Genomic DNA, 57,671 nt, shown 5'->3' with positions numbered 1-57,671 from the left:
CCCGGACGCTGCGTAGCAGGTCAGAGGGGGTAACCCCTCCCCCGCGTCCGTAGGCCCTGTGGGACTCGAACCCACAACCAATGGATTAAAAGTCCACTGCTCTGCCAATTGAGCTAAGGGCCCTCGTGATGTTGCCACCACGAGCATAGCTGGCGGATGCCGGGACTCCGATCGGGTATCGGTGTCCCGGCCTCACACACGGAGCTTGTCAGCCGTCAGCCGTTGCGCTTCCAGCGGGGCTTGTCGTCGCGGCGGCCGAAGGAGCCGGAGCCCCGGTGGTCGTCACGGCGGCCGTACGGGCGGTCGTGGCTGCCGGAGCGGTAGCCGCCGCTCGACGGCCGGTCGCCCTGACGGTCGCGGTTGTACGGGCGGTCGCTGCCCCGGTGGCCACCGCGGTCGTCGCGGCGGTCGAAGGAGCGGCCACCGCGGTCGAACCCGCGGTCGTTGTCCCGGCGGAAGCCACCGCGCTCGCCACCGTCACGACGGTCGAACGAACGGCCGCCACGGTCGTCGCGGCGGTCGTCGCGGCGGTCGTCCCGCCGGAAACCACGGTCACGGTCGCGGTTGAAGCCACCGCGGTCGCCGCGGTCGTCACGCCGCTCGAAGGAACGGCCGCCGCGGTCGAAGCCACGGTCACGGTCGCGGTCCCGGTTGAAGCCACCACGGTCGCCCCGGTCACCGCGGTCTCCCCGGTCGTCGCGGCGGAAGCCGCGGTCACGGTCGCGGTCGCGGTTGAAGCCGCGCTCGCGGTCCCGCTGGAAGCCGCCGCGGTCACCACGGTCACCGCGGTCGTCACGCCGCTCCCGGCGCTCGTACGAGGGACGCTCGTACGAGGACGAGGACGGCGCCTCCTCCGTGCGCTCGCTCCGCTCCGCCACCTGGGGGGCGGCCTGCTCCGGCAGGGACACCACGGCGTCCTGCGCGGTCTCGCCGGTGCCCGCAGCGTTGTCGGCGGTCTCGCCGCGCGCCTGCGCCAGCGCCTCGGCCGGGTCCTCGCCCCGCTCCCGCGCGGCCCGCGCGACCAGCCGGTCGGCGTCCTCGCGCAGCTCGGCCGCGCGGCGCGTGGCCCGCTCCAGCTGCTTGGTGAGGTGGGCGACCTCGCGCTCGGCCTGCTGGGCCGCGTTGCCCGCCGACTCGGCCTGGACCTCGGTCATCGACCGGGCGCCGGTGATCTCGGCGACCTCGGGGTCGAACGCGGCACCGCCCTGGATGATGTGGCGCGAGGCGTCGACGCCCGCGTCCTCCATCAGCCGGAAGATCTGGCGCCGCTGGTGCGGCAGGGACAGCGAGACCACGGTGCCCGTGCGCCCGGCGCGCGCCGTGCGGCCGGCCCGGTGCAGGTAGTCCTTGTGGTCGCCGGCCGGGTCCACGTTCAGGACGAGGTCGATGCCGTCCACGTGGATGCCGCGCGCCGCGACGTCGGTGGCGACGAGCACGTTGACGTACCCGTCCTTGAAGTCGGCCAGGGTGCGCGTACGGGCGCCCTGGGTCATGCCGCCGTGCAGGGCGTCGGCCTTCACCCCGGCGTCGCGCAGCTGCTCGGCGACGCGGTCGGCGCCCAGCTGGGTGCGGACGAAGATGATGGTGCGGCCCTTGCGGGAGGCGATGGCGGCGGTGACCGGCGCCTTGTCCTTGGGCTTCACGATCAGGATGTGGTGCGACATGGTCGTCACGGCGCCCTGGGCGGCGTCGACCTCGTGGCTGACCGGGTCCTTCAGGTAGCGCTCGACGAGCGTCGCGATCTCGTTCTCCATGGTCGCGGAGAAGAGCATGCGCTGACCGCCGGCCGGAACCTGGTCGAGCAGCTCGGTGACCTCGGGCAGGAAGCCCAGGTCGGACATCTGGTCGGCCTCGTCGAGGACGGCGACCTGGACGTTCTCCAGCGAGCAGGCGCCGCGGTTGATGATGTCGCGCAGCCGGCCCGGGGTGGCGACCAGGATGTCCACGCCGCGCTCCAGGGCGTAGATCTGGTTGCCCATGGACGTGCCGCCGCAGACGACCTTCATCTTCAGCCCGACGACGTCGCCGTACGGCTGGAGGGCGTCCGCGACCTGCATGGCGAGCTCACGGGTCGGGGTGAGGATGACCGCGCGCGGCTTCTTCTTCTCGGTGTGGCCGCCGGCCAGCGTGGCCAGGGTCGGCAGACCGAAGGAGAGGGTCTTGCCGGAGCCGGTGCGGCCGCGGCCCAGGATGTCCTTGCCCGCCAGCGCGTCCGGGATGGTCGCGGCCTGGATCGGGAAGGGGGTGGTCACACCGTTCTGGGCGAGCTTGCGGACGACGCCGTCGGGCAGCCCCAGGTCGGCGAACGTGATCTCGGGAGCCGTGACGGTGTCGTCGTTGGTGTCCTCTGCGCCCTCGGGCAGGACGGAGTGATCAGTACTGGTGATGGACATGCGAAATGCGAACCTTCCGGAGTTCTCGGCACGCGCCCAAACTCCGTGAAGTCACAATCGGCCGCCTCAATGCGGTCCGGCCACGGCAAGGGAGAGTACGCGCCACACGCGGCGCGTCTTGTTGGCGCCGGGCAAATGGGATCAAACGATCTACCACCATACGCACCCCGCACCCCAAAAGGCAAATCGCCTTCATCACCGCAGGTCAGCGTATGGCTGTCGAGCACATACCGAGCAAGTGCCGACTGCATGAGCCGAAGGCCCCGTCCGCTTGGACGGGGCCCTCGACGCTGGTGGCTGGGGCCGGGGTCGAACCGGCGACCTTCCGCTTTTCAGGCGGACGCTCGTACCAACTGAGCTACCCAGCCACGATGTTTCACGTGGAACGTGACTCATCAGCGGTCCTGACGGGATTTGAACCCGCGGCCTCCACCTTGACAGGGTGGCGAGCACTCCAAACTGCTCCACAGGACCAAGCTGTTGTGTGCGAACCAGCGAACTCAGTGTCGCACACGGTCTTGCGTGCCCCCAACGGGATTCGAACCCGTGCTACCGCCTTGAAAGGGCGGCGTCCTAGGCCGCTAGACGATGAGGGCTATCGGCCCGCCTGGGCGCTTCTCAGCGCGTCGGGGACGTGAGAAGCATATGGGATGGCGGGAGGTATCGCCAAAACGGTTTACGAGCCGTCCTCGGAGGGGCTCCCCGAGGGGGACGGCGACCGGGTCGCGCCGGGCTGGTTCTCCTTCGGCAGATGGCGGCTGACCTCGGCCGTCGACAGGCCGAGACCGCCCAGCTCGATCTCGTCCCAGGCCTGGAGGCGACGGGTGTCCCGGTCGAGGTAGAGGACCGAGGCCTCGATGGGGTCGGGCTGCTCGCCCTCCACCGCCCGCAGCCCGCCGCCGCCCGTGGAGCCCTCGATGCGCAGCCGTGTGCCGTACTTCAGGACCTCCATCTCCTGGTGGTGGATGTGCCCGGCCAGTACGAGCGGCACCTCGCCGTCCGTCTGGCGGGCCGCCGTCGGGTTGTGGGCGATCGCGATGTCCACGGGTGTGCCGGCCGTCTCCTGGTCGCGCAGTGCCGAGGCCAGGCGCGCGCCCGCCAGTTCCTCCGCCGGGTCGCCCTTCTGCTCGGCCGAGCGGTCGGGCGTGAACTGCGGGTCGCCGATGCCCGCGAAGCGCAGGCCGGCCACCGAGACGGCCCGTCCGTCGTCCAGGACGTGCACGTTCTCCATGCGCTCCAGGTAGCGCTGGGTGGTCGTCGAGTCGTGGTTGCCGCGCACCCAGACGTACGGCGCCCCGAGGTCGCGGATCGGGTCGAGGAAGGCGTTCTCGGCGGCCGAGCCGTGGTCCATGGTGTCGCCGGAGTCGACGATGACGTCGATGCCGTACTGCTCGACCAGGGAGGCGATGATCTTCCAGCTCGCCGGGTTGAGGTGGATGTCCGACACGTGCAGGACCCGGATGGTGGTCGGGTCGGGCTGGTACGCGGGGAGGGTGGAGGTGGCGTCGTACAGCTTGGTCACGTTCGTCACCAGGCGGGCCAGTTCCTTCTGGTAGACGTCGAACTCGGTGACGATGCTGCGGGCGTCGCCCACCAGGGACGGCGCAGAGGAGAGCAGTCCGGAGAATCTGGGCTCCAGGACCGAGTTCGGGTTCCAGGTGGCGTACGCCGCGCCGCCGGACGCGCCGAGCAGGGCCAGGGCCAGTCCGCCGGCGGCCAGGGCGCGGCGCGGGCGCCGGTAGACGACGAGCCCCAGGGCGGTGGCCCCGGAGACGACGGCGACGCAGGAGCGCAGGGCGAGGTCGAGCGTGCCGTGCCGGACGTCGCTCGCGATCTCGTCCTGGAGGCCGCTGATCCGCTCGGGGTGGTCGACCAGGGCCTGGGAGCGGGCCGGGTCGAGCTGGTCGACGTTCACGTCCAGGCGGACGGGCGCTGCGTGGCTGCTCAGCTCCAGGGCGCCGAGGGGGGAGACGTTGATCTTCGTGCCGCCGGTGAGGGAGGGCCGCAGGGTCATCGTGGTGTTCATGGGACCGACCGGGGTGCGGACGTTGCCGACGATCAGCAGCCCCAGCCAGGCGCCGACCAGGACCACGACGACGAGCCCGGTGGCGCGGGCCCACGGGTGGGGTTGGTGGACGAGGGCGACAGTCGGCTGGGATCCACCCGCTCGGTAGCGGCGGACCAGGGCACCGGGCGACTGTCGTACGCGGCGCAGGGCGGCGGCAGCAGCAGCGGGGACGCGAGCCATTGGTCCCGTATGCCCAGGTGCGGGGCCGGATATGCGGGTGCGCGGCGTGGGGTGCCCCCGCTTCCCCGGGGGCGCGGCACGACCGGTCCGCGCGGCGGGAGACGGGGTCTCCGGAACTCCCGCACGACGGTTTCCGTCTCCTGTCCGCCGGTTCCGTACCGGAGAATGGCCCCGTGCTGGAGATGACGCGCGAGGAGTTCGAGGAACTGGTCGCCGAGGCGCTGGACCGGATCCCGCCGGAGCTGACGCGGCTGATGGACAACGTGGCGGTGTTCGTCGAGGACGAGCCGCCAGCCGACGATCCCGAGCTGCTCGGGCTGTACGAAGGGACCCCGCTGACGGACCGCGGCGAGTGGTACGCGGGTGTGCTGCCGGACCGGATCACCGTCTACCGGGGGCCGACGCTGCGGATGTGCGAGACGCGGGAGGACGTGGTCGCCGAGACGGAGGTGACCGTGGTGCACGAGATCGCGCACCACTTCGGGATCGACGACGCGCGGCTGCACGCGCTCGGGTACGGCTGAGCCGCCCGGCGGGTCCGCGTGTCCTCTTGCGGGCGGCGGGAGTTGGACTTGTCGACTCCTCGTCCCTTCCCCTGACGCTCCCGGCTCCGATCCCGCTTCCGGCTTCCCCCCGGAGCGGGGGACCCCGTGCGCAGGGGGAACCCATCGGAGGTGGCTGCCCGTGCGCGCCCTGTACGTACCCGCCCGTCTGGCCGCCACGGTGCTGGCCGTCGCGGCGACCGCCGGCTGCATGAGCGTGGGCGGCGGCGGCGCCGGGCCCGTGCCCTCCCCTTCGGCACAGCGGCGCAGCGGCACGGAGCCGGACGGCGGACCGGCGGTGTCCGGCGGCGGCAGCACCGGGTACCGGGACGGGCGCGGCGAACGGGGCGCACCGGACGTCCCGGACGCGTCCACGTCCAGTGCGGCGTCCCCGTCGGCCCGGGCCTCCGGCAGCCGGAAGCCGTCCGTCCGCCCCACGGCGGAGCACGGGCCGGGCGGCGGGGACGACAGGCCGCCGGAGCCCGAGCCGACCCTCCACGAGCCGTCGCCCGTGCGGACGACGAGCGCGCCGGTGCCCACGGAGGAGCCGTCGGCCTCCCCGACCCCCGAGCCCCCGACGCCCGAGCCCTCCTCGTCGGCCCCTGAGCAGGGGACGCAGCTGACGGAGCGCGAGCCGGCCCCCAGGGCGGGCAAGGCGGCGTGACGGCCGTCCGGCCGATGCCGTCACCGCGGATCAGCCGTCCGTCCGGAGACCCCCGTCACACCGGGCGCAAAAGCGTTCGCCAGAGATTTCCGCGAGGTGAGATCCTGGATCGCGTATGTCTACGCATTCCGCCCCCGCCCTCGGCGCCCTCGCCTCCCGCCTGACCGAGCTGTCGCTGCGCGACGCGCACCGGCTCGGGCGCAGGCTGGAAGGTGCGCGCAAGATCCGTAAGCCGGAAGCCCGCGCCGCCGTCCTCTCGGAGATCGAGGCGGAGGCCGCGAAGGCCGAGGAGCGGATGGCCACGCGTCGCGGCCGCCTGCCCGAGGTCCGGTACCCCGAACAGCTGCCCGTCAGCCAGAAGAAGGACGAGATCGCCGCGGCGATACGTGACCACCAGGTCGTGATCGTCGCCGGTGAGACCGGGTCCGGCAAGACCACGCAGATCCCGAAGATCTGCCTGGAGCTGGGCCGGGGCGTCCGCGGCATGATCGGGCACACGCAGCCGCGCAGGATCGCCGCCCGTACGGTCGCCGAGCGCGTCGCGGAGGAGCTGGACACGCCGCTCGGCGAGGCCGTCGGCTGGAAGGTCCGCTTCACCGACCAGGTGAACCCGGAGGCCACGTTCATCAAGCTGATGACGGACGGCATCCTGCTCGCCGAGATCCAGACCGACCGCGAGCTGCGCGCCTACGACACGATCATCATCGACGAGGCGCACGAGCGGTCCCTCAACATCGACTTCCTGCTCGGCTACCTGGCCCAGCTGCTGCCCAAGCGCCCCGACCTCAAGGTCGTCATCACCTCGGCGACCATCGACCCCGAGCGTTTCTCCCGGCACTTCGGCGACGCGCCGATCATCGAGGTCAGCGGGCGGACGTACCCCGTGGAGGTGCGCTACCGGCCGCTCCTGGAGGAGGACGGCGAGGACGCCGACCGGGACCAGATCACCGCGATCACGGACGCGGTCGAGGAGCTGATGGCGGAGGGGAAGGGCGACATCCTCGTCTTCCTCTCCGGCGAGCGGGAGATCCGCGACACGGCGGACGCGCTGGCCAAGAAGCAGTACCGGTTCACCGAGATCCTCCCGCTGTACGCCCGGCTCTCGCACGCCGAGCAGCACCGCGTCTTCCAGCCGCACACCGGCCGCCGGATCGTGCTCGCCACGAACGTCGCCGAGACCTCGCTGACCGTTCCGGGCATCAAGTACGTCGTCGACCCCGGTTTCGCCCGTATCTCGCGCTACAGCCACCGCACCAAGGTGCAGCGCCTGCCGATCGAGCCGATCTCGCAGGCGAGCGCCAACCAGCGCAAGGGCCGCTGCGGCCGGACCAGCGACGGCATCTGCATCCGGCTGTACTCGGAGGACGACTTCAACGCCCGGCCCGAGTTCACGGACGCGGAGATCCTGCGGACGAACCTGGCCTCCGTCATCCTCCAGATGACCGCGGCGGGTCTCGGCGACATCGAGAAGTTCCCGTTCATCGACCCGCCGGACCACCGCAACATCCGCGACGGCGTCCAGCTGCTGCAGGAGCTGAACGCGCTGGACCCGACGGAGAAGGACGTCCGCAAGCGGCTCACCCAGACCGGCCGCAAGCTGGCACAGCTCCCGGTGGACCCGCGGCTGGCCCGCATGGTGCTGGAGGCCGACCGGAACGGCTGCGTCCGCGAGGTGATGGTCATCGCCGCCGCGCTCTCCATCCAGGACCCGCGCGAGCGTCCCGCCGAGAAACAGGCGCAGGCCGACCAGCAGCACGCCCGCTTCAAGGACGAGACGAGCGACTTCCTCGCGTACCTGAACCTGTGGCGGTACGTCCGCGAGCAGCAGAAGGAGCGCGGTTCGTCGTCCTTCCGCCGGATGTGCAAGCAGGAGTACCTGAACTTCCTGCGCATCCGCGAGTGGCAGGACATCTACACGCAGCTCCGCACGGTCGCCAAGCAGATGGGCATCCACCTCAACGAGGAGGACGCCCCCGCCGACCGCGTCCACGTCTCGCTCCTCGCCGGCCTGCTGTCCCACGTCGGGATGAAGGACGTGAAGGAGTCCAAGGACTCCGGCCAGGGCGGCCGCAAGGACGGCGGGCGGAACGAGTACCTGGGAGCCCGCAACGCCAAGTTCGCGATCTTCCCCGGTTCCGCGCTCTTCAAGAAGCCCCCGCGCTTCGTGATGTCCGCCGAGCTCGTCGAGACCTCCCGGCTCTGGGCCCGCGTCAACGCGAGGATCGAGCCGGAGTGGGTCGAACCGCTGGCCGAACACCTGGTGAAGCGCACCTACAGCGAGCCGCACTGGGAGAAGGACCAGGCCGCGGTGGTGGCGTACGAGAAGGTCACGCTGTACGGCGTGCCGATCGTCGCCCAGCGGAAGGTCAACTACGGCCGGATCGACCCGGAGACGAGCCGCGAGCTTTTCATTCGCAACGCGCTGGTCGAGGGCGACTGGCGGACGCACCACAAGTTCTTCAGCGACAACCGGCGGCTGCTCACCGAGGTCGAGGAGCTGGAGCACCGGGCGCGGCGCCGGGACATCCTGGTCGACGACGAGACGCTGTTCGACTTCTACGACCAGCGGGTGCCGGAACACGTCGTCTCCGGTGCCCACTTCGACTCCTGGTGGAAGCACAAGCGGCACGAGCAGCCCGACTTCCTCGACTTCGAGCGGGAGATGCTCATCCGCGAGTCGGCGGAGGCGGTCACCAAGGCCGACTACCCGGACTCGTGGCGGCAGGGGAACCTCAAGTTCCGTGTGACGTACCAGTTCGAGCCGGGGGCGGACGCCGACGGCGTGACCGTCCACATACCGCTCCAGGTGCTCAACCAGGTCCGGGACGAGGGTTTCGACTGGCAGATCCCGGGCCTGCGCGAGGAGGTCGTCACCGAACTGATCCGCTCCCTGCCCAAGCCGATCCGCCGGAACTACGTCCCCGCCCCCAACTTCGCGAAGAAGTTCCTGGAGCGGGCCGTGCCCCTCCAGGAGCCCCTGACGTTCACGCTGGCACGTGAGCTGAAGCGGATGGTGGGCGTCCCCGTGGACCCGGCCGACTTCGACCTGGCCAGGGTCCCCGACCACCTGAAGATCACCTTCCGGATCGTCGACGAGCGGCGCCGCAAGATCGCCGAGGACAAGGACCTGGAGGCGCTGCGGCTGAAGCTGAAGCCGAAGGCGCGCAAGGCCCTCTCGCAGGCCGCGGCGGCCACGGCGGAGCGGCAGGGCGGCGAGTCCCTGGAGCGGTCGGGGCTGACCGACTGGACGATCGGCTCCCTGACGCGCGTCTTCGAGACCCGCCGGGCCGGACAGCCGGTCAAGGCGTACCCGGCACTGGTCGACGACGGCGACACCGTCTCGGTACGCCTCTTCGACACGGAGGCGGAGCAGACGGAGGCGATGTGGAAGGGCACCCGCCGGCTGATCCTGCGCAACATCCCGGTCAACCCGGCGAAGTTCGCCTCGCAGAAGCTGACGAACCAGCAGAAGCTCGCCCTGTCCGCGAACCCGCACGGCTCCATCCAGGCGCTGTTCGACGACTGCGCGATGGCCGCGGCCGACCGGCTGATCGCCGACTTCGGCGGCCCGGCCTGGGACGAGTCGTCGTACCGGAAGCTGTACGACAAGGTGCGCGCCGAGATCGTCGACACCACGATCCGTACGGTCGGCCAGGTCCAGCAGGTGCTGGCCGCCTGGCAGGCCTGTGAACGCCGGCTGAAGGCCGCGAAGAGCCCGGCGCTGCTGCCGAACCTCCAGGACGTACGGAAGCAGCTGGACGCCCTGGTGAAGCCCGGCTTCGTCACGGCGGCGGGACTGCGACGGCTCCCGGACCTCATGCGGTACCTGGTGGCCGCGGACCGCCGCCTGCAGCAGATGCCGACCGGCGTCCAGCGGGACACGACCCGCATGGCGAAGGTCCACGAGATGCAGGACGAGTACGCGTGGCTCCTGGAGCAGTTGCCCCAGGGCCGGCCGGTGCCGCAGCCCGTTCTCGAGATCCGCTGGATGATCGAGGAGCTACGGGTCAGCTACTTCGCCCACGCGCTCGGCACGGCGTACCCCGTCTCGGACAAGCGGATCGTGAAGGCGATCGACGCGGCGGCCCCGTGACGGGCTCTGCACGGAGGGTGAGTTCGACCAAGGGGTGCGCCCTCCTGTAGAGTCCTTCTCGCAGCGCAACGCAGGAATGGCGCCGCGAAACAAGGTCCTGTGGAGCAGTTTGGAGTGCTCGCCACCCTGTCAAGGTGGAGGCCGCGGGTTCAAATCCCGTCAGGACCGCACGCACGAGTGAGGCCCCGCATCCGTAAGGGTGCGGGGCCTCGGTCGTGCCGGGGCGTAGAACTTGCCGGGGGCGCACCGGTCCACGCGGCCGGCTCGCAGGGCGCATGCGCTCCTGCACGGCCCGTACGCACGCCCCCCTCACCTCGCCGGTCCCAGCCGCCGCGTGGGGCTCTCGCACGGTAACGGACCTCCCTCTCGGCAACAGACGGCCGTTCATGCCTCAACAGGCCCATGAGTCCCTCCAGTCACACCCTTCACACGGCCGGTACCGCTCGCCGGGTGGAGCGTGTCGCTGCGTCTTGACGGAGTCACATGCACTCGGTAACCAGGAACAAGGGGTTCCTCAATCGGAGGTGGCGTATGACGGCGACCGTTCGGCACGAGACCCGCGCACTGCTCCGTGCCCACCTGTCGGCCGCGTCCTCCTACCGCCATCTGACCCACCACTGCGCGATCTGCCATCAGCTGCGGCGCCTGGCCATGGAACCCGGGCAACTGGACGGGCACGAGCCTTCGACGGCCGCCGAGAGCCCCTCGAAGGCCTGATCGCGGCCCAACGGGGTTACGCACCCCGTGGAGGGGTAGCGGCCCCCGGAGCACATGCCACTTCGAAGACCGCCGTCGCGTGTCTCAACTCCCGGCCCCTTTACCGCAGATGCGTCCTCGACAACAAGGGACGTACCGTGTGACGGGAGTCACCACACGAGTTTTCGAGGTCTCAGATCTTATGGGTCGCCTACAAAGGGTCAATTTAATATGTGCAATTGCACCACTCTCAGCGGCTTCCCGCAGCTGATCCGATCCCTCCTTCCAGGGCCCGGCAAGGTTCCTCACAGCCTCCGGCCTCGTGCACGGGAAGGTTCCCGCGCACGAGGACCCGGCCGGGTGCCGGGGAGTCCGGGTGCCGTCGTGGCGTCCCCGGGGCACAGAAAAATCGCGCTGGACCCGGCGGAGTCCAGCGCGATCGACGACGCGCCCTTGCCTGTCACCCGGGAGCTCTGACGAACTCCGGGAAGTCGGTGCAAAGGGCCATGGAACCTGTTGGGGCAGGGCCCGCGTCGCTTGGAGCTGTGCGGTTCGGACGTTTCGGCACGTTGGGGGACCTGCCGAACCGCCCTGTCATGCGGCTTTTCAGGCCTCGCTGCGCTGCTGCGGGATACCCGCCAGCAGGGCGCGGACCTCGGCCTCGCGGTAACGGCGGTGCCCGCCGAGCGTACGGATGGACGTGAGCTTGCCGGCCTTCGCCCACCGCGTCACCGTCTTCGGGTCGACACGGAACATGGTGGCGACCTCAGCCGGGGTCAGCAGCGGCTCGGCATCAGGGGTGCGAGCGGTCATGAGCGGCCTCCTCGGGAGAACCGAACCTTCTCGGTTCTTTCCTCTAAATTCTGCACCTTGACCCGCGTTGCCCGAAATGGCGGACGCGAGTCGAGTCGGTTATAGGACGAACGGCTTGTCCTCGGCACTACAACTACACCATCTGTCCAGCCGCGTCGGCCAAACCGATGGAATTGCCCTCCCAGGTGTTCATCAGCGACGGAAGCCGATGGACCATGCCATAGCGGACAGTCACGCCACTGTGACGATCAGTCACAGGACGATCAGGAGTCACCAGATCCCCCATAGTGTGCATTGCCGAGAATCCACCCATACGTGGGCATAGGGTGTATCCCCCGGACTCCTTGTCCTATTTTGGCATGAGGAGGGGCGTAAGAGGCAAGGCCCTTGTAAGTGCGTTCCGTCACGCTTGAGACGAAAGCCCGGATCGGGACCTACGTCCCGTCGTGCGTGCTTCGCCCACGGCCTGCGCCTCTCCGCGGGTACGGCGCACGGCCAACCCCCGGGCAGAGAACGTTAGTTCACTATGACACCACCATGACACCACAAAGCGCGGAAAGCCTCTTCCGTCACACGGCGTCAACTTTCCGGAAGGCGGCGGCCGTTGCTCCGCGCGGCCGGATCGCAGCAGGGCACAGCAAGCCCAGCTGAACCAGCAGGACCAGCACGGCTCAGTTCGCCGACCGCCGGTCCCGTACCGCCCGCCAGCGCGTGACCAGGCGCCCGTACGCCTCCCCGGCGGCCGTCCCGTCGCCGTCGCGCAACGCCTCGATGCCCGCGGCGACGTCCGCCGCCGAGTGGTCGCCGTCGAGCCGGTCGGCCGGCAGGAGGTGCACGAGGCCGCCGTAGTCCAGCTCGACCAACGAGCGCGGGTGGAACTCCTCCAGCCAGCGGCCCACGTCCACCAGTCCGTCGATCAGCGGGCTCTCGTCCATCGCGTCCCGCAGCGTCCGCAGCCCCCGTGCCACCCGGCGCCGCGCCTGCACCATCGGGGTCCGGTACCGCAGCACGGGCGCCGCCTCGGCCGCCCCCTTCTCGTACACCCGCTCCTCGTCCGAGACCAGGACGAACCACGGCAGCGGCACCTGCCAGGTCGAGGAGCGGATCCACGGGCGGGCGTCGGGGTTGCGGGCCGCCCAGCGCTCGTGGTCCTGCGCGGCCTGCCGGCGCAGGACCGGCGGCAGCACCGCGTCCAGGACCGGCGGGGGCAGTTCCGCGCCCAGGTCCGCGAGCGCCAGCCAGCCGCGCAGCCGGGTGCGCCAGGGACAGACGCAGAGCACGCCGTCCACGTCGAGGACGAAGGCGTCGCCGCTCTCGTGGACCGGCACGGGCACGGGCGGCGTGGGCAGCAGATCGGCCAGTGAGCGGCGCAGCTCGTCCTGGTACGACGGGAGCCCGGGCCGCTCCGCGTAGCGCGCCCAATGGCTGCGCTCGGGCTCCGGGAAGGCGGCCAGCGGCTCGTAGACGCGGAGGTAGGACGCGTACGGGACGATCACCGACGACACCTTGGGCACCCCTGCTCCCTCCCCACCGGCCCCGGCCCGAAACCCGGCGTGAACCGCGCGCGTGCGGGCGGGGAAACACAGCGAATCGTCCCACGCGCGTGTGCGAACGTACTCCGAGGGAGGGTGATCCCGACCCACGCGAGGATGGCGGACCGCCACAGGCTCTACGCTCATGCCCACGGCCCCCGCCACCCGCACGGGCGTCGCCCCACAACCGCCGCTACCACCACTGGAGTCACCACCGTGACCGACGTAACCGGCGCACCTGCTGATGTACTGCACACCCTGTTCCACTCGGACCAGGGAGGCCATGAGCAAGTCGTGCTCTGCCAGGACCGAGCCAGCGGCCTCCGGGCCGTGATCGCCGTCCACTCCACCGCCCTGGGCCCCGCGCTCGGCGGTACGCGCTTCTACCCGTACGCGGACGAGGCCTCGGCCGTCGCCGACGCGCTGAACCTGGCGCGCGGGATGTCGTACAAGAACGCCATGGCCGGTCTCGGCCACGGCGGGGGCAAGGCCGTGATCATCGGCGACCCGGAGCGCATCAAGACCGAGGAACTGCTGCTGGCCTACGGCCGGTTCGTGGCCTCGCTCGGCGGGCGGTACGTCACCGCGTGCGATGTGGGCACCTACGTCGCCGACATGGACGTCGTGGCCCGGGAGTGCCGCTGGACGACCGGCCGTTCACCCGAGAACGGCGGGGCCGGCGACTCCTCGGTGCTCACCGCGTTCGGCGTGTACCAGGGCATGCGCGCCTCGGCCGAGCACCTCTGGGGCGACCCGTCGCTGCGCGGCCGCAAGGTCGGGATCGCGGGCGTGGGCAAGGTCGGTCACCACCTGGTGGGGCACCTCCTGGAGGAGGGCGCCGACGTCGTGATCACGGACGTCCGCGAGGAGTCCGTGCGCCGGGTCCTGGACCGCCACCCGTCCGTGACGGCCGTCGCGGACACCGACGCGCTCATCCGGACCGAGGGGCTCGACGTGTACGCCCCCTGCGCGCTGGGCGGGGCCCTGAACGACGACACCGTGCCCGTGCTGACCGCGCGGGTGGTCTGCGGGGCGGCGAACAACCAGCTCGCACACCCGGGCGTCGAGAAGGACCTGGCCGACCGGGGCATCCTCTACGCGCCGGACTACGTCGTGAACGCCGGCGGTGTCATCCAGGTCGCCGACGAACTGCACGGCTTCGACTTCGAGCGGTGCCGGGCCAAGGCCGCGAAGATCTACGACACCACGCTCACGATATTCGCACGTGCGAAGGACGACGGAATCCCGCCGGCGGCGGCCGCCGACCGCATCGCCGAGCAGCTCATGGCGGAGGCGCGCGGACGCTGACCTTCCACCGGGCCGTCCCGAGGCCGCCCCACGGGGCGCCGCACGGGACGGCCCGGACCCGGAACCGGCGGTACCCGGACGGGACACTTGGAGAGAACTCTCACTCTTGTCGGCGGGTCGGCTCCCGATAAGTGGTTAAAATCGCCATTGACCAGCGAGGACGGGGTACCTCCATGGTCCTGTGCACACGCGCGTGCTGCGGGCGACGTACCGTATGGGCGCGGGCTCAGGTACCGTGGAAGCCCTACGGGCGGTCTCTCCACGGAGAGTCCGTTCTAGATCATGAACGCGTCAAGACTCTGGGGCCGTCGAGCCCCGTCGTTGAGGGGGTCGAGCCATGGGGCGCGGCCGGGCCAAGGCCAAGCAGACGAAGGTCGCCCGCCAGCTGAAGTACAACAGCGGTGGGACGGATCTCTCACGCCTGGCCGAGGAGCTGGGCGCATCGACGTCGAACGTGCCGCCGAACGGCGACCACTTCGAGGACGATGAGCAGGACGACGACCCGTACGCACGGTACGCCGAGCTGTACGGGGACGACGAGGACGATGAGGACGACGAGTCCTCGCGTCGTCGCGGCGCTTGACCTTGCACTGATTCTCCGCCCGGTCCGTGGCCCACGCCACGGACCGGGTTGTGTGCTGTCCGCCGCCGGGCGGGTGAAGCGCTCCTCACGGTCCCGTCCGGGGCCTCAGCTCGCGTAGTCCCCGACCAGGGCGGCGCCCGTGGTGTGCTCGCCGCGCTCGGTGATCTCACCGGCGACCCATGCCTCGACCCCGCGGTCGGCGAGGGTCGTCAGCGCGACGTCCACGGCCTCCAGCGGTACGACCGCGATCATGCCGACGCCCATGTTCAGCGTCTTCTCCAGCTCCAGGCGCTCGACGTCGCCGGTCCGGCCCACCAGATCGAAGATCGGGTCCGGGGTCCAGGTGGAGCGGTCGACGACCGCGTGCAGGCTGTCGGGGACCACCCGGGCCAGGTTGGCCGCGAGCCCACCGCCCGTGACGTGGCTGAAGGCGTGCACCTCGGTGGTGCGGAGCAGCGCCAGGCAGTCCAGCGAGTAGATCTTGGTGGGTTCCAGCAGCTCCTCGCCGAGCGTGCGGCCCAGCTCCTCGATCCGCGCGTCCAGCGAGAGGCCAGCGCGCTCCAGCAGGACGTGCCGGACCAGCGAGTACCCGTTGGAGTGAAGGCCCGAGGAGGCCATGGCGATCACCGCGTCACCCGTACGGATGCGATCGGCGCCCAGCACCCGGTCGGCCTCCACGACGCCCGTACCGGCGCCGGCGACGTCGAAGTCGTCCGGACCCAGCAGGCCCGGGTGTTCGGCCGTCTCACCGCCCACCAGCGCGCATCCGGCCAGTACACAGCCCTCGGCGATGCCCTTCACGATGGCGGCGACGCGCTCGGGGTGGACCTTGCCGACGCAGATGTAGTCGGTCATGAACAGCGGTTCGGCGCCGCACACGACGATGTCGTCCATGACCATCGCGACGAGGTCGTGGCCGATGGTGTCGTACACGCCCAGCTGCCGGGCGATGTCGACCTTCGTGCCCACGCCGTCCGTGGCGGAGGCGAGGAGGGGGCGCTCGTAGCGCTTGAGGGCGGAGGCGTCGAAGAGCCCGGCGAAGCCGCCGAGGCCGCCGAGGACCTCGGGGCGCTGCGTCTTCTTCACCCACTCCTTCATCAGCTCGACGGCGCGGTCGCCCGCCTCGATGTCGACGCCCGCGGCCGCGTAGCTGGCACCAGTTGTCTCAGACATGACGATGAGAACCTTTGTGTCGTACGGCAGAAAAACGGGCCGGCTACGGACGGCGGATCGCGTCGGCGGCGGCCGTGGCGGCGGGCCCGGCGGCCAGCTCGGTCTCCAGGAGCTGCTTGCCGAGCAGCTCGGGGTCCGGGAGCTCCATCGGGTAGTCACCGTCGAAGCAGGCGCGGCAGAGGTTCGGCTTGGCGATGGTGGTCGCCTCGATCATGCCGTCGATGGAGATGTACGACAGCGAGTCGGCGCCCAGGGAGCGGCCGATCTCGTCGACCGACATGCCGTTGGCGATGAGCTCGGCGCGGGTGGCGAAGTCGATGCCGAAAAAGCAGGGCCACTTCACGGGCGGGGAGGAGATCCGGATGTGGACCTCGGCGGCGCCCGCCTCGCGCAGCATGCGGACGAGGGCGCGCTGGGTGTTGCCGCGGACGATCGAGTCGTCGACGACCACCAGGCGCTTGCCCTTGATGACTTCCCTCAGGGGGTTCAGCTTCAGCCGGATGCCCAGCTGGCGGATCGTCTGCGAGGGCTGGATGAACGTACGTCCGACGTAGGCGTTCTTCACCAGACCGCTGCCGAACGGGATCCCGCTGGCCTCCGCGTAGCCGATCGCGGCCGGAGTCCCGGACTCCGGGGTGGCTATGACGAGGTCGGCCTCGGCGGGCGCTTCGGCGGCGAGACGGCGGCCCATCTCCACGCGGGACAGGTAGACGTTCCGGCCGGCGATGTCGGTGTCCGGGCGGGCCAGGTACACGTACTCGAAGACACAGCCCTTGGGCTTCGCTTCCGCGAAGCGCGAGGTGCGCAGGCCGTTCTCGTCGACGGCGATGAACTCGCCCGGTTCGATCTCACGGACGAAGCTGGCGCCCACGATGTCGAGGGCGGCGGTCTCGGAGGCGACCACCCAGCCGCGCTCCAGCCGGCCGAGGACCAGCGGGCGGATGCCCTGCGGGTCGCGGGCCGCATAAAGGGTGTGATCGTCCATGAAGACGAGCGAGAAGGCGCCCTGGACCTGCGGGAGGACCTTCGCGGCCGCGTCCTCGACGCTCAGCGGCTTGCCGTCGTCGTCGACCTGTCCGGCCAGCAGCGCCGTGACGAGGTCGGTGTCGTTGGTCGCGGCGACCTGCGGGGTGCGGCCGTCCTGCTTGGGCAGGTCGGCGACCATCTCCGCGAGCTGGGCGGTGTTCACCAGGTTGCCGTTGTGGCCGAGCGCGATGGAACCGCGCGCGGTGGCGCGGAACGTCGGCTGGGCGTTCTCCCAGATGGAGGCGCCGGTGGTCGAGTAGCGGGCATGCCCGACGGCGATGTGTCCCTGGAGGGCGCCGAGCGAGGTTTCGTCGAAGACCTGGGAGACCAGTCCCATGTCCTTGAAGACGAGGATCTGGGAGCCGTTGCTGACCGCGATTCCCGCGGATTCCTGGCCCCGATGCTGGAGGGCGTACAGCCCGAAGTACGTGAGCTTTGCGACCTCTTCGCCCGGAGCCCAGACACCGAAGACGCCGCACGCGTCCTGGGGGCCCTTCTCGCCGGGAAGCAGATCGTGATTGAGTCGACCGTCACCACGTGGCACGCCACCGAGTGTAGGCGAGATCGTGCACTGGTCCGAATCCGGTGATCTCGGATGACGCCGGTGAGGCGATCCTTGCCGGCGCGGCTCAGCCGTCGGCCACCCCACTGACACCTTCGCCGTTTTCCCTGGTCAGCGTGATATCGCGGTGGTCGATCCGGTATTCGATCTTGCTGTCGAAAAGCTTGAGCAAGGACTGTTCGGTGTCCATGAGTGAGCCGTCGCACATCTTGCGGGTGGCTTCGGGGGCGCCGAGGGTGATGTGACCGTCGCGTACGGTCGCCTTCGCGGAGACCTGATTGCAGCCCAGGCTGCCGCTGACCGTGCCGGCCTTCTCGTCGAAGGTGAGCCAGGCCTTGTCCTTGGCCTCCTCGGGGAGGGGTTTCGCGGCGCTGCCGTCCCGGAGCGCGGTGACCGTCCACTTCGTGCCGTACAGTCCGGCGGACTTCTCCTCGCTCAGCCGGACCGTGTCCCCGTCGTCGGTGGTGAGGGTGAGTTCGCCGTCGTGCACGTCGGCCGCGAGAGCTCCCCCGGCGAGGGCGCGGGAGAAGGACTCCTCGAACGACATCGCAGCCTCCTGCACGCAGGCCGTCACCGTGGACTCCGCCTTCCCGAAGTCCACCCGGTCGCCCTCGACGGTCGCGGTGGCGCCGAAGTCGTTGCACCCGTAGTTGCCCTGGACCTTGCCGTTCTCGGCGATCCGCAGGAAGGCGTCGTCGGGGGCCGTGATGGTCATCCCGTCGGTGGTCAGGCTGTCGACGTTCCAGTGGATGCCGGTGACGGGCTGGGACGCCGGGGTCTGAGTGCCGACGGAGCCGCTGCCCGACTCGCTGCCGCAGGCCACCGCGAGCGGCAGGAGGGTCAGGGCGGTGAGAGTCAGTCGCTGCTTGTCCATGCCGCTGGGACGGGTGGGACGGCGGAGCGGTTCCAGGGAATCCCGGCGAAGTTTCACGTGAAACTTCGCCGGGCTCACGCCATCAGGGGCAGCAGAGCGCCGAGGTCGGCGCGCTCACCGCTGGCGCTGACGCGCGCCTCCCGTACGGAGGTCTTCCAGTCCTCACGTCCCGTGGCGAGCCGGATCCAGGTCAGCGGGTCGGTCTCGACGACGTTGGGCGGGGTGCCACGGGTGTGCCGCGGGCCCTCGACGCACTGCACCACGGCGTACGGCGGCACCCGCACCTCGGTCGAGGCGCCGGGCGCCTTCACGGCGAGTGCGTCGGCGAGCAGCCGGGTACAGGCGGCGAGGGCCTGACGGTCGTACGGGATGTCGAGGCCCGGCACGGCGGCGTTGAGGTCGTCGGTGTGGACGACCAGTTCGACGGTGCGGGTGACCAAGTAGTCGGCGAGGGGAACCGCACCGGCCCGGATGGCGAGCAACCGGGTGCCGGGCGTCGCGGCGAGACGTGCGGTGAGGCGCTCCTCGGTGCCGGCGAACAGGGCGTCGAGATCGGGGGTGCGCTCGGCGGTCTCCCGGACGCGCTCGGCGATGCCCTCCGCGTACGGGGCGCTCGCGAAGAGGACGTCGTGCGGCCCGAGGTCCGGCTCGGCCGGTTCCGGCGCGTCCACGGCGCGGTTGGCGAGCTCCAGGGTCATCGCGATGTGCACCGCCAGGTCCCGCACGGTCCAGTCGCCGAGGCGGGTGGGGGCGGCGAGCTGCTCGGGGGTGAGGGTGTGTACGGCACCCCGTACGTTTCCGAACTGGGCGAGCACCGCGGCGCGGATCTTGGCCGGGTCGTAACTGCGGGTGCGCTTCTTGGCCGGGGGCATGGCGTCACCCTATGTGCGGGCGACGTCTGCCGGGGACGCCTCGGAGATCCCCCCGTTGCGGGGCCTCCGACGCCGCGCCGCATCAGGTACAGCAGGGCCGGCAGCGAGGTGCGGCCCGGATGGTCGCGCCGGCCGTCGGCGGCCCGTACGACCGTGGCGTCGGCGACCGCGCGGATCGGGGCACCGCAGGCCGGGACGTCCTGGGGGCGGCGTGCGAGCGGCCACAGTGCGCGGAAGGCGGGGCGGGCGCCCGGCTCGGGCTCGGCGATGACGTCGATGGCGTACGTCGCGGGTTTCCCTACCAGGACACGCCGCACCCGGACACGCCGTACCCGGACACGCCGAAGCCCCCGCCCGGAGAACCGGACGGGGGCTTCGCACAGCTGCCGCTGCCGCTGCCGCTGCGGCGGGACTACGCCAGCAGCGCCGGGATCGTCCCCTCGTGCGCCGTGCGCAGCTCGTCCAGGGAGAGCGTGAACTCGCCCTGGACCTCCACCACCGCATTTCCGTCGGACACAGTGCCGTCCACGACACCGATGCGGGTGACCGGCAGGCCCCGCGCGCCGCACATGTCGTTGAAGCGGACCTCCTCCGAGCGCGGCACGGCGACGATCGCGCGCCCCGCCGACTCGGAGAGGAGGAACGTGAAGGCGTCGAGCCCGTCCGGGACGACCAGCCGCGCGCCCTTGCCGCCGAGCAGCGCCGACTCGACCACGGCCTGGATCAGACCGCCGTCGGACAGGTCGTGCGCGGAGTCGATCATGCCGTCGCGGGAGGCGGAGATCAGGATCTCGCCGAGCAGCCGCTCGCGCTCCAGGTCCACCTGCGGTGGCAGTCCGCCGAGGTGGTCGTGGATCACCTGGGACCAGGCCGAGCCGCCGAACTCCTCGCGGGTGTCGCCGAGGAGGTAGAGCAGCTGGCCCTCCTCCTGGAAGGCGACCGGCGTGCGCCGCGCCACGTCGTCGATGACGCCGAGGACCGCCACGACCGGGGTCGGGTGGATCGCCGCCTCGCCCGTCTGGTTGTAGAGGGAGACGTTGCCGCCGGTCACCGGGGTGCCGAGCTGCTGACAGGCGTCCGCGAGACCGCGCACGGCCTCCGCGAACTGCCACATGACCGCCGGGTCCTCGGGGGAGCCGAAGTTCAGGCAGTCGGAGACCGCGAGGGGCTTGGCGCCGGTGGTGGCGACGTTGCGGTACGCCTCCGCCAGGGCGAGCTGCGCGCCCGTGTACGGGTCGAGCTTCGCGTACCGGCCGTTGCCGTCGGTCGCGATGGCGACGCCGAGGCCGGACTCCTCGTCGACGCGGATCATGCCGGAGTCCTCGGGCTGGGCGAGGACCGTGTTGCCCTGCACGAAGTGGTCGTACTGGGAGGTGATCCAGGACTTGGAGGCCTGGTTCGGGGAGCTCACCAGCTTGAGGACCTGCTCGCGCAGCTCCTCGCTCGTCTCCGGGCGGGGCAGCTTGTTCGCGTCGTCCGCCTGGAGGGCGTCCTGCCAGTCCGGGCGGGCGTACGGGCGCTCGTAGACCGGGCCGTCGTGCGCGACCGTGCGCGGGTCGACGTCGACGATCTTCTCCCCGTGCCAGAAGATCTCCAGCCGGTCGCCGTCCGTCACCTCGCCGATGACGGTGGCGATGACGTCCCACTTGTCGCAGATGGCGAGGAAGCGGTCGACCTTGTCGGGCTCCACGACCGCGCACATGCGCTCCTGCGACTCGCTCATGAGGATCTCCTCGGGCGAGAGCGTGGAGTCGCGCAGGGGGACGTCGTCCAGCGTGACGCGCATGCCGCCGGAGCCGTTGGAGGCGAGCTCGGAGGTGGCGCAGGACAGACCGGCGGCGCCGAGGTCCTGGATGCCGACGACGAGCTTCTCGGCGAACGCCTCCAGGGTGCACTCGATGAGCAGCTTCTCCTGGAAGGGGTCGCCGACCTGGACGGCGGGGCGCTTCGAGGGCTTGGCGTCGTCGAAGGTCTCGGAGGCCAGGATCGAGGCGCCGCCGATGCCGTCGCCGCCGGTCCGGGCGCCGTACAGGATGACCTTGTTGCCCGCGCCGGACGCCTTCGCGAGGTGGATGTCCTCGTGCCGCATGACGCCGATGGCACCGGCGTTGACCAGCGGGTTGCCCTGGTAGCAGGCGTCGAAGACGACCTCGCCGCCGATGTTGGGCAGGCCGAGGCAGTTGCCGTAGCCGCCGATGCCCGCGACGACGCCGGGCAGGACGCGCTTGGTGTCCGGGTGGTCCGCGGCGCCGAAGCGCAGCGGGTCCACGACGGCCACCGGCCGCGCGCCCATCGCGATGATGTCGCGCACGATGCCGCCGACACCCGTGGCCGCGCCCTGGTAGGGCTCCACGTAGGAGGGGTGGTTGTGCGACTCCACCTTGAAGGTGACCGCGTAGCCCTGGCCGACGTCCACGACGCCCGCGTTCTCGCCTATGCCGACGAGCAGGGCGTCCGACTGGGGCGCCTTTTCGCCGAACTGGCGCAGGTGGACCTTGGAGGACTTGTACGAGCAGTGCTCGGACCACATGACCGAGTACATGGCGAGCTCGGCGCCGGTGGGCCGGCGGCCGAGGATCTCCACGACCCGCTCGTACTCGTCCTTCTTCAGGCCGAGTTCGGCCCAGGGCAGCTCGACGTCCGGGGTCGCGGCCGCGTGCTCGACCGTGTCCAGAGGGGTCTTGCTCATGCGTTGACCAGCTTCTTGAGGATCGAGGTGAAGAAGGGGAGGCCGTCGGTGCGGCCGGAGCCGATGAGGGGCTCGACGGCGTGCTCCGGGTGCGGCATCAGGCCGACGACGTTGCCCGCCTCGTTGGTGATGCCGGCGATGTCCCGGAGGGAGCCGTTGGGGTTGAAGTCCAGGTAGCGGAACGCGACCCGGCCCTCCGCCTCCAGCATGTCGAGGGTGCGCTCGTCGGCGACGTACCGCCCGTCCATGTTCTTCAGCGGGATGTGGATCTCCTGGCCGGACTCGTAGTCGGTGGTCCAGGAGGTGTCCGCGTTCTCCACCCGCAGCTTCTGGTCGCGGCAGATGAAGTGCAGGTGGTCGTTGCCGAGCATGGCGCCGGGCAGCAGGTGGGCCTCGGTGAGGATCTGGAAGCCGTTGCAGATGCCGAGCACCGGCATTCCCGACTTCGCCTGCTCGATCAGGGTCTCCATCACCGGCGAGAACCGGGCAATGGCGCCCGCGCGCAGATAGTCGCCGTAGGAGAACCCCCCGCACAGCACCACGGCGTCGACCTGCTTGAGGTCCTTGTCCTTGTGCCAGAGCGCGACCGGCTCGGCGCCCGCGAGCCGGACCGCCCGCTGGGTGTCCCGGTCGTCCAGGCTGCCCGGGAAAGTGACGACCCCGATACGAGCGGTCACTTGCCGGCCCCCGCCTTCTCCTCCTCCACCTTCACGGTGAAGTCCTCGATCACGGTGTTGGCGAGGAAGGATTCCGCCAGTTCGTGGATGCGGGCGAGCGCGGCGTCGTCGACCGGCCCGTCAACTTCCAGTTCGAATCGCTTTCCCTGACGTACGTCGGAGACGCCCTCGAAACCGAGGCGCGGCAGCGCACGCTGCACCGCCTGGCCCTGGGGGTCGAGGATCTCCGGCTTGAGCATGACGTCGACTACGACGCGTGCCACTGGCACTCCCGGTGTGTGGTGCTGAGCAGGTTTCTTCAGACTACCCGGACAAAATTTCTACGCGAGTAGATTCGTAGGAAACTACGTGACGGCCATCACGATCCGGCAACGGTCCAGGTGCGTTACGGAAAATTACCGGAAAGATCTGCGACAGCTATTGCACCGTGACACGCGGACGGTTTTAGACGGTTCACACTTCGCAAAGCCGTGCCCTGTACAAAGGAAAAGGCAATAGCCGATACTTCGGCCAGTCGCTCTTTGCGCCACCACTTCGGTGACGTGTGAACGGCACATGAACGGCGAAAACAGCCGGACACCCGACCACAGCCGGCCTCCGGGCACTCATACGGTGCGGCGTTCCTCGTAACAGCGCACCGGGCAGCCCGGACGTCGCACGAAAGGACCGATATTCGTGGCGCAGCGTGTCGTAGTCACTCTCTTCGACGACATCGACGGCTCGGAAGCGGCGGAAACGATCGCCTTCGGTCTGGACGGCAAGTCGTACGAGATCGACCTCAACGAGGCCAATGCCAGTGAACTGCGCAAGGCCCTCGCCCCGTACGTCGAAGCCGGCCGCAAGCGGTCGAAATCCGGCAAGGCCTACCAGCAGACCGACGTGGCCCCCGATCCGGCGACGGTCCGCGCCTGGGCCCAGTCCCGCAGGATGGACGTGCCCGCGCGCGGGCGGATCCCGAAGAAGGTGTACGAGGCCTTCGCGGCGGCTCAGTAGGACTGCCGGAGGGCGGTGGGGCGACAGGGCGTGCGCGCGGTGTCGCCCCACCGCCCTCCGGGGCGGAGAGGGCCGGCGGCGACCGGTCATCCGGCGCCTCCCGCAACCGACTTGCGCAGCACCCCTGGTGATCAGCTAAAGTCTGGAGCACGCCGCGGGGCGAGGCCGAAAAGCCCAGCTCGCGGAGGTATGCGGGTGTAGTTCAGTAGTAGAACATCCCCCTTCCAGGGGGAAGGCGCAGTGTGCAATTCCTGTCACCCGCTCTGCACCGCCGGTCGGATCGCTCTTGTCGATCAGGTAGGCTGGTGCTCGCGCCGATCGGTGGAAGCCGGTCGGAGGCAATGCGGACGTAGCTCAGTTGGTAGAGCGCAACCTTGCCAAGGTTGAGGTCGCGAGTTCGAGCCTCGTCGTCCGCTCCAGTGAGAAAGTCCCCGGTCCTGCGGACCGGGGACTTTCTTCTTGTGGGCCTAGGTGCCTGTGCAGGCCCTCGTTCTGACATTTGTCATGCGGAGCGATGACAGCTCGCATTGCCGCCGTTCCCCGTCGGCGGGGATGCTCGAAGCATGAACACGAACGGGCATGAGAACGTGATTGACGTCACGGATCTGCGGCGCGTGTACGGGGGCGGTTTCGAGGCCGTACGGGGGATCACGTTCTCCGTGGGCCGCGGTGAACTCTTCGCGCTCCTGGGCACGAACGGCGCGGGCAAGACGTCGACGGTCGAGGTACTGGAAGGCCTCGCGGCACCGGCCGCCGGACGGGTGCGCATCCTCGGCCACGACCCCTACACGGAACGGGCCGCCGTGCGGCCCCGCATCGGCGTGATGCTGCAGGAGGGTGGATTCCCCTCCGAGTTGACCGTCGGGGAGACCATACGGATGTGGGCGGGCTGCACCAGCGGAGCACGCCCCACGAAGGAGGCGCTGGAACTCGTCGGCCTGGGCAAGCGGACCGGCGTACGGGTCAAGCAGTTGTCCGGAGGCGAGAAGCGGCGCCTGGACCTGGCACTCGCGCTCCTCGGCCGCCCCGAGGTCCTCTTCCTCGACGAGCCGACCACCGGTCTCGACGCCGAGGGCCGCCAGGCCACCTGGGAGCTGGTGCGTGAACTGCGCGACGAGGGCACCACTGTCCTGCTCACCACGCACTACCTGGAGGAGGCCGAGAACCTGGCCGGCCGGCTGGCGATCCTCCACGAGGGACGCATCGCGGCGACCGGCACCCCGGCGGAGGTGACCGCGACGCAGCCGTCCCGCATCGGCTTCGAGCTGCCCGAGGGCTACTTCCTCGGCGACCTGCCGCCGCTGGCCGAGCTCGGTGTGATCGACCACGAGATGGTCGGCCGTACGGTGCGGCTCCGTACGAACGAGCTGCAGCGTGCCGCCACCGGACTGCTCGTGTGGGCCGAGCGCACCCGTGTCGAGCTGCGCGGACTCGACGTGCGGTCGGCGTCGCTGGAGGAGGCGTTCCTGCAGATAGCCCGGGAGGCGTCCGGCGCACCCGCGGCACTCGACGCGTCCGTCGACGGTGCGGAGCCGGGACTGGCGGCGGCGTCCGGAACCAACGCGAAGAGGGGAGCGGTGAAGTGACCGCTGTGACGCACGAGGGCACGGGCGCGGAAGCCGGCACCACCACACCCGTCAGCCGTATGGCCGCGCTGGCGCGGGCGGAGCTGACGCTGCTGGGACGGACCAAGGCCACCCTGTTCGCGGCGCTGTTCGTCCCGCTGGTGATGCCGGTCGGCCTGAGCACGTCGATCGACGGGATGGACCTGTCCGGCACCGGGCTGTCGACCGGCGCCGTCATCATCTCGTCCACCCTCGGCTTCTCGCTGCTCTTCGCGGTCTACAGCTCACTGGTGAGCGTGTACGCGGCCCGGCGCGAGGAGCTCGTCCTCAAGCGGCTGCGCACCGGAGAACTGCGGGACGCAGAGATCCTCGCGGGCGCGGCGCTGCCGTCCGTCGCCATAGCCCTGGTGCAGAGCGTCGTCCTGATCGCCGCCTGCATCGCGCTCCTGGACGTCGGCGCACCCGAGGCACCGCACTACGCCGTCCTGGGCCTGCTGCTGGGCCTGGTCATGTGGCCCGCGCTCGCGGCGGTCACCTCCAGCTTCAGCAGGAGCGTGGAGGGCGCGCAGTTCATGTCCATGCCGCTGATCTTCCTCTCGATGATGGGCTCGGGCACGTTCGTCCCGCTCGAGGTCATGCCCGACGGCCTCGCCAGAATCTGCGAACTGCTGCCGCTGACCCCGGTCGTCACCCTGGTACGCGGTGGCTGGACCGGCGGGCTGCCGGCGTCCGACGTCCTGACGGCCGTCGTGACCGGAGTGGCGTGGACCGCGCTCGCGATGTGGGCTGTGCGACGGTGGTTCCGGTGGGAACCGCGGCGTTGACGGGAGCTGGGCGATGCGGGGGCTGAGGACATGGTGGCGGGACATGAGCACAGCGGCGAAGGTCGAGACGTACACCCGCTGGTCGTTCCTCGGCTTCCCGGTGGCCGAGCTCCTCGCGCTCGGGACGACGCCCTTCGGCCACCTGCGGCTCGCCTCCGCGAGCTGGCTGCTGGCGCTGGTCATCGCGCACGCCCTGCTGAGCCTGGTGACCACGTCCCGGACGTTCGACTGGCTGTGCGGCCGCCGGGAGCGGCCGGTCAACCTCCTCGCCTCGCTCGGTGCCGCCACGGGAGCGCTCGGTGTCGTCACGCTCGCGCTGGGGAAGCACGGCTCCGGCGGTCCGGACGCCGCGGGGTCGATGTACACGGTGACCGTCGGCGTCCTCGGTTTCGGCCTCTGCCTCACCGTGCTGGGCTTCGACCGGCGGAAGCACGCCTTCCTGTCGGTCGTGGGCGCCGCGATCGGCACCGGGGGGGTGTCGGTCCTGCTGGGCATCCCCCTGGCCGCGGCTTCGGGCCTCGCGGTGGCAGTGCTGCTGGTCGCCGGTTTCCTCACCTCGGCCTCGGTGTTCTCGGTCTGGCTGCTCAAGGCGGTGTACGAACTGCACGAGGCGCGCGACACCCTGGCCCGGCTGGCCGTGGCCGAGGAGCGGCTGCGCTTCGGACGGGACCTGCACGACGTGATGGGCCGCAACCTCGCGGTGATCGCCCTGAAGAGCGAGCTGGCCGTGCAGCTGGCCCGGCGGGAGCGGCCCGAGGCGCTGGAGCAGATGATCGAGGTGCAGCGGATCGCCCAGGAGACGCAGAGCGAGGTGCGCGCGGTGGTGCGCGGGTACCGCGCGGCCGATCTGAGCGCCGAGCTCGCGGGTGCGCGCGGAGTTCTCACGGCGGCCGGCATCGAGTGCGAGGTCACGGGTTCGGGCCTGGGGCTGCCGCAGGAGGTCCAGTCGGCACTCGGCTGGGTGGTCCGCGAGGCGACGACGAACGTGCTGCGGCACGGGAACGCGGTGCGCTGTTCCGTGGCGCTGCGCAGGGAGGACGACCGGGTCGTGCTCACCGTGCAGAACGACGGGGCGCCCGAGCAGGCCTCTTCGGGCAGGGGCTCCGGCCTCGCGGGGCTGCGCGAGCGGCTCGCCGAGGTCGACGGCACGCTGACCGCCGCGCCCTGCGGCGAGGGACTGTTCCGGGTGACGGCCGAGGTGCCGTTGCCCGAGCACGCCCCGCACGGTCACCCGAGGCGCGCGAAGGCCGAGGCCGGGGCCGCGGCGGACAGGGCCGCACCGCGTTCCGCGGGGGTGGACGAGGCGCGGCCCCGTTTCAACAAGATCGTTGCAACAAGTGAGGTCACCTCATGACGTCGGCCACCCCCCTGCCGCGCGTTCGGCTGCTGCTCGCCGATGACGAGCACCTGATCCGGGGCGCGCTCGCCACGCTGCTCGCGCTGGAGGACGACCTGCTCGTCGTGGCGGAGGCCGCGACCGGTCCGGAGGCGCTGGCGATGGCGCGGGCGCACGCGCCCGACGTGGCGGTGCTGGATCTCCAGATGCCGGGTGCGGACGGTGTGAGGGTCGCCACATCCCTGCGCACCGAACTGCCCGACTGCAAGGTGCTGATCGTGACGAGTCACGGCAGGCCGGGGCACCTCAAGCGCGCGTTGGAGGCGGGCGTGCGCGGGTTCGTGCCGAAGACCGTCAGCGCGCAGCGGCTGGCGGAGATCATCCGTGCCGTGCACGCCGGTAACCGGTACGTGGACCCGGAGTTGGCGGCCGACGCCATCGCCGCGGGCGACTCGCCGCTGACCGAACGGGAGACCGAGGTACTGGAGTACGCGGCGGACGGGGCGCCCGTCGCGGAGATCGCCGAGCGGGCCGCCCTCTCCCAGGGCACCGTGCGGAACTACCTCTCGTCGGCCGTCTCCAAGCTCGGGGCGGAGAACCGTCATGCGGCAGTGCGTCTCGCGCGGGAGCGAGGTTGGGTATAGTTGCTCTCGCGCCACGGCGCAACGCGGACGTAGCTCAGTTGGTAGAGCGCAACCTTGCCAAGGTTGAGGTCGCGAGTTCGAGCCTCGTCGTCCGCTCAGAGTGAAGGCCCCGGTTCTGTGAACCGGGGCCTCCGTCGTGTGCGTACGCGGTCGGCCCGGCACCCGGCGCTGAGCACCGAACACCGGGCACCGAGCACCGAGCACCGAGCACCGAGCACCGAGCACCGGACGGTGCCCGATGCCGGGCGCCACGCCTCACGACCAGGGCGTGCCCGTCAGACGCTCGTACGCCTCGACGTACTTCGCGCGGGTCGCCGCCACGATCTCCTCGGGCAGCACGGGCGGCGGCTGCTCACCCTTGCGGTCCCAGCCGGACTCGGCGGAGGTCAGCCAGTCGCGGACGAACTGCTTGTCGAAGGACTGCTGGGGACGGCCCGGCTCCCACTGGTCGGCCGGCCAGAACCGGGAGGAGTCGGGGGTGAGCACCTCGTCGGCGAGGACGAGGTCCTCCCCCTCGAAGCCGAACTCGAACTTCGTGTCCGCGAGGATGATGCCGCGGTCACGGGCGATGTCGCGGGCCCGGCTGTAGATGGCGAGCGTCGCCTGCCGCAGCTGGGCGGCGGTCTCGGCGCCGACCCGGCGGGCGACCTCCTCGTAGGGCACGTTCTCGTCGTGCTCGCCGACCTCGGCCTTGGTGGCCGGGGTGAAGATCGGCGCGGGGAGTTCCGAGCCGTCGACGAGCCCTTCGGGGAGGGCCAGGCCGCAGACCGTGCGGGACTCGTCGTACTCGGCGAGACCCGAGCCCGTGAGGTAGCCGCGCGCCACGCACTCCACCGGCACCATACGCAGGGACTTGCAGACCAGGGTGCGGCCCGCCCAGTCGGCGGGGGCGCCCGGTGGCAGCTCGGTGCTCACCACGTGGTTCGGGACCAGGTCGGCGAGCTGGTCGAACCACCACAAGGAGAGCTGCGTGAGGATGCGGCCCTTGTCGGGGATCTCGGTCGGCAGCACCCAGTCGTACGCGGACGTACGGTCGCTGGCGACCATCACGAGGTCGCCCGCCTCGTTCTGGTACAGCTCGCGCACCTTGCCGGTGTGCAGGTGCACCAGGCCCGGAACCTCGATCGGCTCGGGCTTTTCGACGAATCCGGACACGGTTCCTCCCCGTGGTTCTGTCCAATGAGTCGATTCTCCCGTATACGGGTGCCGGACGGCGGCCGGGGTCCGGTCCCGGACGCCGTTCTCGCCGCAGGTCAGTCGCGTTTGCAGATGCGGTCGAGCAGATTGGCCGTGGCCTGCTGGACGCGCGGGTCGGCGTGGCCGGGGCGGCCCAGCGCCGGGGTCCAGGCGAGTGTCCCGGAGGCGAAGACCCAGGCTCCGGAGGCCGTCCGGTACAGGGACGTCTCCTGGTGCCGGGCGGCGCCCTCGACGTCGCGGTACGGGGACTGTGCGAGCAGGACGCGGTTCTCGTGGCCGCGCAGCGGGGCGCGGGAGAAGCGGCGGTCGGCCCCGCCCGCGACCAGTCCCTCCAGCTCGTCGCCCTCCTGAACGCCGGTCGCCTCCCACAGCCAGTGCCCGGCCCGGCGCACGACCAGCGGACGGGGGCCGGGCACTCTGCCCGCGTACTGGACGCCGATCAGCTCCTGCTCGGGGCGGTCCGTCTCGCGCCACAGCATGGGCTTGCCAGGACCCTTGTGCTTGCGGCAGGTCAGCAGCCGGTCAGGGGCTCCGGACGGGGACGGCCCCAGTTCCACCCGCCAGTACAGGGCGCCGGCGGAGAGGAAGACCAGGGAGGTGCCCCGGTCGCGGGCGTGCTCCGCGGCCCGGCGCATGGGCCCCGTCCAGTACTCGTCGCGGCCGGGGAAGACCAGGCATCGGTAACGGGTGGGGTCGATGTGACCGGCGTGCAGGTCGCGGGCGTCGGCGTAGGCGAGGTCGTAGCCGTAGCGCTCGGCCCAGCGGATGAAGTCGTAGGCGTGGCCGACGTAAAGGGGCAGACCCGCGCCGGCGTAGGGACGGTCGAAGGAGACCGTGCCGGCGGCGTCGGCCTCGCCGAGGAGCCGGCCCTCCTCGTCCCAGGCGTGGTAGAGGCTCGCACCGGTGCGGCCGTCCTCCGGGTAGAGGTTGTACGCCTGCCAGGTGATGTCGGGCAGCACGACCAGCACGTCGGCGGGGTGGTCGTCACGGACCGTGAAGGGGATGTGCGAGCGGTAGCCGTCGGCGGTCGTCAGGACGGCCACGTACGCCCCGGTCCGCCAGTAGGCCGGGATCTGCAGGCGCCAGGAGAGCCACCAGTGGTGACAGGAGACCGTGCGGTCGGCGGTGAGGGGCGGGGGCTGGACGATGCCGGAGAGGCGCGGACTGGTGGTGATCTTGGCCGCGCCGTCGCCGCCGTAGTGGCCGATCCGGTAGATGTCGACGCTGAACTCCTGGGGCGGATCGACGGTGACGTGGAAGTCGATGGACTCGCCCGGAGTGGTGGAGCCGGTGGTGGCGAAGCCCTTGATCTGCCGGTGGAAGTCGTCGGCGGAACGGGGACCTCCGGCGTGTGCGCGTCCGGGGCGGGGGCCGGGAATCCGGGTGCCGCCCTCCCGGGTCGTCGCGTCCGGGGGTGCGTCGGGGTGCGCGTCGGTCTGGTCGGCGTACCAGGGGACGAGCCGCCCGCTCTCGTCGACGTACGTCTCGACGCCCCGGAGCCAGGGGACGGGGCCCTGGCCGAAGGGGTCCGTCACGGCGTGCGCGAGGGCGCCCGACTCCCAGCGGCGGATCTTCTCGGACCTCATGGCTGTTCCCCTCCTTCGTTCCCCCGTCGTACCTGGTGTGCGGTCTGTCGGCGACAGGGACGTGCATCGGGACGGGGAGCTACACCAGGCGGACCGGTTTCTCCGGGCGGATGTCGAGGCGGCGGAGCCACTCCCGCAGGGGATCGGGATCGCCGTCCTCGACCAGGGCGAGGACACGGGGAGCCAGGTCGGCGGTGCGTACGCCGTCGACCAGGAGGGCCGGCCCGTCCAGCCAGTCGAGACCCGGGGTGGCGCCGGCCGTGTCCATGGCGGTGCAGCAGACCATGGCGGTGACGTGGTCGGTGAGCAGTTCGCGGCCGGTCCGCGGGGGCTGCAGGGGGAAGAGCGGCAACGTGCCGTCGCCCCACAGCACCCGGTCCGGCCCCTGTGCCTCCTCCGCGCCCAGGGCCGGTGCGCCCGTCGGCGCCGCGGCCTCCTCGCGCGCCAGCTCCGCGCTCAGGCCGGCCGCCAGAACGGCAGCCCGCTCGCTGTTCGGGCCGGCGTCCGGGTCGGCCTCCGGGTCGGCGTACCTGTCGCGGATGTCACTTCCGCTCCCGGTGTCCGCACTGTTCGTGGCATTCGCGTCATTCGTGGCGTCGGTGGCATCGGTGACGGCAGTGGCATCCGTGACGGCAGTGGCGTCGGATGCGTCGATGGCGGTGGTGCGGATCGTGAGGTGGTCCATCACCCGTGCCAGGGTCGGCCCGCCCGGAACGGAGATCGCCATCGCCGGGTCCACCGGGTGCCGGACACCCAGCGCGTCCAGCACCCGGTGGAGCCGGGCCGCGTCCGTGCGCCACTTGCGGTCGACGACCTCCTCCGGGTAGTCCTGCCAGTTCACCGGGGCCCAGTCGGGTCCGGGTTCGGTGGGGCCGCCGTGGAAGAGACGCGCGGCCAGCAGTGACGTGGCCTCGTCGACCAGACCGGGCTCTTCGAGGAGGTCACAGGCCGGACGCTCGCCCAGCCGGGAGGCGAACCCCTCGGCCAGGCGGTCGCGCCGGGACAGCTCGGTCAGGGCGGCGACGACGCCCGCGTCCAGCCGGGAGGGCCAGCGGCCCATCCGCCAGGCGGGCAGCGCGACCCGGGTGAGCAGCCGGTCCCAGCCCGCGTACGCCAGTCCGACCTGTTCCTGGGCGACGATCCGCAGCCCGTAGTCCACGGCCTGGGCGCGCTCGGCCGCCGCGGCCGCCACGCCCCGCTCCATCTCCGCCGCGTGCTCCCGGCAACTGCGCAGGAGCAGGCGGGCCACCCAGCCCGCCCCGGTCAGCGCCGTCCGCGACAGGAGGCCGCGCCCCGGCGCCGCCGTCTCGGCCACGGCCGCGTCCAGGCCCCGTACGAAGCGGCGGGCCGCCGCTATGTCCGGGTGCGCCGACGGTCCCGTACCCGCGACGACCGGTGCGAGGACGGCGCGCAGCTCGCCCACGCGCATCCACCACAGGAACGGCGAGCCGATCACCAGCACGGGTGCCTCCTGCGCCCCCTGACGGCCGGGCCGGTGGGGCTCACCGGGCCCGGCAGGCTCACCCGTCCCGGCTCGTCGCCCCGGCCGGCCGTTCCGCAGACCGGGGATCGACGCGCGTACGGCGGAGAGCGAGCCGTTCCCGGTACCCGGGGCGTTCCCGGTCCCCGGGGACGGCGAGCCGCCGTGGGACGGATGCGTACGGTCCTCCAGCCAGCTGTCGCAGTCCGGGGTGAGCGCCATCGCGGAGGGCGCCGGGACGTCCAGCCGGTCGGCCAGGTCCCGTACCAGGCGGTAGAGGTCGGGCGCGCACTCCTCGCTGATGGGGACCGTGGGGCTCATCGCGGGGCGGGCGCGGGCCACGACCAGCGCGATGCCCGTGGCGCAGAGGAGGACGACGGCCGCGAACACCGTCACGATCCAGCGCGTGACGGACCAGCCCGCGCCGGTGAGGTGGCCCGTGGCCCCGCCGGCCAGCAGCACGACGGCGACGGCGGCGGGCAGCAGGGCGACGGCCAGCGCCCTGCTGCGTATGCGCAGCACGGCGAGGGCCCGGGAACGCGCGGCCTGCGCGCCCACCTCCACACCCATACCGGTCACGACCGAAGGTCACCCCCAACTGTGCCGTACGGCACCTCACACGGTGCGCGCTGCGGCGCGCGCCGTGACGACGGTCCGGCGTCGCCGCGGGCGCCGCCGGGTGGCCTGGCGTTGCTCACTCACCCCACTGTGGCACCCATCACTGACATCGCAATGCCGGTGGGCCAAGTGCCGGACTGCTTGCGCCGCACCCTAGTTGGGGCCCCGGACCACGTCAGCCGGATAGGACATCGGTCACTCGATGGAATGGCTTTGGGGAAAGGTGGATGACACAGCGCAAGGATCGGGCCCCGAATTCCTGAGGAATCCGGGGCCCGGAGTGACCTGGTCCGCCTGGTTCGCCTGGTTCATCATCAGGCCGAGGCGGGTACGCAGGGTGCGGGTCCGCAGGGGTGCGGGACCGGGGATCACACGCTGCCGGACGCCGCCTTCGCCGCGATGTCCGTCCGGTGCTGGGAACCGTCGAGGCCGATGCGGCCGACCGCCGTGTACGCCCGTTCGCGTGCCTGCGTCAGGTCCGCGCCCGTCGCCGTCACGGACAGCACCCGGCCGCCCGCGCTCACGACCGCGTCCCCGTCCCGCCGGGTGCCGGCGTGCAGGACGTACGCGTGCGGAGCGTCCTCGGCGGCCACCCGGTCGAGCCCCGTGATCGGGTCGCCGGTGCGCGGGGTGCCGGGGTAGTTGTGGGAGGCCACGACCACGGTGACGGCCGCGTCGTCGCTCCAGCGCAGCGGCTCCAGGTCGGCGAGGTTGCCCTCGGCCGCGGCGAGCAGCACTCCGGCCAGCGGGGTCTTCAGCCGGGCGAGGACGACCTGGGTCTCCGGGTCGCCGAAACGGGCGTTGAACTCGATCACCCGCACGCCACGGCTGGTGATCGCCAGACCGGCGTACAGCAGGCCGGAGAACGGGGTGCCGCGGCGCCGCATCTCGTCCACGGTCGGCTGCAGCACCGTCTGCAGCACCTCCTCGACCAGCTTGGGCTCGGCCCAGGGCAGCGGCGAGTAGGCGCCCATGCCTCCGGTGTTCGGCCCCTCGTCGCCGTCCAGGGCGCGCTTGAAGTCCTGCGCGGGCTGGAGCGGGAGGACGCACTCCCCGTCGGTGATCGCGAAGAGCGAGACCTCGGGACCGTCGAGGTACTCCTCGATGACGACGCGGTCGCAGGCGTTCGCGTGCGCCTTCGCCTGCTCGAGGTCGCTGGTGACGACGACGCCCTTGCCGGCGGCGAGCCCGTCGTCCTTGACGACGTACGGGGCGCCGAAGGCGTCGAGGGCCTCGTCGACCTCCTCCGGCGTCGTACAGACGTACGACCGCGCGGTGGGCACACCGGCCTCGGCCATCACATCCTTCGCGAAGGCCTTGGAGCCCTCGATCCGGGCGGCCTCACCGGAGGGGCCGAAGCACGGGATGCCGGCCTCGCGCACGGCGTCGGCGACACCCGCGACGAGGGGGGCCTCCGGACCCACGACGACCAGGTCGGCTCCGAGGTCGCCGGCCAGGGCGGCCACCGCCTTGCCGTCGAGGGCGTCGACCTGGTGCAGCTCGGCGACCTCACCGATGCCCGCGTTGCCCGGGGCGCAGTGCAGGGCGGTGACGGCGGGGTCGAGGGACAGGGAACGGCACAGGGCGTGTTCGCGGGCGCCGTTGCCGATGACGAGGACCTTCACGGGGCCAGCCTAACGGGCGGGGGCGTACGGCTTTGTGGGGGCCGCCCAAGGAGAGGCCGGAGCGGCTTTGGCGGATCGTACGAGCAGTGCAGAAGTCCGGGGACCGGGGCCGGGACCGGGGACCGAAGGACCCGGGGGCCAAGACCGGGGACCGAAGGACCCGGGGGCCGGGACCGGGGGCCGGGAACCGCTCGGGACTCCTCGTTGCTGCCGGGCCATCCGCTACCGGAACTACTCGTTGACGATCTCCTCCACCACCGTCGCGCCCAGCTCCCGCACGATCAGGTCGTACCCGGAGAGGGCGGACTCGTCGAGGTCGGGGTCGTCGTCCTCGGGGATGTCGTCCTCGGGCGAGATCGGCGCGGGCTCGGGAGCCACCGGGGGCGGCGGTACGGGCACCGGAGCGGCGGCCGCCGGCGCACCGCCCTGGCCCGGGGCCCCCTGCCCCGACGCGGAGACCGAACGCGGCGACGGAGCCGACGACTGGGGCGCGGCGGGCCGGGACGGCGCGGCCGGAGCCCCTCCGTACCCTCCACCGCCCGCCCCGCCGGGACCACCGCCGAAGCCGCCGTGGCCGCCGGAGCCGCCCGGACCGAACGATCCGCCCTGCGGCGGCGCGGAACCGCCCGAGGGGTCGACGACCGCCTCGATCTTCCAGTGCACGTTGAACTGCTCGGCCAGCGCCTGCCGCAGGACGTCCTCGCTGCCGCTGCCGGCGAAGTTGTCCCGCGCTCCGCCGTTGACGAACCCGATCTGCAGGGTGGTGCCGTCGAACCCGGTCACCTGGGCGTTCTGGCTGAGCAGGATCCAGGTGAACCGGCGGCGGTTCTTCACCGCCTCCAGGATGTTCGGCCAGAGGACGCGGGGGTCGAGCCCGCCACCGCCGCCCGCCGGGGCGCCGGGTGCGGGGGCGGGCGCGGGTGTGCTCGGGGCGCGCGGCCCGGCCGCCTGCGGGGCGGCCGCGGCAGTCGGCCACCCGCCGGGACGCCGGCCGCCTCCCACGGGGGCCGCCGTCGGCCAGGCACCAGGCGCGGGAGCGGCTGCGGCCGGAGCGGCCGGTTGCTCCGGTACGGGTGGTACATCCCTGACGGGACCGACGGGACCGACGGGACCGGCAGGACCGACGGGACCGGCAGGGCCAGCAGGACCAGCGCCCTGAGTGCCCTGAGCGGCCCGAGGAGCCTGGACCGGCCCGGGAGACATCTGTCCGTGCTGCTCACCGGTCGTCCCGGGCACCCCGGCTGCCCCGGCTCCCCCCGGAGCCCGCACCGCGGCACGGGCCGCAGCGGCCCCACCGCCGGGCGGAACCACGGCCGCGTCCGGAGCCGGCCCGCCGGCCGCTCCCCCGTACCCGCCGTGCGCATCGGGTCCCGGCACGTATCCCATGGCGGGCCCGGATCCGCCACCGGAGAAGTTGACCCCGCGCTCCAGCCGGTCCAGCCGGGCCATGACGGAGCGGTCGTCGCCGTAGGCGGCGGGCAGCAGGACGCGCGCGCAGATCAGCTCGAGCTGGAGGCGGGGCGAATTGGCCCCCCGCATCTCGGTCAAGCCCTCATTGACGAGGTCTGCGGCGCGGCTCAGCTCGGCGGCGCCGAAGACGTCCGCCTGCGCCTGCATGCGCTCCACGACGTCGGCGGGCGCGTCGATCAGCCCCTTCTCCGCGGCGTCGGGGACCGCGGCCAGGATCACCAGGTCCCGCAGCCGCTCCAGCAGGTCGGCGACGAAGCGCCGCGGGTCGTTGCCCCCCTCGATGACCCGGTCGACGACCTCGAACGCGGCCGCCCCGTCCCCCGCGGCGAACGCCTCGACGACGGAGTCGAGCAGCGTCCCGTCCGTGTAGCCCAGCAGCGACGTGGCCATGGCATACGTCACGCCGTCTTCCGTCGCCCCCGCCAGCAGCTGGTCCATGACGGACATCGAGTCACGCACGGACCCGGCCCCCGCCCGCACGACCAGCGGGAGCACGCTCTCGTCGACGGGGATGTTCTCCCGGCCGCACACATCGGCGAGGTAGTCGCGGAGCGTCCCCGGCGGCACCAGCCGGAACGGGTAGTGGTGCGTACGCGACCGGATGGTGCCGATCACCTTCTCGGGCTCGGTGGTCGCGAAGATGAACTTGAGATGCTCCGGCGGCTCCTCGACGACCTTCAGCAGTGCGTTGAACCCGGCCGACGTGACCATGTGGGCCTCGTCGATGATGTAGATCTTGTAACGACTGCTCGCCGGCCCGAAGAACGCCTTCTCGCGCAGCTCACGGGCGTCGTCCACACCACCGTGCGAGGCGGCGTCGATCTCGATGACGTCGATCGAACCCGGGCCGTTGCGCGCCAGGTCCCGGCACGACTGGCATTCGCCGCACGGCGTGGGCGTGGGGCCCTGCTCGCAGTTCAGACAGCGGGCGAGGATGCGCGCGCTGGTCGTCTTGCCGCATCCGCGCGGACCGCTGAACAGGTACGCGTGATTGACCCTGTTGTTCCGCAGCGCCTGCTGCAGCGGGTCGGTGACATGCTCCTGCCCGATGACCTCCGCAAAGGTCTCCGGGCGGTAGCGGCGGTACAACGCGAGAGACGACACACATACGAGGTTATAGGCGCCCACTGACAACCGGGCGGCACGCACGGACCCGCACACGACGGACCCCGCGCATGACGAACGCCCGCGGACGGCGCGGATGCCGCCGACACGACAAGACCCCTCACGCACCTGCCAGAGCCGACCTACCCTTGCTGCCTTCCGGCCCTGGGGGAGTTCAGTCAGATAGCACCGCGTGAGGGGCTGCCCCCAGCGTACCCGATCCGCGGAGGACCGAACGAGTTCGCAACCACCCTCCGACGTCATGTAATGTTCCGAGCGGAGGATTCGCCTAGAGGCCTAGGGCGCACGCTTGGAAAGCGTGTTGGGGGCAACCCCTCACGAGTTCGAATCTCGTATCCTCCGCCTGATCAGAGGGCCGGACCACGGAAGTGGTCCGGCCCTCTGGCGTATCCCCGTTCCCCGAGAGCCGCCCGCGCGCGGGGTTTCGGTCAACCTGTCGCGTCGGGGAGGCGGTCTCGTCGAGTCTCGCCTGGCGCGGTCGGGACTGTTGTAGCTTCGCCACGGTATGTCCGGTGCGCGGACCGGTGGGGGTGTCACGTGCTGCGGGGGCGTCGCGTCGAGTGTGCGCAGCTTGATGGGCTGCTCGAAGCCGTTCGGGGCGGTGCGGGCCGGGTGCTGGTGGTGCGTGGTGAGGCCGGGGTGGGCAGGACGGCGCTGCTGGATCACGTGGCCGGGCGGGAGCGGGAGTTCCGTGTCTGTCGTGTCACGGGTGTGCGGTGCGAGACGGAGCTGGACTTCGCGGCGGTGCACCAGTTGTGCGCGCCGTTCGCGGGGCGGATCGAGCAGTTGCCCGGTGCGCAGCGCGATGCGTTGCGCGCGGCGCTGGGAACGGGTTCCGGGGAGGTGCCGGATCGTTTTCTCGTCGGGCTGGCCGTGCTCGGGCTGCTGGTCGAGGTCGCCCGGGACCGGGCGCTGGTCTGCCTGGTCGACGACGCGCAGTGGCTCGACCGGGCCTCCGCGCAGGTGCTGGCGTTCGTGGCCCGCCGGCTGCCGGCCGAGTCGGTCGGGATCGTGTTCGCGGTCCGGGACCCGGACGGGGCGCCCGAGCTGACCGGCCTGCCGGAGCTGGCGCTCGCCGGGCTGCCGGACGAGGACGCGCGGGCGCTGCTGCGGTCGGTGCTCCCCGGGGTGCGGGACGAGGAGGTGCTCGACCGGTTCGTCGCCGAGTCGCGGGGCAATCCCCGCACGCTGCTCGAGCTGCCGAGGGAGACGACGCCGGCGGAGCTCGCGGGGGGTTTCGGGGTGCCGGGCGCCCGTGTCCTCCTCGGCGCAGGCCGTCCGGGGCACGTCCAGGTGCCGCACCCGGATGTTCAAGTGGTGTCCCGGTGGAGGCGGGGCGGAGGGCTCTCGCCGGCGACCCGGCTGCTCCTGCTGATCGCGGCCGCCGAGCCCGGCGGGCGGCCCGCCCTGCTGTGGCGTGCGGCCGACCGGCTCGCCATCGGGGTCGAGGCGGTGACGCCCGCCGTCCTGGCCGGGATCGTCACGGTCGACGATCTCGTACGGTTCCGGCATCCGCTGGTGCGGTCGGCCGTCTACTGGGCGGCGTCCCCCCGGGAGCGGCGCCGTGCGCACCGCGTACTGGCGGAGGTCACCGACCCGGGCGCCGATCCCGACCGGCGCGCCTGGCACGCGGCGCAGGGCACGCGCGGCCCGGCCGAGGACCTCGCGGCGGAGCTCGAACGCTCGGCCGGGCGGGCGCGCGCCCGGGGCGGGCCGGCGGCGGCCGCCGCGTTCCTGGCCCGGGCCGCCGAACTGACCGCCGATCCGGCCCGCCGCCAGGAGCGCGCCCTGACCGCCGCGCGGGCGACCCACCAGGCCGGGGCGCCGGACGCCGCCCTGCGTCTGCTGTCCATGGCGGAGGCGGGCCCGCTGGGCGGGCGCCGGCGCGGCCAGGTGGATCTGCTGCGCGCCCAGATCGCCTTCACCGCGGAGCGGGGCGGCGACGCCCTTCCCCTGCTGCTCAGGGCCGCCCGGCAGCTCGAACCGCATGACGTGCCGCTCGCCCGCGACACCTACCTGGAGGCGATCGGCGCGGCGCTGTTCGCCACTCCCGACGCCACGGGCGACGGCCAGCTCCGGGCGGCCGAGGCGGCGCGCTCGGCGCCGTCGGCGGTGGCACCCCCGCGCCCCGGCGATCTGCTGCTGGACGGCATCACCACGCTGATCCTCGAAGGCCACGGCGCCGGTGTGACGAGGCTGCGGCCGGCGTTGCACGCCTTCCGCGGCCCGGCCCTCTCCGACGACGAGGGGCTGCGCTGGCTCTGGCTCGTCACCGCCATGGCCGCGAGCCTCTGGGACCACGAGTCCTGCGTCCTGCTGGCCGACCGGCACATCCGGCTCGCCACCGGCACCGGCCGGCTCACCACGCTGCCGCTCGCCCTGACCGGACGCCTCACTGCCCATGTGGTCGCGGGCGAGCTGGGCGCCGCCGCCGAGCTGGTCGAGGAGGTGCGGACGGCCTCCGAGGCGGCCGGGGTCCCGTACCCGCCCTACGGTGCGCTGCTGGTCGCCGCCTGGCAGGGCCGGGAGGCCGAGTGCGCCGCGCTGATGAGTACCGCCGTCGCGGAGACGGCACGCCGGGGCGAGCAGGGTCCGCTGATCGTCGGCGGCTGGGCGACGGCCCTGGTCCGCAACAGCCTGGGCCGGTACGAGGACGCGCTGGCCGCGCTGTCCGGTGTCGTCGACCACGGCCGGCGCGACGTGGGTTCCGCCTCCGTGTGGGCGCTGGCGGAGTACGTCGAGGCCGCGACCCGCGGCGGCGGCGATCCGGCACGCGCCGCGGACGCCCTCCGGCGGCTGGGCGAGCGGACACGGCCGAGCGGTACGGACTGGGCGCTGGGCGTCGAGGCACGGTCCCGGGCGCTCATGAGCAGTGGCACGGCCGCCGAGGACCACTACCGCGAGGCCGTCGACCGGCTCGGGCGCGGCGCGATCCGCGGTGAGCTGGCCCGGGCCCGGCTGCTCTACGGTGAGTGGCTCCGCCGCGAGCGCCGCCAGCGGGACGCCCGTGAACAGCTGCGTACCGCCCATGAAGCGTTCACCGCGATGGGCATGAGCGCCTTCGCCCGGCGGGCCGCGCGCGAGCTGCTGGCCACCGGGGAGCAGGTCCGCAAACGCGCCGCCGGCACCGCCGGGGAACTCACCGCGCAGGAGGCGCAGATCGTCCGTCTCGTCCGTGAGGGGCTGACCAACCCCGAGATCGGCGCCCGGATCTTCATCAGCCCGCGCACGGTCGAATGGCACCTGCGCAACATCTTCGGCAAGCTCGCCGTCACCTCCCGCAGGCAGCTCCAGCGCGCCGAGCCGCGTACCGGGGCCTGAGGGCCTGGAGACCCGAGGGCCCGACGGCTCGCGGCGCCACCCCAGGGACCCGGCCCGTGGCCCGCCCGGGTACGACCGGCGTCCGGTCCGGCGACAGTCGTCGGTGTCCGGGCCCGGGCCCGTGACGGAGAGGGCCGCGGCGATCGGCGGCCGGGGGGGGGAGGACCGCACGTGGGTGAGCATGTTCTGGAGCCGGCCGCACAGGAGTTCGCGGACGCCACCGCGACGCCGCCGTTCCTCTACGAGCTGGGGCCCGGGGGAGCGCGGAAGGTCCTGGACGACGTCCAGGCCGCCCCGGTTCCCTCCCTGCCCGGCATCGACGAGAAGTGGATCACCGTGCCGGCCGAGGCCGGTGACGTGCGGGTGCGCGTCGTGCGGCCCGCGGGGGCGGCCGGCGCGCTGCCGGCCGTCCTCTACGTCCACGGCGGCGGCTGGGTGCTGGGCAACGCGGCCACCCACGACCGCCTCGTCCGCGAGCTGGCCGTGGGCGCGCGCGCCGCCGTCGTCTTCGTCGAGTACGACCGCTCGCCCGAGGCCCGTTACCCGGTCGCCGTCGAGCAGGCGTACGCCACCGCGCGGTGGATCGTCCGCGACGGCGCCGGAGAGGGCCTCGACGCCGCCCGGCTGGCGGTGGCCGGCGACTCGGTCGGCGGCAACATGGCCGCCGCGCTGACACTGCTGGCCAAGCGGCGCGGCGACGTGCGGTTCGTGCACCAGTCGCTGTACTACCCGGTCACCGACGCGGCCCAGGACACCGACAGTTACCGGGAGTTCGCCGACGGCCCGTACCTGACCGCGGCGGCCATGGCCTGGTTCTGGGACTGCTACACCACCGACCCCGCGGAGCGCGCGGAGATCACCGCCTCCCCGCTGCGGGCCGGCGTCGAGGATCTCCGCGGCCTGCCGCCCGCGTACGTGGTCGTCGACGAGAACGACGTCCTGCGCGACGAGGGCGAGGCGTACGCCCGCAAGCTCGTCCTGGCCGGCGTCCCGACCACCGGCGTCCGCTACAACGGCACGCTGCACGACTTCATGATGCTCAACCCGCTGCGCGACACCCGTGCCGCCCGCGCCGCCACCGCGCAGGCCGTCGAGGTGCTCAAGGCCGCGCTGAACACCGCGGGAGAAGCAGGCAGGTAGCAGGCAGGCAGGCAGGCAAGGGAGGACATCCGCCATGTCCCACACCGACGACCATCCGCGTTCGGAGGCATGGAAGAACGCGGTCACCGTGCTGCAGGAGGCCACCCCGCCCGCCGTCCCGCGGGACGCGCACGCGACGACCATCCGGGTCGACTTCCCGCCCGGCGACCCGGGCACCCCGCCGCACCGCCACTCCGGGCCGGCCTTCGGCTACGTGCTGGAGGGCGAGATGCGCTTCGAGCTGGAGGGCGAGCCGGTGCGCGTCGTCCGCGCCGGCGAGACCTTCTGGGAACCCGGCGGTGACGTCATCCACTACCAGGACGGCAACAACCGCACCGACACCCGGCTCAGCTTCCTCGTGACCATGTTCTGCGCGCCCGGACAGCCGATGCTGGTCCTGGTCGAGGACGACGAGCTGAAGCAGCGGGCGCACTTGCGCGCGTCCCGGTCGTCCTGAGCTGGCGTCCACGCGCAATCCCGTCCACATAGATCGCATCGAGGAGCGTACGGCGTGAAGATCGTGGTGATCGGCGGTACCGGCCGCGTCGGCGGCAAGGTGGTCGAGAAGCTTCGCGGGCACGGGCACGAGGCGGTGCCCGCCGCGCCCGGCACGGGCGTCGACACCGTCACCGGCGAGGGCCTCGCCGACGCGCTCACCGACGCCCGGGCGGTCGTGGACGTGGCCGCCTCGCCCTCCTTCGAGGAACAGGCGGTCCTCGACTTCTTCACCGCCTCCACCCGCAACCTGCTGGCCGCCGAGGCCGCCGCGGGCGTGGGGCACCACGTGGTGCTGTCGATCGTCGGCATCGAGACCCTGCCCGACAACGGTTACTTCCGGGCCAAGCTGGCCCAGGAGAAGCTGGTCAAGCAGGGTCCGGTCCCCCATTCGATCGTGCGGGCGACGCAGTTCTTCGAGTTCGTCAAGGGCATCGCCGACGCCGCCACCGTCGACGGCACCGTGCGCGTGGCGCCCGTGCTCTTCCAGCCCATCGCGGCCGAGGACGTCGCCGAAGCGGTGTGCGAGGCGGCCCTGGCAGCCCCGTCGAAGGAGACCACCGAGGTGGCCGGACCCCAGCGGTTCCGCTTCGACGAGTGCGTCGCCGAGGCGCTGCGCGCGTGGCACGACCCGCGCCCGGTCGTCACCGACCCGGAGGCCCGCTACTTCGGTGCCGTACCGGGCGAGCGCAGCCTCGTGCCCGGCGAGGGCCACGCCCGGCTGGGCCGCATCCGCTTCGACGACTGGCTGCGCCGGTCGTCCTGAGCAGCCCGGGCAACGACACGGACTGGCCGGGTCAGCCCGGAACCCGCTCCACCGGAATCCACAGCTCCGCCTCCGCCTCCGTGCCGTCGGCGGACACCCGGGCCCGCAGGATCTCCGGGCCCGGCCTGCTGCGGTACGGGTTGGACGGGAACCACTGGGTGAACACGTCCCGCCACAGGTACTGGATCGTCTCCGGGAAGCGGCCCGAGGTCTCGAACACCGCCCATGCGCCCGCGGGCGCCTCGATCGCGTCCAGGTCCTCGGGCACGTCGGCCCCGGTCACGACCCCCTGGTAGTAGTCGAGTTCGGTGCCTTCCGCACGGCTCTCGTCGATGTTGACGCTGACGTTGACGAACCCGCGCGGCTCCTGGTCCGAGAGCTCCTCGATGCGGCGCAGGGTGTCCTGGTCGATGCTCCGTACGAAGTCGGCGATCGCCGGGTTCATCCCCTCGTGGACGAGGGGCACCCGCGCCTTCTTCCCCACCACCCGGAACTCCCGCTTCGCCACGATCCGGTAGCGCATGTCCGTACTCCCTTCGACGACCAGACGGAAGGACATCCGGGGCTGCGAGCGCAGCGTCGCTCCGGCGCGCCGTGCCTCGCCCGGGCCGACGCCGTGCATGGCGCGGAACGCGCGGGCGAACGCCTCGCCCGAGCCGTAGCCGTACCGCACGGCGACCTCTAGCAGCGTCCGACGGCCGTCGAGCACCTCCGCACCGGCGACCGTCAGCCGACGCCGCCGGACGTACTCGGACAGCGGTATGCCGGCCAGCGCGGAGAACAGCCGCCGGAAGTGGTACTCCGACGTGACGGCGATCCGCGCGAGTTCGGCCACGTCGACGGTCCCGTCGAGGTGCCGCTCGATGTGCTCCATGGCCTGGTTCAGCCGCTCCAGCACCGGCTTCTCCCTTCCTTTGACGATCTCCACGCTAGGGAGGGACCACCCGGCCGGACCCGACATCCCGTGCCCGCCCCGATCGGGTGCCGACGGGACCTGGCCGAGGACTCCCCTCAGGAACACACAAAGTCCGACGGCGTTATTGCTCCGATTGTGTGCGGGTCCTAGGGTGAGGCTGCCTCAGGGACGGGTGATCTCCGTGGGGCCCCTGTGACCCCGTGCCTTTGAGCTGCTGCTGAGTTCCGTACGTCGTCGACCGCGTGAACCGCCGAGGAAGGCCAAGGTCATGTCGCACCCGCACGACTCCCAGCCGTCTCCCGCGTCCTCTTCGAACTCCCGCTCCCTCCCTCTCCCCGTCTCTCCCGCGTCCCCCACCACCCGGCCCCCCGTCAGCCGCCGCCGGCTCCTGGAGGGGGGAGCCGCCCTCCTCGGCGCCCTCTCCCTGTCCGCCTCGCCCTTCGCGGCGTACGCGGCGGGGCGGCCCGGAGCGCAGGCCCCGGGCGACGCCGCGGCCCCCGAGTGGAACGACGGCTTCGCCGTCTTCCGGGTGGGGACCGAGCCGCCGCACACCACGCTCATGCCGTACGGAAGCGTCCGGCAGGCCCTGGACGCCGACCGCACGCGCTCGCCGTACCGGCTGAGCCTCGACGGGAAGTGGCGGTTCGCGTACGCGGACCGGCCCGAGGACCGGGACGCGGACTTCCACCGCACCGACCTGGACGACTCCGCCTGGGACACGATTCCGGTGCCCTCCGCCTGGCAGCTGCACGGCTACGACTTCCCGATCTACGTCAACATCACGTACCCGTGGTGGGGCCCCAACGGCCTCGGCGAGGACGCGCAGCCGCCGGCCGCGCCGACCCGGTACAACCCCGTGGGCCAGTACAGACGGGCCTTCACCGTGCCGGAGGGCTGGTCGGGGCGGCGGACGTTCCTGCACTTCGAGGGCGTGAAATCGGCCCACTACGTCTGGATCAACGGGGAGCTGGCCGGCTACCACGAGGACTCGTACACCCCCGCCGAGTACGACATCACCCCGTACCTGAAGTCCGGCACCAACCAGATCGCGGTCGAGGTGTACCGGTACTCCGACGGCGACTGGCTCGAGGACCAGGACATGATCCGGCTGAGCGGGATCTTCCGCTCCGTCTACCTGTACTCCACGCCCACCGTCCACCTGCGCGACTTCAAGCTGGACACCCCGCTGGGCGACGGCTACCGGGCCGCCGAACTGGCGGTCACCGCGAGCGTGCGCGCCTACGGCGGGGAGGGCGGCGGCCGGTACTCCGTCGAGACCCAGCTCTACGACGCGCGCGGGCACGCCGTCTGGCCGCGGCCGCTGCGGCAGGACGCCGACCTCGCCTCCGTGCCGGCCGGGGAGGACGTGACCGTACGCGCCTCCAGGGCGGTTCCCGCGCCCCGGCTGTGGTCGGCCGAGGACCCTTACCTCTACACCGCCGTGCTCCAGCTCCGTGACCCGGCGGGAAAGGTGACCGAGACGGTCTCGCACCGCGTGGGCCTGCGCGAGTTCGCGCTGAAGGACGGGCTGATGCGGATCAACGGGCAGCCCGTGTCCTTCCGCGGCACCAACCGCCACGAGATGCACCCCGACCGCGGCACCGCCCTCACGCGCGCGGACATGGTGCGGGACATCGAGATCGTCAAGCGGCTCAACATGAACAGCGTCCGCACCTCGCACTACCCGAACAACCCGCTGTGGCTGGAGCTGGCCGACGAGTACGGCCTCTACATCGTCGACGAGACGAACCTGGAGACGCACGGCGTCCGCGACGAGTACCCCGGCGACCACCCCGAGTGGCGCGCGGCGTGCGTGGCCCGCGCCCAGAACATGGTCCACCGCGACAAGAACCACGCCTCGGTCGTCATCTGGTCGCTCGGCAACGAGGCCGGCACCGGCAGCACGTTCGTCGCCATGCACGACTGGATCCGCTCGTACGACCCGACCCGCGTCATCCAGTACGAGGGCGACGACCGGCCGGGGATCAGCGACATCCGCTCCCGCATGTACGAGAGCCCCGCGCGCGTGGAGGCCCGGGCGCAGGACACGGCGGACACCCGGCCGTACGTCATGATCGAGTACGCGCACGCGATGGGGAACTCGAACGGCAACTTCAAGAAGTACTGGGACGTCGTGCGCCGGTACGACGTCCTCCAGGGCGGCTGGATCTGGGACTTCGTCGACCAGTCCCTGACCACACCGACCCCCACCCGCACCTTGTTCACCGAGACGGGACCGGCCCGGCTGCGCGGCGAGATCCAGAACGCGAGCGGTACCTTCGACCGCCGCAAGGGCCTGACCGGCGGCACCGTCTTCGCCCGCGACGAGGGCCTCGACCTCACCGGTGCGCTCACCCTCGAAGCCTGGATCACCCCGCACGTCACCGGCTTCCACCAGCCGATCCTGGCCAAGGGCGACACGCAGTACGCCCTGAAGCAGACCGACCGGCAGCTGGAGTTCTTCCTGTACGGCGGCGGCCAGTGGACCACCGCGAGCTGGGCGCTCCCCGACGACTGGACGGGCCGCGAGCACCACGTCGCGGGGGTGTACGACGCGGCCGCGGGCACCCTCACCCTCCATGTCGACGGCCAGGTCAGGGCCGTGCGGACCACCACCCGGGGGCCCGACGTCAACACGGCGCCGCTCTCGCTCGCCACCGACGTCGACAACCCGACCCGCGAGTTCAGCGGCACGATCCGGCGGGCCCGCGTGTACGCCCGCGCGCTGACCGCCGCCGAACTGGCCTCCGACCGCCGTGGTCCCGGCGACGAGGGCGTGCGGTTCTGGTTCGACGCGGCCACCGTGAAGACCGCCGAGAAGCGGGCCCGCGAGCGCTCCTTCTTCGCGTACGGCGGCGACTGGGGCGACAACCCCAACGACGGGGCGTTCGTCGCGGACGGCGTCGTCACCGCCGACCGCGGCCACACCGGGAAGGCGGCGGAGGTGAAGCGGGTCTACCAGACGATCAGTGCCGTACCCGCCTCCGGCACCCTCACCGCCACAGCCCGCGACGTCACCCTCACCAACGAGAACCTCTTCACCGACCTCCGGGAGTTCGACGGCCGGTGGTCGCTCGTCGCCGACGGCGAGGTGGTGCGGAGCGGGAAGCTGACCCGCGCCCAGCTGGACGTGAAGCCGCTGTCCAGCAAGCGGATCACCGTGCCGTACCGGCTGCCGGACCGCCCGGCGCCGGGCACCGAGTTCTTCCTGGAGCTGTCCTTCACCACCAAGGAGCCCACCAAGTGGGCGAAGGCCGGCTTCGAGGTGGCCGGGGCACAGCTCCCGGTGGACGCGGGCGTCCCGCCCGTCGAGCCCGTACCGCTCGCGGACGTCCCGGCGCTGCGGTACGAGGACGGCGACGCGTCCGTCACCGTCCGGGGCAGGGGCTTCTCGGTCACCGTCGACAAGGGCAGCGGCGTCATCACGTCGTACGAGGCCCGGGGCGCCCGGCTGATCGAGACCGGACCCGTGCCGAACTTCTGGCGCGCGCCGACCGACAACGACCGGGGCAACGGCCAGCACACCCGCAACCAGACCTGGCGCGACGCGGGCGCCCGGCGCGAGGTGACGGACGTACGCGTGCGGGCCCTCGGCGACCGGGCCGTCGTGATCGAGGTCGGCGGCACGCTGCCGACCACCGTCACCTCGTCCTTCACGACCACGTACACGGTGTTCGGCAACGGCGAGATCAAGGTCGACAACACCGTGCGCCCGGGTGCGGCGAGCCTGCCGTACCTCCCGGAGGTCGGCACGCTGCTGTTCCTGCCGGGCCGCCTCGACCGGCTGCGCTGGTACGGGCGCGGCCCCGAGGAGAACCACTGGGACCGCAACACCGGCACCGACGTGGGCGTGTACTCCGGCACCGTCTCCGGGCAGTGGACCCCGTACATCCGCCCGCAGGAGAACGGCAACAGGACCGACGTCCGCTGGATCGCGCTGACCGGCCGTGACGGCAGCGGGCTGCTCGTCTCCGGCGACCCGCTCTCCGACGCGCCGCTGCTGGAGGTCAACGCCTCGCACTTCACCCCGGAGGACCTGTCGGCCGGGGTGCGGCACGACTACCAGCTCACCCCGCGTGAGGAGGTCGTCCTGCGGGTGAACCACCGGCAGATGGGCGTGGGCGGCGACAACAGCTGGGGCGCGCACACGCACGACGAGTTCAAGCTCCCCGCGAGCCGTGACTACGCGTACAGCTACCGGCTGCGTCCGCTGACCGGCGTGGACGGGGCGATGGCCGCCTCGCGCCGGCCCACGGCGACGGACCCGGCCGAGTAGGCGGCTTCCGCCCGGACCCGGGAGACGGCGGGACAGAGCTCCGTCTCCCGGGGTAACCGGCCCCCATGACTGCTGCTGAGAGTGGTGAAGGTGCCGGCATCCGGGTCGGGGTGTGCTCGTGGACCGACCGCGCGCTGGTCGGCAGCGGGTGGTACCCGCGCGGGGCGCGGGACGCCGAGGGACGGCTGCGGTACTACGCGTCCCGGTTCCCCGTCGTGGAAGTGGACGCCTCGTACTACGCGTTGCCCAGCCGCCGCAACAGCCTGCTGTGGGTGGAGCGGACGCCCGAGGGCTTCCGGTTCGACGTCAAGGCGTTCTCGCTGCTGACGGGGCATCCCACGCGCGCGGAGGCGCTGCCCGCCGACCTGCGGTCGCGGCTCGGTGAGCGGGAGCTCGCCGCCGTACGGCGCGGACGCGGGCCGGAGGGGCTCCTCGGCGAGGTCTGGGAGCGGTTCGCGCAGGCCGTGGAGCCGCTCCGGGAGGCCGGGCGGCTCGGGGCCGTGCTGTTCCAGTTCCCGCCGTGGTTCGCCCCCGGTCCGGGGGCCGAGGCGGCGCTCCAGGAGTGCGCGGCGCGGACGTCCGGCTGGCCCCTCTCCGTGGAGTTCCGGCACCCCGGGTGGTGGGCCGCCGAACAGTACGGCGCCACCTGCGCGTTGCTCTCCGCGCTCGGCGCGAGTGCCGTGGGCGTGGACATGGCCCAGGGCCTGTCCGGCTCGCTCCCGCCGCTCGTACCCGTCACCCGCCCCGCCCTCGCCGTCGTACGGTTCCACGGCCGGAGCGCCGCGTGGGGGACCGGGAGCAAGGAGGACCGTTTCCGCCATGCGTACTCCCCGTCCGAACTCGGGGCGTGGGTGCCGCGGTTGCGGCGCGCGGCCGAGCAGGCCGACGAGCTGCACGTGCTCTTCAACAACTGCTGCGGGGACGCCGCCGTACGCGCCGCCGAGGCCATGCGCCGGCTGCTCGTCCCGTCACCCGCCGCTCACTGACCGACCCGTACGTCCTTCTCCACCGTCACCTGGTCGATCTCCGTCGTCCGGACGGTGATCCTCATCGTCCAGGTGCCGGGCAGCGGGAGGCGGAGGCCCTCGGTCCCCCAGTAGCCGCCCTTGTTCTCCAGCCGGGCGTCGATCGGGCCCACGTCCTGGGCGCGCAGCGTGAAGGTGAGGCGGACCTCCGGGACGGTCGAGATACCGCCGTCGGGCCCGAAGACCACGGCCTGCACGGAGTTCGTGCCGACGCGGCCGGGCCCCAGGTCGATCTGCACCTCGCCGTGTCCGTTCGGCGTGCCGACGTCGAAGGGGACGACGTTGCTGGAGGCGGTGGGTTCGCCGGGTGCCGCGGTTCCGGCCGCCGGTGCCGCCGCGGCCGACTCGGCCTCCGCCCGGCCTGGCAGGGTGCCGGTGAGCACGGTGGTGACGACGAGGACCACGACGGCGACCGTGGACTCGGCGAGGACGGAGCGACGCAGGTGACCCCGGTGGCGGTCGTCCGCGCCCTTCTCCTTCCCCTCCCCCTCCCCCTCTCCCTCCTCCTTCTCCTTCTCCAGCCACCGCGCCGTCCAGCGCCGGGAGAGGCCCGCGGCGGCCAGGAGCAGCAGCACCGCACCGGTCTTGGCCAGCAGCAGCCTGCCGTACGTCGTCGCCGTGAACGCGTCCCAGGAGCCGAGGCCCCGCCACGACTGGTAGACACCGGTGCCGGCCAGCACGGTCACCGCGCCGAGAGCGAGCCGGGAGAAGCGGGCGACCCCGGTGGCCGTGAGCGCACCGGGGGCGCGGTGGAGGACGGTGAGCAGGGCCGTGAGGCCGCCCAGCCAGACCGCCATGGCGAGCAGGTGCAGCACGGACGAGGCCATGGCCACGGACACCTGGATACCGGCGGAGGCGTGCTCGGCGACGGCCCAGGTGAGGGCCAGCCCGGCGGAGAGGGCGACACCGCCGCCGAGGGCCGCTCGCCCTGGCCCTCGCCCGTCCACCGCACCGGACCGGCGTACGAGGAGGTACGCCCCCGCCAGCAGCCCCAGCCGGGCGAGCAGCGCGATGCCCGGCCTGCTTGTCGCCGTCTGTGCCAGTACGGACGGATCGAGGGCGTCCGCGAGGCCCGAGCCCCGCTCGTACGGGCCGCGCAGCAGGAGCAGCAGCGCCGTGGCGGCGGTCAGCGCCCACCAGCCGGCCCACAGCAGCCCGTGGAGCGGCGCGCCGACACCGCCGAGCAGCGCGGTGAAGACGAACACGCCGATGAGGAGCGCCAGTCCGCCGTAGGCGACGTAGCGGACGAGGTTGTACAGCGAGGTGGTGGCCGGGTCCTCCGCCGGGGCGGTGGGCGGGGCCTCGGTGGCCGAGGGCTCGCCGACCGAGAAGAGCAGGGCTCCGGAGACCGGATGGCTGTCGGCGGAGACGACCCGCCAGGCGATCGTGTACGTGCCCCGTGCCAGGCCGGGGGGCAGGGTGGTGCGCACCGTGCTGGAGCGGCCGTCCGCGCGGCCCGTCTCCCCGGTCCGCAGGGGCCGGTTGTCCGGGTCGAGGACGCGGAGGGAGTCGTCGAGGAGGCTCACCGACTCGGTGAAGGCGAGGGTGACCTGCCGGGGAGCGGTCTTGAGGACGGTGCCGTCCCGGGGGTCGCTCTCCTTGAGCGCGGCGTGCGCGGACGCCGGTCCGGCCCCACCGAGGAGGACGAGGAGGAGGAAAAGCAAGAGGGAGGGGAGGAGGAACAGGACCGGTACGGCGGCCGGCCGCACCGGACGCCGCAGTCCGTCTCGCAGTCCTTCGCCCACGTCGCGTCTCCGGATCCGTACCTGGCCCTGGCCCGGCCTGTGTTCTGCTTCTCGGCCCCGGCAGGGGTACGGATGCGGGACTGCCGCCGTTCACGACGGTGCGGCGGAGGTCACCAGGTGGGCCGCGCGGACACTCCGCCGTCCACCACGAGGTCGTGTCCCGTGACCCAGGAGGCGAGCGGCGAGGCGAGGAAGACACAGGCGTCCCCGACGTCCTCGGGCCGGCCGAGCCGCCCGGTCGGCACGGCCTCCCGCCAGCGGCGCACCCCGTCCGGCCAGTCCTCCGCCAGGCCGTCCCGGCCGATCAGCCCCGGCGAGACGGTGTTCACCCGGAGCCCGTACGGCCCGTACTCCAGGGCCGCGGACCGGGCGTGCATGACGACGGCCGCCTTGGCCGCGCTGTAGTGGGCGTGCAGGGCCGCCGGGTTCCCCGCCTCGATGGAGGCGATGTGCGTGACGGACCCGCCGCCACCGCCGCGGTGCGTCCCCATCACCTCGGCGGCCGCCTGCGTGCAGGTGAACACCGACGACAGGTGCATGTCCACGACCTCCCGCCACTGTGCGAGCGTCATCCCGGGCAGCGCCCGCGTCGGCTGCACCCCGGCGTTGTTGACCAGCGCCGTCAGCCGACCGCCGCCCCACTCGGCCGCCTCGTGCACCAGTCGGCGGCAGGCGTCCTCGTCCCTCAGGTCGGCGTGCAGGGCGACGGCTCGCCCGCCCAGGTCCCGTACCCGTTCGACCAGTTCGCCGACGCCCCGCGTGCGGTGGTGCAGCGCCACCGCCGCGCCCTCCTCGGCGAACCGCAGCGCGATGCCCCGGCCGATGCCGCCACCGGCGCCCGTCACCAGGGCGACCTGCCCGGCGAGCAGCCCGTCGCCGGTTCCGCGCGGCCTTCCTTCCTCCTCCGCGCCTTCCTCCTCCCCGCCTCCTTCTCCTACGCCTTCTTCTCCCACGCCTTCTGCTCTCACGTCTTCTTCCCTCACGGCCGGCACAGCCCGGCGATGCGGTCCGCCTCCGCCGGGTACCGCGCGCTCAGCTCCGCCGCGTCCCCGTGCTCGTACCCGCCGTACGTGAATCCGGGCGCCATCGTGCACCCGAACAGCGTCCACGCGCCGCCCGCGACGACCCGCGCGCCCATCCAGGTCCCCGCGGGCACGACGTGCTGCACGAACTGGCCGCCGAGCACGTCCGGCCCCAGCACGGCGGTGCGCGACGAGCCGTCGGGGGCGAGCAGCAGCAGTTCGAGCGGGTCACCGAGGTGGAAGTGCCACACCTCGTCGGTGGGCAGCCGGTGCAGTGCCGAGAAGTCGTCCGGTTCGCCGGTGAGGAGGGCGATGATCGCGGTGCCCTCCGGCCTGCCGTCGGGGCGCTCGGGTCCGGCCCAGGTCTGACGGAAACGGCCGCCTTCGCGGGGGATCGGCTCCAGCCCGTAGTGGGCGACGAGGTCGTCGGGAGTCACCCGGACCACGCTACCGACCCCCCGGCGTCCGAACAGCTGCACCGAACGGGCGATTTCCCGGGGTAACAGGATGAGTTCCGCACCCGGGCCGGAGAGAGCACCTCTCATGAGGTCCGCTCGGCACGCCCCACGCACCGTACGCCGGTGCCGTTGCGTCTGGCCGCGGGTCCTCGTCCTGCTCCTCGCCCTGTTCCTGCCGGCCGCCCACGCCGCGGCGGACGTGGCGCCCGGGATCGCCGTCACCGCGGAGACGGCCGATCAGGACCTCCTGGAGTCCGCCCTCCGCCTCCCGGCCCGCCAGGCCCACCGTCCCGCGGCCCGTCCGCGCCCCGCCCCGGCCGGGGCGCACCCGCCCGCCGGCGCCGCGCCCCTCCCGGTGCCGCCCCCCGCCGGCTGCGCCCCGTACTCCCTGCTCACCCGGCGCTCGGTGGTGCTGCGCTGCTGACGGACGGTCCGGCCCCCAGCGGCGACGACCGACCACCACCCAGCACACAGCAGGGAAGAGCCATGCCGAACGACCCCTACGCCGTCCTGCGCGCCCTCCTCAGGGCGGAGGCGGCCCGCAGTACGTCCAAGCCGTCCCCGGACACGGACCCGACAGCGGTCCCGACGACCGACCGCCCGAAGGCGCGACGCCCCCGCAAGGCCGCCGACCACAGCTGACACACCGACCACGACCGTCACAACGACCACGACCGACACAGAAACACAGATCGGGACAGGAACACCGGGCGCGGCGGACACATCAACCGCCGCACCGAGCCGCGGCCGAGCGTGCGGGAGGCCCACCCGGCCCTGCGCACGCTCGGCCGCGCACACCACGGGGGATCCCGGCAACCGGCCGTCGGGGCGGGCGACAGGCGGGCGCGGCAAGGATCACCGCCTCCTTTCGGGCGAAACAGCCGCCCGATCCGGGCCACGGCCCGGGGCTGCTTCGGCCGGCCGGCCGGGCTCCCCCACGCGTCCCCCGCGCGCGTCCTCCGCGCGTCCTCCGCGCGTCCCCGGCGCCCGTTCCGCTGTCCGGACCCCCCGAACGCTCCGGACGCCTCCGTCGCCCCCTGTGCGATTAGACCGGTTGACGCCCATTTGTCACGTCTTTTCCGGCGTCGCACTCCGTCGCCATGGCTGCGCCCGGAACGCCGGGACCGGTAGGCTTTCCGTGTGATCTTCAAGCGCATCGGAAACGGCCGGCCGTACCCCGACCACGGCCGGGAAAGCACCCGGCAGTGGGCGGACGTCGCACCGCGCCCGGTCCGCCTCGATCAGCTCGTCACCACCAAGCAGCAGCTCGACCTGGAGACACTCCTGGCCGAGGACTCGACGTTCTACGGCGACCTGTTCGCCCACGTCGTGAAGTGGCAGGGCGATCTGTACCTGGAGGACGGTCTCCACCGCGCCGTTCGCGCCGCGCTCCAGCAGCGCCAGGTGCTGCACGCGCGCGTCCTCGAACTCGACTGAGGCACCTGCCCGGCCCGTTGGCCCTTTCGGGTTGGCGCGCGCACGCGCCAATGATCATCTAGTAGGCATCGCCGCCCCGGCGCACTACGCTGCGCCCATGAGCATGCTGACCCCTCCCGGCATGGGCGGCGAGTACCGGATCACGGGGGACAAATACCCGCGAATGCGCCGGCCTCCGAGGCGCCCCAAGTTCGTGCTCGCGATCGTGGCGTCCGTACTGGTGGTCGGGCTCATCGGCTGGGGGACCCTGCAGCTCATCGATGTCTTCTCGGGCGGCGGCAGCGCCACGACGGCGAGCGCGCGGCCGGACTGCACGACGCGCCCGCGGGCCGCTCCCTCCCCCACGGCGGCCGCGAAGTCCCTGCCGAAGCCGGACCAGATCACGGTCAACGTGTTCAACGCGACCGAGCGCAGCGGTCTCGCCAAGTCCACCGCGGACGAGCTGAAGAAGCGCGGTTTCCGCATCGGCGAGGTGGCCAACGCCTCCAAGGAGTACGACAAGAAGGTCGGCAGCCCCGCGGTCCTGCTGGGCGCCAAGGCCGCCACCGGCACGGCGCTGCCCGTCCTGGGCACCCAGCTGCCGGGCGCGGAGCTGAAGACCGACGCCCGCGCGAAGCCCGCCGAACTCGACTTCATCATCGGCGACGGGTTCAAGAACCTGGCGGCGCAGGCGGACGCCGACAAGGCGATGGCCCGGCTGACCGCACCGCAGCCGACGCCGGCACCGACGCGCACCTGCTGACCGCGCCCGGCCGACCACGGCCTCCTGCCCTGCCCGGGGGCCACCGCCGGCCGCCGACCGGGCCCGTCGACAGCCGACAGCCGTCCGCCGGGGCCTCCACCGCCAGCGACCGCGGTACCAGCGGTGCTACTCGGCCGCCCCGTACATCCGGTCCCCGGCGTCGCCCAGGCCCGGCACGATGTACCCCTGCTCGTTGAGGCGCTCGTCCACGGACGCCGTCACGACGGTCACCGGGGTGCCCGCCAGCTCGCGCTCCACGACCTCGACGCCCTCGGGGGCGGCGAGGAGCACCACGGCCGTCACGTCGTCGGCGCCGCGCTCGATCAGCTCCTTGATCGCCGCGACCAGGGTGCCGCCGGTGGCCAGCATCGGGTCGAGGACGTACACCTGGCGCCCGGACAGGTCGTCCGGCATGCGGGTGGCGTACGTGGACGCCTGGAGCGTCTCCTCGTTGCGCACCATGCCCAGGAAGCCCACCTCGGCGGTCGGCAGCAGCCGCACCATGCCGTCGAGCATGCCGAGGCCCGCCCGGAGGATCGGCACCACCAGGGGACGCGGGTGGGAGAGCTTGACGCCCGTGGTCCGGGCGACCGGGGTGTCGATGTCGACCTGTTCGGTGCGCACGTCCCGGGTGGCCTCGTAGGCGAGGAGGGTGACGAGCTCGTCGGCCAGCCGGCGGAAGGTCGGGGAGTCGGTGCGCTGGTCGCGCAGGGTGGTGAGCTTGTGAGCGACCAGGGGGTGGTCGACGACGTGGAGACGCATGTCCACCAGGGTATCCGGGCCGCCGGTGCCCGCCGCCGCCCCGCCGGACCGGGCGCTGCCAGGGGAATCACCCGCTCGTTGGCGTCAAACCCCCCGTCAGGGGGAAAGTGGCAAGAACCTAGGTGGGGTGGTGTGCCTATGCCGGACGTGGACGAGGGATCGCCGGAGGAGCCGGAGACCGAGGCCGAGCGCAGAAGGCGCCGGGCCCAGTTCCTGCGGGAGCTGGCGGAGGCCCGTGAGCTGCGCGCCCGGGTCCAGCCGCGCCGCGCCAAGACGGCGCGGCTGCGCCGGCAGATGCGCATGCGCACTTTCCGCTGGTAGTCCCGCCGCGCTCCCCGCCCAGGGCCGCCGTCCGGCCGCGGGCGACGCGGTCGCCGTACCCGTTCCGGCCCGCCCCGGCCCCGCTACGGCATCCGGCGGCAACGCACCGCCACGGGCCGACCGCGTACGGAAGCGGCGCCCGAGCCGCGTACGATCACCATCTGGCGGCACCAAGCGCGCGACCGACCCCTCGCGGGGCGAGCGAGCCGAAGGGGCGCGCCTGCGTCGGAAGCCGGAGCGCACGCGCCCCACTGAGGGGGGTCGGGCACGACCGGTGTCCCGGTGCGGGCTCCCGCGTCCCGGAGACGAACGAGCGATCTCGAAAGGGGAAGGGACACAGGGCGGCGAAGACGTCCCCTGAGCGCCTTGTTTCTGCCACGATTCCGAGTGGGCGGGGCTCGGAGAACGCACTCCTCGCCCGCAACCTCCGCCGGGGGGACCCCCGACCGGCACACCTATGACCAGTGGGAGAGTCACGGTGTACTTCGCCGCACTGCTCGCGCGCACCGAAGACGGGTGGGAAGCGAGCGACACAGAGCTCGACGATGTGGAGACCCTGTCGGATCTGACCGACCTGGCCCGCGACGCCTCGGTCGACGAGGACACGGTGCTCGTACTCATCGAGCAGGAGGACGCGTGGTTCGGCGTCGTCCGCGTGGACGGCGAGGACGACCCTCGTATCTACGTCTCGGACGCCGCCGCGGCAGCCCGCAGCTCGTACGGCGAGATCCTGCTCACGGACGAGCTGCTCGGGAGGGAGCCCGGCGACGACGGCGCCGACCTGGACTCCCTCGACCTCGACGGCACCGAGGACGGTGAGCCGGATAGCGACGACGACGGCGCGGCCGCCGACGGCGCGGTGCCGCACGGCCCGGTCGGCGACCGGGAGGTCCTCGACGACCTCGGCGTGGGCGAGAAGGAGCTGCGCTCCCTCGACGCGGACGACGCGCTCAGCTCGATCGCCGAGGCGCTGGGTGCCTCGGAGGTCCTGGAGACGGTCCGCTGAAGCCTGACGCACCCGACGCACCCGACGCACAGAACGGTTTCCGCCGGGTCCGGCAGGCGGGCGACGCGCCCGCCCCGGACCCGGTGCGGGACCGCTGGCGGACCGCGATGCGGCTCGCCCTGGACGAGGCCGGGCGCGCGGCCACGGGCGGCGACGTCCCGGTCGGCGCGCTCGTCCTGGCCGCGGACGGTACGACCGTCCTGTCCACCGGGCACAACGAGCGCGAGGCGACCGGCGATCCGACGGCCCACGCGGAGGTGCTGGCGATCCGCCGGGCCGCCGCGGCACTGGGCGAGTGGCGGCTCACCGGCTGCACGCTCGTCGTCACCCTGGAGCCCTGCACGATGTGCGCGGGCGCCCTCGTGCAGTCCCGGGTCGACCGGGTCGTCTACGGCGCACGCGACGAGAAGGCCGGCGCTACGGGGTCCCTGTGGGACGTGGTACGCGACCGGCGCCTCAACCACCGGCCCGAGGTGATCGAGGGCGTACTCGCCGACGAATGCGCCCGCCTCCTCACCGGCTTCTTCCGCGCCCGCTGACCCGCGACGGCGCCCCCGGACGGTGTCTCCGGATACCGATTTCGGACCACGGCCCACCTTGGGGTAGGGTCTCCCTCGGTAGCGTGTCCGAGCGGCCGAAGGAGCTCGCCTCGAAAGCGAGTGTGGCGCAAGTCACCGAGGGTTCAAATCCCTCCGCTACCGCAGAAGACGAAGGGCCCGGTCCGTTGGACCGGGCCCTTCGTGCTGTCCGGCCGACCCGTCCGGAGCGGCCTCGAAAAAATGCCGCCGTCCCCGTGCGGGGTGAGCATGGAGGGGAGCGACCGAAGGAGGCCCGTCATGGCATCGGGACCCTCGCAGTACGACACGTGGTACTCGGAGACGCCGTCGCAGGCCGAGGGCGAGCGGGACGAGGCGGGTGAGCGTACGGCGCCGCAGCACCGGCAGGTGCCCAGGACCCAGCCCTCCCAGGCGGAGGGGGAGCGGGGCGACGACGTCCGGACCGCCGATCGCGGCAGACTCGTGTGATCGTTC

46 protein-coding genes, 10 tRNA genes, 1 other RNA gene and 1 pseudogene are annotated in these 57,671 nt (G+C 72.2%); 31 read left to right on the top strand and 27 right to left on the bottom strand.

The features are described from left to right. Positions 1–50: 50 nt before the first annotated feature. The 6 genes from IEZ04_RS24835 to IEZ04_RS24810 form a co-directional block, all read right to left on the bottom strand. Positions 51–123 (bottom strand) — tRNA-Lys (locus tag IEZ04_RS24835). A 92-nt stretch (positions 124–215) separates the two neighbouring features. Next, entirely contained in the window at positions 216–2,393 is a 2,178-nt protein-coding gene (locus IEZ04_RS24830; RefSeq protein WP_189219147.1) for a DEAD/DEAH box helicase, read from the bottom strand. Between the two features lie 291 nt (positions 2,394–2,684). Further along, positions 2,685–2,761: transfer RNA gene (locus IEZ04_RS24825), tRNA-Phe, on the bottom strand. A gap of 31 nt (positions 2,762–2,792) precedes the next feature. After that, positions 2,793–2,867 (bottom strand) — tRNA-Asp (locus IEZ04_RS24820). A gap of 49 nt (positions 2,868–2,916) precedes the next feature. Then, positions 2,917–2,989, bottom strand: a tRNA-Glu gene (locus IEZ04_RS24815). An 80-nt stretch (positions 2,990–3,069) separates the two neighbouring features. Beyond that, positions 3,070–4,641: a metallophosphoesterase family protein gene (locus IEZ04_RS24810; protein ID WP_189219146.1), complete on the bottom strand. Its 1,572-nt coding sequence runs from the start codon at positions 4,639–4,641 to the stop codon at positions 3,070–3,072. 173 nt (positions 4,642–4,814) lie between these two features. Here IEZ04_RS24810 and IEZ04_RS24805 point away from each other — a divergent pair, with 173 nt between their 5' ends. From IEZ04_RS24805 to IEZ04_RS24785, 5 genes are all read left to right on the top strand, one after another. Then, positions 4,815–5,165, top strand: coding sequence for a metallopeptidase family protein (locus tag IEZ04_RS24805; protein WP_189219145.1), 351 nt, complete (start codon positions 4,815–4,817; stop codon positions 5,163–5,165). A 160-nt stretch (positions 5,166–5,325) separates the two neighbouring features. After that, the gene (locus IEZ04_RS24800) at positions 5,326–5,847 is read left to right on the top strand and encodes a hypothetical protein (RefSeq protein ID WP_189219144.1); all 522 of its coding nucleotides are present in this window, start codon (positions 5,326–5,328) and stop codon (positions 5,845–5,847) included. Positions 5,848–5,962: 115 nt separating this feature from the next. Then, a complete protein-coding gene (hrpA, locus tag IEZ04_RS24795) occupies positions 5,963–9,940 on the top strand; it encodes an ATP-dependent RNA helicase HrpA (RefSeq protein WP_189219143.1) in 3,978 nt (1,325 codons plus the stop codon). 93 nt (positions 9,941–10,033) lie between these two features. Beyond that, positions 10,034–10,108 (top strand) — tRNA-Asp (locus IEZ04_RS24790). 363 nt (positions 10,109–10,471) lie between these two features. Continuing rightward, positions 10,472–10,657: a DUF6274 family protein gene (locus IEZ04_RS24785; RefSeq protein WP_189219142.1), complete on the top strand. Its 186-nt coding sequence runs from the start codon at positions 10,472–10,474 to the stop codon at positions 10,655–10,657. 585 nt (positions 10,658–11,242) lie between these two features. Here IEZ04_RS24785 and bldC read toward each other — a convergent pair. Together bldC and IEZ04_RS24775 are read right to left on the bottom strand one after the other, a co-directional pair. Then, complete coding sequence (bldC, locus tag IEZ04_RS24780) at positions 11,243–11,449, bottom strand: developmental transcriptional regulator BldC (protein ID WP_003949541.1); 207 nt, start codon at positions 11,447–11,449, stop codon at positions 11,243–11,245. Between the two features lie 671 nt (positions 11,450–12,120). After that, positions 12,121–12,963: a DUF8083 family protein gene (locus IEZ04_RS24775; protein WP_189219141.1), complete on the bottom strand. Its 843-nt coding sequence runs from the start codon at positions 12,961–12,963 to the stop codon at positions 12,121–12,123. 234 nt (positions 12,964–13,197) lie between these two features. Here IEZ04_RS24775 and IEZ04_RS24770 point away from each other — a divergent pair, with 234 nt between their 5' ends. Further along, positions 13,198–14,289 (top strand): Leu/Phe/Val dehydrogenase, encoded by a 1,092-nt coding sequence (locus IEZ04_RS24770; protein WP_189219140.1) that lies wholly within the window; start codon positions 13,198–13,200, stop codon positions 14,287–14,289. A 337-nt stretch (positions 14,290–14,626) separates the two neighbouring features. Next, the gene (locus tag IEZ04_RS24765; RefSeq protein WP_189219139.1) at positions 14,627–14,872 is read left to right on the top strand and encodes a DUF3073 domain-containing protein; all 246 of its coding nucleotides are present in this window, start codon (positions 14,627–14,629) and stop codon (positions 14,870–14,872) included. Between the two features lie 105 nt (positions 14,873–14,977). On the opposite strand, the gene purM is transcribed toward IEZ04_RS24765, so the two are convergent. The 8 genes and pseudogenes from purM to purS form a co-directional block, all read right to left on the bottom strand. Further along, positions 14,978–16,045, bottom strand: a complete 1,068-nt coding sequence (gene purM / locus IEZ04_RS24760; RefSeq protein ID WP_189219138.1) for a phosphoribosylformylglycinamidine cyclo-ligase — start codon at positions 16,043–16,045, stop codon at positions 14,978–14,980. A gap of 43 nt (positions 16,046–16,088) precedes the next feature. Beyond that, positions 16,089–17,615: an amidophosphoribosyltransferase gene (gene purF / locus IEZ04_RS24755; RefSeq protein ID WP_189219137.1), complete on the bottom strand. Its 1,527-nt coding sequence runs from the start codon at positions 17,613–17,615 to the stop codon at positions 16,089–16,091. A gap of 85 nt (positions 17,616–17,700) precedes the next feature. After that, positions 17,701–18,507 carry an META domain-containing protein gene (locus tag IEZ04_RS24750; protein ID WP_189219136.1) on the bottom strand — a complete coding sequence of 269 codons (807 nt, stop codon included), beginning with the start codon at positions 18,505–18,507 and terminating at the stop codon, positions 17,701–17,703. 74 nt (positions 18,508–18,581) lie between these two features. Continuing rightward, positions 18,582–19,379, bottom strand: coding sequence for a maleylpyruvate isomerase family mycothiol-dependent enzyme (locus IEZ04_RS24745; RefSeq protein ID WP_189219135.1), 798 nt, complete (start codon positions 19,377–19,379; stop codon positions 18,582–18,584). Between the two features lie 80 nt (positions 19,380–19,459). Continuing rightward, positions 19,460–19,666, bottom strand: a pseudogene (locus tag IEZ04_RS35135) (M23 family peptidase); the annotation flags it as partial. A gap of 125 nt (positions 19,667–19,791) precedes the next feature. Beyond that, positions 19,792–22,068, bottom strand: coding sequence for a phosphoribosylformylglycinamidine synthase subunit PurL (purL, locus tag IEZ04_RS24740; protein WP_189219134.1), 2,277 nt, complete (start codon positions 22,066–22,068; stop codon positions 19,792–19,794). Beyond that, on the bottom strand, positions 22,065–22,745 hold the full coding sequence (gene purQ, locus IEZ04_RS24735) for a phosphoribosylformylglycinamidine synthase subunit PurQ (RefSeq protein ID WP_189219133.1): 681 nt from the start codon (positions 22,743–22,745) through the stop codon (positions 22,065–22,067). Before purQ ends, purL begins: the two co-directional genes overlap by 4 nt. After that, positions 22,742–23,008: a phosphoribosylformylglycinamidine synthase subunit PurS gene (gene purS, locus IEZ04_RS24730; protein WP_189219132.1), complete on the bottom strand. Its 267-nt coding sequence runs from the start codon at positions 23,006–23,008 to the stop codon at positions 22,742–22,744. The genes purQ and purS overlap by 4 nt, the downstream gene beginning before the upstream one ends. A 412-nt stretch (positions 23,009–23,420) precedes the next feature. Here purS and IEZ04_RS24725 point away from each other — a divergent pair, with 412 nt between their 5' ends. The 8 genes from IEZ04_RS24725 (at position 23,421) to IEZ04_RS24690 (ending at position 28,203) form a co-directional block, all read left to right on the top strand. Next, complete coding sequence (locus tag IEZ04_RS24725) at positions 23,421–23,738, top strand: histone-like nucleoid-structuring protein Lsr2 (RefSeq protein WP_189219131.1); 318 nt, start codon at positions 23,421–23,423, stop codon at positions 23,736–23,738. 191 nt (positions 23,739–23,929) lie between these two features. Next, positions 23,930–24,001: transfer RNA gene (locus IEZ04_RS24720), tRNA-Gly, on the top strand. 80 nt (positions 24,002–24,081) lie between these two features. After that, a tRNA-Gly gene (locus IEZ04_RS24715) sits at positions 24,082–24,157 on the top strand. A gap of 144 nt (positions 24,158–24,301) precedes the next feature. Then, positions 24,302–25,324: an ABC transporter ATP-binding protein gene (locus IEZ04_RS24710; protein ID WP_189219130.1), complete on the top strand. Its 1,023-nt coding sequence runs from the start codon at positions 24,302–24,304 to the stop codon at positions 25,322–25,324. A 59-nt stretch (positions 25,325–25,383) separates the two neighbouring features. Then, positions 25,384–26,127 carry an ABC transporter permease gene (locus IEZ04_RS24705; RefSeq protein ID WP_189219192.1) on the top strand — a complete coding sequence of 248 codons (744 nt, stop codon included), beginning with the start codon at positions 25,384–25,386 and terminating at the stop codon, positions 26,125–26,127. 13 nt (positions 26,128–26,140) lie between these two features. Next, complete coding sequence (locus IEZ04_RS24700) at positions 26,141–27,481, top strand: sensor histidine kinase (RefSeq protein WP_189219129.1); 1,341 nt, start codon at positions 26,141–26,143, stop codon at positions 27,479–27,481. After that, complete coding sequence (locus tag IEZ04_RS24695) at positions 27,478–28,107, top strand: response regulator transcription factor (RefSeq protein ID WP_189219128.1); 630 nt, start codon at positions 27,478–27,480, stop codon at positions 28,105–28,107. Before IEZ04_RS24700 ends, IEZ04_RS24695 begins: the two co-directional genes overlap by 4 nt. 23 nt (positions 28,108–28,130) lie before the next feature. Then, positions 28,131–28,203, top strand: a tRNA-Gly gene (locus tag IEZ04_RS24690). Positions 28,204–28,362: 159 nt separating this feature from the next. Here IEZ04_RS24690 and IEZ04_RS24685 read toward each other — a convergent pair. The 6 genes from IEZ04_RS24685 to ffs form a co-directional block, all read right to left on the bottom strand. Beyond that, the gene (locus tag IEZ04_RS24685; protein WP_189219127.1) at positions 28,363–29,262 is read right to left on the bottom strand and encodes a phosphoribosylaminoimidazolesuccinocarboxamide synthase; all 900 of its coding nucleotides are present in this window, start codon (positions 29,260–29,262) and stop codon (positions 28,363–28,365) included. A 98-nt stretch (positions 29,263–29,360) separates the two neighbouring features. Continuing rightward, entirely contained in the window at positions 29,361–30,890 is a 1,530-nt protein-coding gene (locus tag IEZ04_RS24680; protein WP_189219126.1) for a N,N-dimethylformamidase beta subunit family domain-containing protein, read from the bottom strand. A gap of 79 nt (positions 30,891–30,969) precedes the next feature. Beyond that, positions 30,970–32,940: a hypothetical protein gene (locus IEZ04_RS24675; RefSeq protein WP_189219191.1), complete on the bottom strand. Its 1,971-nt coding sequence runs from the start codon at positions 32,938–32,940 to the stop codon at positions 30,970–30,972. 416 nt (positions 32,941–33,356) lie between these two features. Beyond that, positions 33,357–34,613 (bottom strand): phosphoribosylamine--glycine ligase, encoded by a 1,257-nt coding sequence (gene purD, locus IEZ04_RS24670; RefSeq protein WP_189219125.1) that lies wholly within the window; start codon positions 34,611–34,613, stop codon positions 33,357–33,359. A gap of 231 nt (positions 34,614–34,844) precedes the next feature. Continuing rightward, entirely contained in the window at positions 34,845–37,187 is a 2,343-nt protein-coding gene (locus IEZ04_RS24665; RefSeq protein WP_189219124.1) for a DNA polymerase III subunit gamma and tau, read from the bottom strand. A 109-nt stretch (positions 37,188–37,296) separates the two neighbouring features. Next, an RNA gene (gene ffs / locus IEZ04_RS24660) (signal recognition particle sRNA small type) lies at positions 37,297–37,393 on the bottom strand. Between the two features lie 72 nt (positions 37,394–37,465). On the opposite strand from ffs, the gene IEZ04_RS24655 reads away from it, so the two are divergent. From IEZ04_RS24655 to IEZ04_RS24635, 5 genes are all read left to right on the top strand, one after another. Further along, positions 37,466–37,550: transfer RNA gene (locus IEZ04_RS24655), tRNA-Ser, on the top strand. A 195-nt stretch (positions 37,551–37,745) separates the two neighbouring features. Further along, a complete protein-coding gene (locus tag IEZ04_RS24650; RefSeq protein ID WP_189219123.1) occupies positions 37,746–40,529 on the top strand; it encodes a helix-turn-helix transcriptional regulator in 2,784 nt (927 codons plus the stop codon). A 171-nt stretch (positions 40,530–40,700) separates the two neighbouring features. Beyond that, complete coding sequence (locus IEZ04_RS24645; RefSeq protein ID WP_189219122.1) at positions 40,701–41,669, top strand: alpha/beta hydrolase; 969 nt, start codon at positions 40,701–40,703, stop codon at positions 41,667–41,669. A gap of 34 nt (positions 41,670–41,703) precedes the next feature. Continuing rightward, entirely contained in the window at positions 41,704–42,126 is a 423-nt protein-coding gene (locus tag IEZ04_RS24640) for a cupin domain-containing protein (protein ID WP_189219121.1), read from the top strand. Between the two features lie 54 nt (positions 42,127–42,180). Continuing rightward, positions 42,181–42,930, top strand: a complete 750-nt coding sequence (locus IEZ04_RS24635) for an SDR family oxidoreductase (protein WP_189219120.1) — start codon at positions 42,181–42,183, stop codon at positions 42,928–42,930. A 31-nt stretch (positions 42,931–42,961) separates the two neighbouring features. Here the strand turns inward: IEZ04_RS24635 and IEZ04_RS24630 are convergent, their stop codons facing one another. Further along, entirely contained in the window at positions 42,962–43,828 is an 867-nt protein-coding gene (locus IEZ04_RS24630) for an AraC family transcriptional regulator (RefSeq protein ID WP_189219190.1), read from the bottom strand. Positions 43,829–44,114: 286 nt separating this feature from the next. On the opposite strand from IEZ04_RS24630, the gene IEZ04_RS24625 reads away from it, so the two are divergent. After that, complete coding sequence (locus IEZ04_RS24625; protein WP_189219119.1) at positions 44,115–48,122, top strand: glycoside hydrolase family 2 TIM barrel-domain containing protein; 4,008 nt, start codon at positions 44,115–44,117, stop codon at positions 48,120–48,122. A 65-nt stretch (positions 48,123–48,187) separates the two neighbouring features. Continuing rightward, positions 48,188–49,108 (top strand): DUF72 domain-containing protein, encoded by a 921-nt coding sequence (locus tag IEZ04_RS24620; RefSeq protein WP_189219118.1) that lies wholly within the window; start codon positions 48,188–48,190, stop codon positions 49,106–49,108. Here the strand turns inward: IEZ04_RS24620 and IEZ04_RS24615 are convergent. The 3 genes from IEZ04_RS24615 to IEZ04_RS24605 all read right to left on the bottom strand — a co-directional run bounded on the left by IEZ04_RS24615 (position 49,102) and on the right by IEZ04_RS24605 (position 52,351). Next, the gene (locus IEZ04_RS24615) at positions 49,102–50,892 is read right to left on the bottom strand and encodes a copper resistance CopC/CopD family protein (RefSeq protein WP_373296354.1); all 1,791 of its coding nucleotides are present in this window, start codon (positions 50,890–50,892) and stop codon (positions 49,102–49,104) included. The genes IEZ04_RS24620 and IEZ04_RS24615 overlap by 7 nt on opposite strands. 110 nt (positions 50,893–51,002) lie before the next feature. After that, positions 51,003–51,761, bottom strand: a complete 759-nt coding sequence (locus IEZ04_RS24610) for an SDR family NAD(P)-dependent oxidoreductase (RefSeq protein ID WP_189219188.1) — start codon at positions 51,759–51,761, stop codon at positions 51,003–51,005. A gap of 110 nt (positions 51,762–51,871) precedes the next feature. Then, the gene (locus tag IEZ04_RS24605) at positions 51,872–52,351 is read right to left on the bottom strand and encodes a cupin domain-containing protein (RefSeq protein WP_189219117.1); all 480 of its coding nucleotides are present in this window, start codon (positions 52,349–52,351) and stop codon (positions 51,872–51,874) included. Positions 52,352–52,457: 106 nt separating this feature from the next. On the opposite strand from IEZ04_RS24605, the gene IEZ04_RS24600 reads away from it, so the two are divergent. From IEZ04_RS24600 to IEZ04_RS24585, 4 genes are all read left to right on the top strand, one after another. After that, positions 52,458–52,796 carry a hypothetical protein gene (locus IEZ04_RS24600; RefSeq protein WP_189219116.1) on the top strand — a complete coding sequence of 113 codons (339 nt, stop codon included), beginning with the start codon at positions 52,458–52,460 and terminating at the stop codon, positions 52,794–52,796. A 62-nt stretch (positions 52,797–52,858) separates the two neighbouring features. Further along, the gene (locus IEZ04_RS24595) at positions 52,859–53,014 is read left to right on the top strand and encodes a hypothetical protein (protein WP_189219115.1); all 156 of its coding nucleotides are present in this window, start codon (positions 52,859–52,861) and stop codon (positions 53,012–53,014) included. A gap of 498 nt (positions 53,015–53,512) precedes the next feature. Continuing rightward, the gene (locus tag IEZ04_RS24590; RefSeq protein WP_004943146.1) at positions 53,513–53,809 is read left to right on the top strand and encodes a type II toxin-antitoxin system VapB family antitoxin; all 297 of its coding nucleotides are present in this window, start codon (positions 53,513–53,515) and stop codon (positions 53,807–53,809) included. A 97-nt stretch (positions 53,810–53,906) separates the two neighbouring features. After that, a complete protein-coding gene (locus tag IEZ04_RS24585; protein WP_229821251.1) occupies positions 53,907–54,551 on the top strand; it encodes a LytR C-terminal domain-containing protein in 645 nt (214 codons plus the stop codon). Positions 54,552–54,677: 126 nt separating this feature from the next. Here IEZ04_RS24585 and upp read toward each other — a convergent pair whose 3' ends face one another. Beyond that, positions 54,678–55,313 (bottom strand): uracil phosphoribosyltransferase, encoded by a 636-nt coding sequence (gene upp, locus IEZ04_RS24580; RefSeq protein WP_189219114.1) that lies wholly within the window; start codon positions 55,311–55,313, stop codon positions 54,678–54,680. Between the two features lie 138 nt (positions 55,314–55,451). Between upp and IEZ04_RS24575 the strand changes: the two genes are divergently transcribed. From IEZ04_RS24575 to IEZ04_RS24555, 5 genes are all read left to right on the top strand, one after another. Continuing rightward, complete coding sequence (locus tag IEZ04_RS24575; RefSeq protein WP_189219113.1) at positions 55,452–55,634, top strand: hypothetical protein; 183 nt, start codon at positions 55,452–55,454, stop codon at positions 55,632–55,634. Positions 55,635–56,112: 478 nt separating this feature from the next. Then, a complete protein-coding gene (locus IEZ04_RS24570) occupies positions 56,113–56,640 on the top strand; it encodes a tRNA adenosine deaminase-associated protein (RefSeq protein ID WP_189219186.1) in 528 nt (175 codons plus the stop codon). Positions 56,641–56,747: 107 nt separating this feature from the next. Further along, positions 56,748–57,179, top strand: coding sequence for a tRNA adenosine(34) deaminase TadA (gene tadA / locus IEZ04_RS24565; protein ID WP_189219185.1), 432 nt, complete (start codon positions 56,748–56,750; stop codon positions 57,177–57,179). Positions 57,180–57,256: 77 nt separating this feature from the next. Then, a tRNA-Ser gene (locus IEZ04_RS24560) sits at positions 57,257–57,341 on the top strand. A 135-nt stretch (positions 57,342–57,476) separates the two neighbouring features. Continuing rightward, the gene (locus IEZ04_RS24555) at positions 57,477–57,665 is read left to right on the top strand and encodes a hypothetical protein (RefSeq protein WP_189219112.1); all 189 of its coding nucleotides are present in this window, start codon (positions 57,477–57,479) and stop codon (positions 57,663–57,665) included. Positions 57,666–57,671 lie beyond the last annotated feature (6 nt).

The organism is Streptomyces ruber (assembly GCF_014648075.1).
Taxonomy (GTDB): Bacteria; Actinomycetota; Actinomycetes; order Streptomycetales; family Streptomycetaceae; genus Streptomyces; species Streptomyces ruber.
The sequence above is the reverse complement of the archived record's forward strand: the minus strand, read 5'-3'. Positions and strand labels throughout refer to the sequence as shown.

What these genes read in the sequence shown, in the direction of transcription:
- IEZ04_RS24705 (WP_189219192.1), top strand. Translation starts at nt 25,384, where the DNA reads ATGGCCGCGCTGGCGCGGGCGGAGCTGACGCTGCTGGGACGGACCAAG.
- IEZ04_RS24675 (WP_189219191.1), bottom strand. Translation starts at nt 32,940, where the DNA reads ATGGGTGTGGAGGTGGGCGCGCAGGCCGCGCGTTCCCGGGCCCTCGCC.
- tadA (WP_189219185.1), top strand. Translation starts at nt 56,748, where the DNA reads ATGCGGCTCGCCCTGGACGAGGCCGGGCGCGCGGCCACGGGCGGCGAC.
- IEZ04_RS24785 (WP_189219142.1), top strand. Translation starts at nt 10,472, where the DNA reads ATGACGGCGACCGTTCGGCACGAGACCCGCGCACTGCTCCGTGCCCAC.
- IEZ04_RS24640 (WP_189219121.1), top strand. Translation starts at nt 41,704, where the DNA reads ATGTCCCACACCGACGACCATCCGCGTTCGGAGGCATGGAAGAACGCG.
- IEZ04_RS24830 (WP_189219147.1), bottom strand. Translation starts at nt 2,393, where the DNA reads ATGTCCATCACCAGTACTGATCACTCCGTCCTGCCCGAGGGCGCAGAG.
- IEZ04_RS24695 (WP_189219128.1), top strand. Translation starts at nt 27,478, where the DNA reads ATGACGTCGGCCACCCCCCTGCCGCGCGTTCGGCTGCTGCTCGCCGAT.
- IEZ04_RS24595 (WP_189219115.1), top strand. Translation starts at nt 52,859, where the DNA reads ATGCCGAACGACCCCTACGCCGTCCTGCGCGCCCTCCTCAGGGCGGAG.
- IEZ04_RS24710 (WP_189219130.1), top strand. Translation starts at nt 24,302, where the DNA reads ATGAACACGAACGGGCATGAGAACGTGATTGACGTCACGGATCTGCGG.
- purL (WP_189219134.1), bottom strand. Translation starts at nt 22,068, where the DNA reads ATGAGCAAGACCCCTCTGGACACGGTCGAGCACGCGGCCGCGACCCCG.
- IEZ04_RS24810 (WP_189219146.1), bottom strand. Translation starts at nt 4,641, where the DNA reads ATGGCTCGCGTCCCCGCTGCTGCTGCCGCCGCCCTGCGCCGCGTACGA.
- upp (WP_189219114.1), bottom strand. Translation starts at nt 55,313, where the DNA reads ATGCGTCTCCACGTCGTCGACCACCCCCTGGTCGCTCACAAGCTCACC.
- IEZ04_RS24750 (WP_189219136.1), bottom strand. Translation starts at nt 18,507, where the DNA reads ATGGACAAGCAGCGACTGACTCTCACCGCCCTGACCCTCCTGCCGCTC.
- IEZ04_RS24700 (WP_189219129.1), top strand. Translation starts at nt 26,141, where the DNA reads ATGCGGGGGCTGAGGACATGGTGGCGGGACATGAGCACAGCGGCGAAG.
- IEZ04_RS24745 (WP_189219135.1), bottom strand. Translation starts at nt 19,379, where the DNA reads ATGCCCCCGGCCAAGAAGCGCACCCGCAGTTACGACCCGGCCAAGATC.
- IEZ04_RS24555 (WP_189219112.1), top strand. Translation starts at nt 57,477, where the DNA reads ATGGCATCGGGACCCTCGCAGTACGACACGTGGTACTCGGAGACGCCG.
- purM (WP_189219138.1), bottom strand. Translation starts at nt 16,045, where the DNA reads ATGTCTGAGACAACTGGTGCCAGCTACGCGGCCGCGGGCGTCGACATC.
- IEZ04_RS24600 (WP_189219116.1), top strand. Translation starts at nt 52,458, where the DNA reads ATGAGGTCCGCTCGGCACGCCCCACGCACCGTACGCCGGTGCCGTTGC.
- IEZ04_RS24575 (WP_189219113.1), top strand. Translation starts at nt 55,452, where the DNA reads ATGCCGGACGTGGACGAGGGATCGCCGGAGGAGCCGGAGACCGAGGCC.
- IEZ04_RS24765 (WP_189219139.1), top strand. Translation starts at nt 14,627, where the DNA reads ATGGGGCGCGGCCGGGCCAAGGCCAAGCAGACGAAGGTCGCCCGCCAG.
- IEZ04_RS24585 (WP_229821251.1), top strand. Translation starts at nt 53,907, where the DNA reads ATGAGCATGCTGACCCCTCCCGGCATGGGCGGCGAGTACCGGATCACG.
- IEZ04_RS24620 (WP_189219118.1), top strand. Translation starts at nt 48,188, where the DNA reads ATGACTGCTGCTGAGAGTGGTGAAGGTGCCGGCATCCGGGTCGGGGTG.
- bldC (WP_003949541.1), bottom strand. Translation starts at nt 11,449, where the DNA reads ATGACCGCTCGCACCCCTGATGCCGAGCCGCTGCTGACCCCGGCTGAG.
- IEZ04_RS24625 (WP_189219119.1), top strand. Translation starts at nt 44,115, where the DNA reads ATGTCGCACCCGCACGACTCCCAGCCGTCTCCCGCGTCCTCTTCGAAC.
- hrpA (WP_189219143.1), top strand. Translation starts at nt 5,963, where the DNA reads ATGTCTACGCATTCCGCCCCCGCCCTCGGCGCCCTCGCCTCCCGCCTG.
- IEZ04_RS24680 (WP_189219126.1), bottom strand. Translation starts at nt 30,890, where the DNA reads ATGAGGTCCGAGAAGATCCGCCGCTGGGAGTCGGGCGCCCTCGCGCAC.